General features: G+C 58.3%; 49 protein-coding genes and 2 pseudogenes (1 of these 51 running past the window's edge). 22 read left to right on the top strand and 29 right to left on the bottom strand.

Annotated features, from left to right (window positions below; translation table 11 throughout):
* On the bottom strand, window positions 1-262 hold the 5' portion of the coding sequence (locus FH08_RS0112045) for a hypothetical protein (protein WP_031358560.1). 164 nt of this gene lie to the left of the window's left edge; 262 of the gene's 426 nt are visible here — the first part of the coding sequence; the start codon lies at window positions 260-262; its stop codon lies off the left edge, out of view.
* 532 nt (window positions 263-794) lie between these two features.
* Here FH08_RS0112045 and FH08_RS0112035 point away from each other — a divergent pair.
* The 15 genes from FH08_RS0112035 (at window position 795) to FH08_RS54140 (ending at window position 17,829) form a co-directional block, all read left to right on the top strand.
* Window positions 795-1,601, top strand: coding sequence for an alpha/beta hydrolase family protein (locus tag FH08_RS0112035; RefSeq protein WP_031358559.1), 807 nt, complete (start codon window positions 795-797; stop codon window positions 1,599-1,601).
* A gap of 60 nt (window positions 1,602-1,661) precedes the next feature.
* Window positions 1,662-2,825 (top strand): serine hydrolase domain-containing protein, encoded by a 1,164-nt coding sequence (locus tag FH08_RS0112030; protein WP_051888177.1) that lies wholly within the window; start codon window positions 1,662-1,664, stop codon window positions 2,823-2,825.
* Between the two features lie 489 nt (window positions 2,826-3,314).
* Window positions 3,315-4,457, top strand: coding sequence for a sterol desaturase family protein (locus FH08_RS0112025; protein ID WP_031358557.1), 1,143 nt, complete (start codon window positions 3,315-3,317; stop codon window positions 4,455-4,457).
* Window positions 4,458-5,114: 657 nt separating this feature from the next.
* On the top strand, window positions 5,115-5,405 hold the full coding sequence (locus FH08_RS48360; protein WP_035566017.1) for a YciI family protein: 291 nt from the start codon (window positions 5,115-5,117) through the stop codon (window positions 5,403-5,405).
* Complete coding sequence (locus FH08_RS0112015; RefSeq protein WP_031358556.1) at window positions 5,395-6,474, top strand: maleylacetate reductase; 1,080 nt, start codon at window positions 5,395-5,397, stop codon at window positions 6,472-6,474. Before FH08_RS48360 ends, FH08_RS0112015 begins: the two co-directional genes overlap by 11 nt.
* Window positions 6,475-6,516: 42 nt before the next feature.
* The gene (gene nbaC / locus FH08_RS0112010; RefSeq protein WP_031358555.1) at window positions 6,517-7,065 is read left to right on the top strand and encodes a 3-hydroxyanthranilate 3,4-dioxygenase; all 549 of its coding nucleotides are present in this window, start codon (window positions 6,517-6,519) and stop codon (window positions 7,063-7,065) included.
* A 4-nt stretch (window positions 7,066-7,069) separates the two neighbouring features.
* On the top strand, window positions 7,070-7,387 hold the full coding sequence (locus FH08_RS0112005; RefSeq protein WP_035566015.1) for a YciI family protein: 318 nt from the start codon (window positions 7,070-7,072) through the stop codon (window positions 7,385-7,387).
* A gap of 167 nt (window positions 7,388-7,554) precedes the next feature.
* Window positions 7,555-8,826 carry an amidase family protein gene (locus FH08_RS0112000; RefSeq protein WP_051888176.1) on the top strand — a complete coding sequence of 424 codons (1,272 nt, stop codon included), beginning with the start codon at window positions 7,555-7,557 and terminating at the stop codon, window positions 8,824-8,826.
* 78 nt (window positions 8,827-8,904) lie between these two features.
* The gene (locus tag FH08_RS0111995; RefSeq protein WP_051888174.1) at window positions 8,905-9,837 is read left to right on the top strand and encodes a LysR substrate-binding domain-containing protein; all 933 of its coding nucleotides are present in this window, start codon (window positions 8,905-8,907) and stop codon (window positions 9,835-9,837) included.
* 169 nt (window positions 9,838-10,006) lie between these two features.
* Window positions 10,007-11,110 carry a porin gene (locus FH08_RS0111990; protein ID WP_031358551.1) on the top strand — a complete coding sequence of 368 codons (1,104 nt, stop codon included), beginning with the start codon at window positions 10,007-10,009 and terminating at the stop codon, window positions 11,108-11,110.
* Between the two features lie 28 nt (window positions 11,111-11,138).
* Window positions 11,139-12,545 (top strand): MFS transporter, encoded by a 1,407-nt coding sequence (locus FH08_RS0111985; RefSeq protein ID WP_031358550.1) that lies wholly within the window; start codon window positions 11,139-11,141, stop codon window positions 12,543-12,545.
* The gene (locus tag FH08_RS48355; RefSeq protein ID WP_152602804.1) at window positions 12,542-14,026 is read left to right on the top strand and encodes a carboxylesterase/lipase family protein; all 1,485 of its coding nucleotides are present in this window, start codon (window positions 12,542-12,544) and stop codon (window positions 14,024-14,026) included. Before FH08_RS0111985 ends, FH08_RS48355 begins: the two co-directional genes overlap by 4 nt.
* Before the next feature lie 196 nt (window positions 14,027-14,222).
* Complete coding sequence (locus FH08_RS0111975; RefSeq protein ID WP_063771196.1) at window positions 14,223-15,596, top strand: MFS transporter; 1,374 nt, start codon at window positions 14,223-14,225, stop codon at window positions 15,594-15,596.
* Window positions 15,597-15,653: 57 nt separating this feature from the next.
* Entirely contained in the window at window positions 15,654-15,992 is a 339-nt protein-coding gene (locus tag FH08_RS0111970; RefSeq protein ID WP_031358547.1) for a YciI family protein, read from the top strand.
* Window positions 15,993-16,233: 241 nt separating this feature from the next.
* Window positions 16,234-17,829, top strand: a complete 1,596-nt coding sequence (locus FH08_RS54140; protein WP_051888168.1) for a methyl-accepting chemotaxis protein — start codon at window positions 16,234-16,236, stop codon at window positions 17,827-17,829.
* A 233-nt stretch (window positions 17,830-18,062) separates the two neighbouring features.
* Here the strand turns inward: FH08_RS54140 and wrbA are convergent, their stop codons facing one another.
* On the bottom strand, window positions 18,063-18,683 hold the full coding sequence (wrbA, locus tag FH08_RS0111955) for an NAD(P)H:quinone oxidoreductase (protein ID WP_031358545.1): 621 nt from the start codon (window positions 18,681-18,683) through the stop codon (window positions 18,063-18,065).
* Window positions 18,684-19,171: 488 nt separating this feature from the next.
* On the opposite strand from wrbA, the gene FH08_RS0111950 reads away from it, so the two are divergent.
* Entirely contained in the window at window positions 19,172-20,077 is a 906-nt protein-coding gene (locus tag FH08_RS0111950; protein ID WP_031358544.1) for a LysR substrate-binding domain-containing protein, read from the top strand.
* 416 nt (window positions 20,078-20,493) lie between these two features.
* Here FH08_RS0111950 and FH08_RS0111945 read toward each other — a convergent pair whose 3' ends face one another.
* From FH08_RS0111945 to FH08_RS0111935, 3 genes are all read right to left on the bottom strand, one after another.
* Entirely contained in the window at window positions 20,494-20,823 is a 330-nt protein-coding gene (locus tag FH08_RS0111945; RefSeq protein WP_031358543.1) for a DUF4148 domain-containing protein, read from the bottom strand.
* A 615-nt stretch (window positions 20,824-21,438) separates the two neighbouring features.
* Window positions 21,439-21,636 (bottom strand): hypothetical protein, encoded by a 198-nt coding sequence (locus tag FH08_RS0111940; RefSeq protein ID WP_031358542.1) that lies wholly within the window; start codon window positions 21,634-21,636, stop codon window positions 21,439-21,441.
* A 383-nt stretch (window positions 21,637-22,019) separates the two neighbouring features.
* Window positions 22,020-23,099 carry a porin gene (locus FH08_RS0111935; protein WP_031358541.1) on the bottom strand — a complete coding sequence of 360 codons (1,080 nt, stop codon included), beginning with the start codon at window positions 23,097-23,099 and terminating at the stop codon, window positions 22,020-22,022.
* Between the two features lie 609 nt (window positions 23,100-23,708).
* Between FH08_RS0111935 and FH08_RS0111930 the strand changes: the two genes are divergently transcribed.
* Window positions 23,709-23,993, top strand: coding sequence for a (2Fe-2S)-binding protein (locus FH08_RS0111930; protein ID WP_031358540.1), 285 nt, complete (start codon window positions 23,709-23,711; stop codon window positions 23,991-23,993).
* A 381-nt stretch (window positions 23,994-24,374) separates the two neighbouring features.
* Here the strand turns inward: FH08_RS0111930 and FH08_RS0111920 are convergent, their stop codons facing one another.
* From FH08_RS0111920 to FH08_RS0111910, 3 genes are all read right to left on the bottom strand, one after another.
* Complete coding sequence (locus tag FH08_RS0111920) at window positions 24,375-25,133, bottom strand: pirin family protein (RefSeq protein ID WP_031358538.1); 759 nt, start codon at window positions 25,131-25,133, stop codon at window positions 24,375-24,377.
* 232 nt (window positions 25,134-25,365) lie between these two features.
* Window positions 25,366-26,223: an oxidoreductase gene (locus tag FH08_RS0111915; protein ID WP_031358537.1), complete on the bottom strand. Its 858-nt coding sequence runs from the start codon at window positions 26,221-26,223 to the stop codon at window positions 25,366-25,368.
* Between the two features lie 406 nt (window positions 26,224-26,629).
* The gene (locus FH08_RS0111910) at window positions 26,630-27,721 is read right to left on the bottom strand and encodes a porin (RefSeq protein WP_031358536.1); all 1,092 of its coding nucleotides are present in this window, start codon (window positions 27,719-27,721) and stop codon (window positions 26,630-26,632) included.
* A gap of 283 nt (window positions 27,722-28,004) precedes the next feature.
* On the opposite strand from FH08_RS0111910, the gene FH08_RS0111905 reads away from it, so the two are divergent.
* A complete protein-coding gene (locus tag FH08_RS0111905; protein WP_031358535.1) occupies window positions 28,005-28,781 on the top strand; it encodes an IclR family transcriptional regulator in 777 nt (258 codons plus the stop codon).
* Window positions 28,782-28,881: 100 nt separating this feature from the next.
* On the opposite strand, the gene FH08_RS49440 is transcribed toward FH08_RS0111905, so the two are convergent.
* The 7 genes from FH08_RS49440 to FH08_RS0111870 all read right to left on the bottom strand — a co-directional run bounded on the left by FH08_RS49440 (window position 28,882) and on the right by FH08_RS0111870 (window position 36,062).
* Complete coding sequence (locus FH08_RS49440; RefSeq protein WP_081889447.1) at window positions 28,882-29,748, bottom strand: alpha/beta fold hydrolase; 867 nt, start codon at window positions 29,746-29,748, stop codon at window positions 28,882-28,884.
* 59 nt (window positions 29,749-29,807) lie between these two features.
* A complete protein-coding gene (locus FH08_RS50035; RefSeq protein ID WP_081889446.1) occupies window positions 29,808-30,917 on the bottom strand; it encodes a flavin reductase in 1,110 nt (369 codons plus the stop codon).
* Entirely contained in the window at window positions 30,914-31,936 is a 1,023-nt protein-coding gene (locus FH08_RS0111890) for an LLM class flavin-dependent oxidoreductase (RefSeq protein ID WP_031358532.1), read from the bottom strand. Before FH08_RS0111890 ends, FH08_RS50035 begins: the two co-directional genes overlap by 4 nt.
* Before the next feature lie 39 nt (window positions 31,937-31,975).
* Window positions 31,976-32,341, bottom strand: coding sequence for a VOC family protein (locus tag FH08_RS0111885; protein WP_031358531.1), 366 nt, complete (start codon window positions 32,339-32,341; stop codon window positions 31,976-31,978).
* 58 nt (window positions 32,342-32,399) lie between these two features.
* Window positions 32,400-34,061 carry an AMP-binding protein gene (locus FH08_RS0111880; protein ID WP_031358530.1) on the bottom strand — a complete coding sequence of 554 codons (1,662 nt, stop codon included), beginning with the start codon at window positions 34,059-34,061 and terminating at the stop codon, window positions 32,400-32,402.
* Between the two features lie 33 nt (window positions 34,062-34,094).
* Window positions 34,095-34,883, bottom strand: coding sequence for an enoyl-CoA hydratase/isomerase family protein (locus FH08_RS0111875; protein ID WP_031358529.1), 789 nt, complete (start codon window positions 34,881-34,883; stop codon window positions 34,095-34,097).
* 576 nt (window positions 34,884-35,459) lie between these two features.
* Window positions 35,460-36,062: an NADPH-dependent F420 reductase gene (locus FH08_RS0111870; protein WP_031358528.1), complete on the bottom strand. Its 603-nt coding sequence runs from the start codon at window positions 36,060-36,062 to the stop codon at window positions 35,460-35,462.
* 180 nt (window positions 36,063-36,242) lie between these two features.
* Between FH08_RS0111870 and FH08_RS0111865 the strand changes: the two genes are divergently transcribed.
* Window positions 36,243-37,172, top strand: coding sequence for a LysR family transcriptional regulator (locus tag FH08_RS0111865; RefSeq protein WP_031358527.1), 930 nt, complete (start codon window positions 36,243-36,245; stop codon window positions 37,170-37,172).
* Window positions 37,173-37,303: 131 nt separating this feature from the next.
* Here FH08_RS0111865 and FH08_RS0111860 read toward each other — a convergent pair whose 3' ends face one another.
* The 8 genes from FH08_RS0111860 to FH08_RS0111820 all read right to left on the bottom strand — a co-directional run bounded on the left by FH08_RS0111860 (window position 37,304) and on the right by FH08_RS0111820 (window position 45,524).
* A complete protein-coding gene (locus FH08_RS0111860) occupies window positions 37,304-38,443 on the bottom strand; it encodes a PucR family transcriptional regulator (protein ID WP_235210343.1) in 1,140 nt (379 codons plus the stop codon).
* Between the two features lie 583 nt (window positions 38,444-39,026).
* Complete coding sequence (locus FH08_RS0111850) at window positions 39,027-39,962, bottom strand: 3-hydroxyacyl-CoA dehydrogenase NAD-binding domain-containing protein (protein WP_031358524.1); 936 nt, start codon at window positions 39,960-39,962, stop codon at window positions 39,027-39,029.
* 28 nt (window positions 39,963-39,990) lie between these two features.
* Window positions 39,991-41,208 (bottom strand): acyl-CoA dehydrogenase family protein, encoded by a 1,218-nt coding sequence (locus FH08_RS0111845; RefSeq protein ID WP_235210342.1) that lies wholly within the window; start codon window positions 41,206-41,208, stop codon window positions 39,991-39,993.
* A gap of 11 nt (window positions 41,209-41,219) precedes the next feature.
* A complete protein-coding gene (locus FH08_RS0111840; protein ID WP_031358522.1) occupies window positions 41,220-41,975 on the bottom strand; it encodes an acetoacetate decarboxylase in 756 nt (251 codons plus the stop codon).
* Window positions 41,976-42,061: 86 nt separating this feature from the next.
* Window positions 42,062-43,291, bottom strand: a complete 1,230-nt coding sequence (locus tag FH08_RS0111835; protein ID WP_031358521.1) for a CaiB/BaiF CoA transferase family protein — start codon at window positions 43,289-43,291, stop codon at window positions 42,062-42,064.
* A 91-nt stretch (window positions 43,292-43,382) separates the two neighbouring features.
* Window positions 43,383-44,186: an enoyl-CoA hydratase/isomerase family protein gene (locus tag FH08_RS0111830; protein ID WP_031358520.1), complete on the bottom strand. Its 804-nt coding sequence runs from the start codon at window positions 44,184-44,186 to the stop codon at window positions 43,383-43,385.
* A gap of 330 nt (window positions 44,187-44,516) precedes the next feature.
* A complete protein-coding gene (locus FH08_RS54335; RefSeq protein ID WP_419177998.1) occupies window positions 44,517-44,876 on the bottom strand; it encodes a DUF3331 domain-containing protein in 360 nt (119 codons plus the stop codon).
* A 312-nt stretch (window positions 44,877-45,188) separates the two neighbouring features.
* A complete protein-coding gene (locus FH08_RS0111820; RefSeq protein WP_075583328.1) occupies window positions 45,189-45,524 on the bottom strand; it encodes an EthD domain-containing protein in 336 nt (111 codons plus the stop codon).
* 790 nt (window positions 45,525-46,314) lie between these two features.
* On the opposite strand from FH08_RS0111820, the pseudogene FH08_RS0111815 reads away from it, so the two are divergent.
* From FH08_RS0111815 to FH08_RS53330, 3 genes and pseudogenes are all read left to right on the top strand, one after another.
* Window positions 46,315-46,680, top strand: a pseudogene (locus FH08_RS0111815) (molybdopterin-dependent oxidoreductase); the annotation flags it as partial.
* A 247-nt stretch (window positions 46,681-46,927) separates the two neighbouring features.
* Window positions 46,928-47,278: pseudogene (locus FH08_RS54000) on the top strand (hypothetical protein); the annotation flags it as partial.
* 84 nt (window positions 47,279-47,362) lie between these two features.
* A complete protein-coding gene (locus FH08_RS53330; RefSeq protein WP_326928955.1) occupies window positions 47,363-49,042 on the top strand; it encodes a PAS domain S-box protein in 1,680 nt (559 codons plus the stop codon).
* Window positions 49,043-49,247: 205 nt separating this feature from the next.
* Here the strand turns inward: FH08_RS53330 and FH08_RS0111805 are convergent, their stop codons facing one another.
* The 6 genes from FH08_RS0111805 to FH08_RS0111770 all read right to left on the bottom strand — a co-directional run bounded on the left by FH08_RS0111805 (window position 49,248) and on the right by FH08_RS0111770 (window position 57,589).
* Window positions 49,248-50,117, bottom strand: a complete 870-nt coding sequence (locus FH08_RS0111805; protein ID WP_031358516.1) for a substrate-binding periplasmic protein — start codon at window positions 50,115-50,117, stop codon at window positions 49,248-49,250.
* Window positions 50,118-51,014: 897 nt separating this feature from the next.
* Window positions 51,015-52,496, bottom strand: coding sequence for a glucose-6-phosphate dehydrogenase (gene zwf / locus FH08_RS0111790; protein ID WP_051888162.1), 1,482 nt, complete (start codon window positions 52,494-52,496; stop codon window positions 51,015-51,017).
* A 174-nt stretch (window positions 52,497-52,670) separates the two neighbouring features.
* Window positions 52,671-53,618: an ABC transporter substrate-binding protein gene (locus FH08_RS0111785; protein ID WP_031358512.1), complete on the bottom strand. Its 948-nt coding sequence runs from the start codon at window positions 53,616-53,618 to the stop codon at window positions 52,671-52,673.
* Window positions 53,619-53,717: 99 nt separating this feature from the next.
* Window positions 53,718-54,755, bottom strand: a complete 1,038-nt coding sequence (locus FH08_RS0111780) for an ABC transporter permease subunit (protein WP_031358511.1) — start codon at window positions 54,753-54,755, stop codon at window positions 53,718-53,720.
* A 46-nt stretch (window positions 54,756-54,801) separates the two neighbouring features.
* Window positions 54,802-56,352: a sugar ABC transporter ATP-binding protein gene (locus FH08_RS0111775; protein ID WP_031358510.1), complete on the bottom strand. Its 1,551-nt coding sequence runs from the start codon at window positions 56,350-56,352 to the stop codon at window positions 54,802-54,804.
* The gene (locus FH08_RS0111770; protein WP_031358509.1) at window positions 56,339-57,589 is read right to left on the bottom strand and encodes an ROK family transcriptional regulator; all 1,251 of its coding nucleotides are present in this window, start codon (window positions 57,587-57,589) and stop codon (window positions 56,339-56,341) included. Before FH08_RS0111770 ends, FH08_RS0111775 begins: the two co-directional genes overlap by 14 nt.
* Between the last annotated feature and the right edge of the window lie 82 nt (window positions 57,590-57,671).

Here is a 57,671-nt window from a genome sequence, read left to right as displayed (position 1 = left end):
GCGCCCGCTTGAGCGCTATGACGCCCGAATTCATGTAGGAGGGCACCGCGAGTGCGGATGCGCCGATGAACAGAACCGGGATACCCTCCATGCCCATTACGTAGTCGCACGGGGCGATAAAGCTGCCAAGCGGGGATCCTCCACAATACCCGCGGTAGGTGCGGTCTCCACGCGGCAGCAGCCCGGCATGACCCTGGCTGAAGAGGTGCCGTGTGGCTCTATCGAAGATTTCCTGATGGGTGAGAAAGCGCAGCGTTTTCATTGTCGGATTTGTTGGCAGGCACACGATTAATATCCAGCATCCTTGGCTTTTCGATATCGTCAAGGCTCAGATGACACCGGAAAGTATCGGTAAGCAATGCAGCAGGCGCTCTTGCCGTGTTTTACGGTTCATGTACCAATCCTAACCTTGCGAGACCAGATCGTTAAGTCGGGACACGCTGAAACTTCCCTCGGAATAGCAGCGTTTTGACTATCAGGAAATCCCTACACCAAGGGAAGCGGAATGAACGTACCGGGATCGGGCGTTTCCACGCGGCTGGCTGAATCAGTAGCATAGCCAAGGATGTTCTCTTCGGCAGTCAGTTGCCGACCGGAACACGTTCTTGGCGAGCGAGGCGAGCGATTACACCGGCACGTCTTTTCCTTACTCTGGGAGGCGATTGACCCACTGTCGCAGGTCCGTCTGTTCGTCACAGGCGACGAGTATGATACCGACGGGGATTTTGGCTCGCACGGACAAAAGCAAAAATGTGGCGCGGTGAGCGCACCGGTTAGCGGAAAGGAAAAAGACCATGAAGCGTATCTTGATTGCCATTGGAATTGTGCTGCTGGCTGCCGGTTCCCGGGCAAGCGAACCGGCGGGGCCGGCTGGCGAACTGGTGAGCTTGCCGAGCCGCGATGGCGTCACGCAGGGTATCTATATTGAAACCCGGACCGATAATCCGCCGTGGGTCATTGTTCTGTTCGGCGGCAACGAAGGCGCGCTGCATTTGAGCGCCGATGGCCCGGCCACGCTCAAGGGCAATTTTCTCATCCGCACGGCTCGGTATTGGGTGAAGCAGGGCGACGCCGCCGTGTTGGTCGATACCCCGTCCGACTATGTCAACGGGATCGATGACGGCTTCCGTCTTGGCCGGGACTCGTTCAGTGACACAGAGGCGGTTGTCAAGGCACTGCGGCAGCGCTTTCCAATGTCGAAGGTGGCGCTCGTCGGTACGAGCCGGGGAACCGTTTCGGTGGGCAACGCCCTTGAGCGGGATCCGGGCGTCGCCAATGCGTTCGTGCTGACTTCACCGGTGTCCATCGCACAACGCGGCAAGGCGGGTGTTTCCGGCCTCGATGCAGACGGCACGAAAGTTCGCGTGCTGGTCATCTCGAACCAGCATGATGCTTGCCCGGCGGCGTCGTTCTACGGCGGCAAGCGTCTGGCCGAGCGAAACCACTTCGAATTTATCGCTGTTGATTCTTCGGAAGGCGGAGGCGACAAGCAGGCTGATTGCGGGCCGCATTCACCGCATGGTTTCCTTGGGATCGAGTTGCAGGTGCTCGGTGCGATCAATGGCTGGCTCAACAACGATCGGCCTCCTGCGACGCAATAAGGCTAAGGTGGCCGATGAGGGCGCCGCCCTGGTGAACAAAACGAATTCGAGGAATGGGGTATGACGAACGGCAGCACGAAGCCATTGGTGAACGCGGTGGCACTGGCCGCACTCGCGTTGATGCTTGGCGCTTGCGCGTCGGCCAGCCCACCCGCATCACCTCCTGCTTCTGCTCCTGGCGACCACGGCGCGCAGTCGCCGTTTCCCGGTGCCGAATGGACTCGCGCGGACCCTGCAACGCTGGGCTTCTCGCAGGAAGGAATCGATCAGGCCATAGACTACGCAAAACGGCAGGGATCGACATCCGGCATGATCATCCGGCATGGTCTGGTCGTCGGGGAGTGGGGCGATATTTCAAGGAGGTCGAATCTCTTTTCGGGGAGAAAGAGCTTCATGAGCGCCCTGATCGGGATTGCGGTCGGGCGAGGCCAAATACATCCGGACGAGACGCTGGAACAACTCGGTATCGACGATAACGAGCCGTCGCTGACGTCAACCGAGAAGCAGGCAAGCGTGCGCATGCTGCTGGAGTCCCGCTCGGGTGTCTATCACGCCACGATATATGAAATGGCTGAGATGAAGGCGTCCAAGCCGCCGCGTGGCAGCCACGCACCGGGTACGTTCTGGCACTACAACAACTGGGATTTCAACACGCTCGGTGCGATCTACGAGAAGGCGACCGGTCAGCACATCTTCGACTCGCTGAAAACTGAAATTGCGGATCCGATCGGCATGCAGGACTATCGCCCAACGGACGGGCACTATGTTTCAGGGGGACTCGCTACCCGATATCCGGCGTATCCCATCGACATGAGCGCCCGCGATCTGGCCCGCTTCGCACTGCTGTACCCGCACGATGGCCGCTGGCGTGACCGGCAGATTGTTCCGGCGAGCTGGGTCGCCGAATCGACTCGCTCATATTCGAACACGCCTACCGGCGGCTACGGATACATGTGGTGGACGAGCACGCCCGCAAGTGGTCCGCGCGGTCCGAAGGTGGCTCTCCTGCGGGCGACCTATTGGGCTGACGGTAACCACGGGCAATACGCGGTCATTGTGCCATCGCTCGATCTGGTCGTGGTCAATCGGGTCGACATCCGGCTCACGTCGAAGAGCATGCACCAGTCGAACATGGAGAGGCTGGTGTGGCTGGCCGAGTCCGCAGAGGGCGCGACGGACATTGGCCCTGAGCCCACGCGTGAAATGCAGAGTCCTCAGGACTGATGTAACAGAGTCGGAGGGCTCCACAAGCCCGGCAGCCATCGCATGGGCTGGTCGCATCGACGGTGCGTTCTACTGGTTTATGCATTACACGCTCACTCCAGTATTGACGATGCCAGGCCGCGTAAGTGTCATGGAAGAATCATGTAAGTTTCGGCTAAGTAAATGAAGCATCGGCAAAATTGACGCGGCTTTTTGGTTGTGTCCGCCGCGAAACACCGCGGGTTAGCAAGCAGTGTTCGAATAGATTCTGTACGATTCCTGTCAATCGATCATTAGCTGTCGCGACGGCGTCCAGCGTGAGCCGCTGCTGAGGGCTATCAATGATTCGCAGCGGCCTCGCCGAACAGGCAGGTCTGCCAGATTCCCAATCTTTTCCCGGTGCACCGGCAAGCTCGGCCGGCTTGACCGCTTGTTCATGCCGGCATCGGATCATTGGCTGCGTGAACCTGGACGCTCCGTACAACCGGGACCACATTGCTGAGATTGTGAATGGACAAGATCATCGTTTTCATCCTTCCTGTTTTCGTTGTTCTGATCGGCGCCGAGTTTGCTTACGGCTGGTTCAGGCAACGTAATACCTATCGATTGAACGATGCGCTGAGCAGTCTCAGCCAGGGCCTGATCAGCCAGTTGCTGGGGCTGGTCACGCAGCTCTTTCAAATCGGTCTGTATGTCGTTGTGTTCAACGCGCTGACGCCAACCCCCAACGTCAGGTTTTGGGACACCTGGTACGGCTGGCTGATCGCCATCGTCCTGTTCGATTTCTTCGACTATTGGCTGCATCGCGCCGGGCATGAGTGTGCTGTCATGTGGGCTGCCCACGTCGTCCATCATCAAAGCCAGCACTTCAATTTCTCGACCGCCTTAAGGCAAGAAAGTACGGTCGCGCTGATTGGCTGGATCTTCTATCTGCCCATTGCGTTGATAGGCGTGCCGCCGGAACAGTTTGGCCTGGCCGGGCTTATCGTCCTCTTGTATCAATTCTGGATTCACACTGAACACGTCGGCAAACTCGGCTGGTTCGATCGCGTGTTTTCGTCGCCCTCTAACCATCGTGTGCATCATGCGGTCAACGACCAGTACCTCAACAAGAACTACGGCGGCATGTTGGTGATCTGGGACAGGATGTTCGGGACTTTCGTGGAGGAAGAAGAGCCTTGCGTCTATGGAACGAGGACACCCCTGCGAAGTTGGGACCCTGGTTGGGCAATCTTTGCAGAATACTGGGCGCTCGTGCAGGCAACGCGGCAAGCGACGTCGTGGGCAGACAAGTGGCGCATCTGGCTCAAACCTCCGGGCTGGCGACCTTCCGACTCTGGCAAGGAACTTCAGGCAGGACTCCCTGCGCCAGCGTTCGATCTGGACGCGGCGAGGCAGTTGTACGGAGAGCCCGTTGGCAGCAGCGCTGCGATATTTGCCGCCGTGCAATTTGCCCTGATGATGGGAGCAACGGCGGGTTATCTTTGGTACGCGGAAGAACTTTCGTATTCGACGGAGCTGGGGCTGACCGCTGTTATCGTCGCAGGACTTTGGGCTTTGGGTGCGTACCTGCAAGGCCGTGTGAGCGTCATCCCGGTCATCCTGGTCGACCTTGCGGGCGTAGCGGCCGCGGTCCTGATGTTCAAAGCTTGATCGTCGCTTCACCGTCACTTTCGCGATGGTTCTAAGGCGAATGACCCCAGTGCGACCCGCCGGCCTTGCATTGAAAGGCCGGCGCTCTAGGCCCCATGAGCATCTTGTGGCTGCAATGCACCGCGTCAACGGTTGACCGCCCAAGTCGTGGGGTATTTTCAGCAACAGTGCTCTTGTCGCCATTGTGCAAGATGACAGACTGAACAGCACACTGTGAGCAGTTCATCATCGAACTGCTACATCATTGCGTCTATCGACTGACAAAAAGGTAAAACGATAGATGACCTTTGGGGACAACTATCGCGTTATTCACCACCCCCTGTCGAATGAATGAATAGGGTAATCGATTTGGACGCATCGTCCCGGTGACTGGACGCTGTAAAGCATGCCCGCAGAGTAGTATGGCCGCAGAAGTCAGCGACAGATTTTCGGTTCCAGTTTCTATAAAGACCTTCCGAAATTTCTTACTGCTCATGACCGGAGTTTGAAAGCGAAGTAACCAAATCCATATGTCAACGACCGGAAAAGTCAATCGACGCAGAGTCTCGGCGTATGGATACTGGAACGTAGCGTTCGGTTCCATAGGGTCGGCTGTCGCGACGCTTGTCTAACGTGCAGTACCTCATCGAACAGCAAATGCTATTGCGGAGGCATTGATTGGAAAAGAAGTATTTCATATTCCGAGGCATCGACTACGCGGGTTCGAAGTGGATGCGCGAACAGCTGCTCCCGGAGCATCGTATCTACGTGCGCAAATCAGGCGCGGTGAAAATGGTTCATGGTGGTCCTCTTTACGACGAGGCAGAAGAAGCCATCGGATCATGTCTGATTCTCGAGGCGGATTCGTCAGCAGATGTCGGCAAGTGGCTTAGCGCTGAGCCGTTTTTCCATGCTGGACTGTTTGCTATAACGTCGGTAGATTGCTGGGGATGGACCTATGGCCGGTAATAACACCAAGACGAATTTTTCTTTGGAATTGCGTGCTCATCGCATTGTCTCCGGCGCGCCGGTGTCCGAGGTTTTGGCGGACGAATTAGCGGCGCTGAAAATGCGCCGTTGCATGCTTGTCACCACGTCGAATCTTTCGTCGCACTTTGACACGATAAGCGACGACGCAACCAAGCGCGCGTGTGCGGCACGCTTCACCGGTGTAATCCCGCATGTCCCCGAGCCTAGCGTCATGCAAGCAGTCGACACTGCGCGCGGCAGCGCAGCGGATGGCCTGCTGGTATTCGGGGGCGGCTCGGCACTGGACACTGCAAAGGCAGTCAGTGACCGTACGGGTCTGCCGATTCTCGCCATTCCGACCAACTTTTCCGGCTCCGAAGTGACGTGGAACTTCGGCTTGACCGTCAACGGCGTTAAACAAACGGTTCGAAACCCCGCCGTATTGCCCAGGACGGTGATCTATGATCCGGCCTTGCTTATGACGCTTCCCGCCAGCGTTGCAATGTGCAGTGGCATCAACGCAATCGCACATGCGATCGAGGCGCTTTACGCGCCTCAAGCCAATCCACTCACGCACGCGCTGGCGGAAACGGGCATACGCAAGATGATCGATGGCTTGCGCCGGTTCTGTGCAAACGGCGAGCGAACCACGCACGCCGCGTCGGATTGTCTGACTGGCTCGTGGCTGTGCGGCGAAGTATTGTCCCAGGTTGGAATGGGCTTTCACCACCGGATTTGTCACGTGCTCGGCGGTACCTTCGGATTACCGCACGCGGAGGTGCATACGGTGCTGCTTCCCTATTCGGTTGCATGGAACTATGGGCATGTGCCGGCACTCGCCGCGTTGTCCGATGTATTTGAGCAGCAGCCTTTCGCACATGCGCTTGCTGAATTTTCCGTGGCACACGGGGCGCCGCGCTCGCTTGAGGCGCTCGGATTTTCGGCCGGGCAGATTCATGAAGCGGCAGCGTTGGCGACCTCGACGCCGATTGCCAATCCGCATCCCGTCTCGGCTTCTGACATCGAGGCGATCCTCGCCCACGCATTCGCCGGCGACATGCTCGTATAACGCGGTGGTTGCGGCTTCTTTAAATTTGAGCAGGAGTAACTCATGAAAATCCCTAGCCCGTTCGATCTCGACGCGTGGACGGAGCAACATCTTCCAACGTCACAAGGCGCGATCGGCAATCGCGAAGTATTCAAGAAGTCCGATTTCATTTTCCAGGTGATCAAGGGTCCGAACGCTCGCAACGATTTTCATATCGACCCATGGGACGAGATCTTTTATCAACTGAGCGGACACATCTTCGTACACACGATCGAGGATGGCAAAGAGGTTAAGCATCGCATCAACGAAGGCGACATTTTCCTGTTGCCGAAGAACACGTTCCATTCACCGCGCCGTCCACCGGGTAGCATCGGTGCGGTGATTGAGCGGCCGCGTGCAGAAGGCGAGGAAGACGGTATTGCCTGGTTCTGCGAGAACTGCGGGAACATGCTGCATAGCGTCTACTTCTGGTGCGAGGACATAGAGGTGAACCTCAAGGGCTATGTGCAGGAATTCAACGACAGCGAACATCTGCGCACCTGCAAGAAATGCGCGACCGTGCTGCCCGATCCAACCAAGGTCCCGCAATGGGACGGCGACGAGTGGAAGTAACATCATGCTCTACGTACTGTATTGCGAAGACGATCCGAAGGTCTCCAAACAGATCCGCTCGGAACATAAGGAGGCACACCTTGCCTACCTCGATCAGCACAAGAGCTTGATTGTGCTTGGAGGTGCGATGCTTGATGACGACGGCGAAACGCGACTGGGCAGCACGCTGATTCTGAACGTGAAGACGCGCGCCGAGGCGGAGGCGTTTTCCGCCGGCGAGCCGTTTCGCTGTGCCGGACTCTATGCTCGAGTGCGGATCACGCGGATGCGTCGCGCCCAGTGGCGCCCGGAACTCGCACCAACATCTGTAGAGGGTAATTGAATGGATGAGGCGCGGGTGTATCCATTGCTTAAGCGCCTGCGTGCGATCGGCGTTGAGCCACCGATGCACCCGGTCCCGGCCGACCCGAACCGGCAGCGGCTTCATGCGTGCGTGCAGCGGTTGCGCGATGGAGTCGATGCTCGTGCCGCTAGCCCGAGGCGAGATTGATGACCCACGGGATTGAGGCGGATATTGAGGTGGCGATTCAGCGAGCGAACGCGGATGCGTGGAATTGCATTGCCGTGGTGCTGGCGGATCGCGCGCTTGAACAAGCACGCGCACTCGATCGGGAGATGGCCGGCAGCCGGTCTGCGCCGCCGCTGGCCGGCGTGCCATTCGTGGTTAAAAGCCTGTTCGACGTCAAGGGGGAGCCGACGCTCGCGGGAGGTCCCCCAGACCCGTCGATTTCAGTCGCCGCGGCAGACTCCGCGCTCGTGCGTCAGCTGTCGGAGGCCGGTGCGATTCTGATCGGCATCGCTCATATGGACGAGTATGCCTACGGTTTTCTTGGAGACAATGCGCACTATGGCAGGGTGATCAATCCACGCGATTCATCGAAGGTGACAGGTGGGTCGTCGAGCGGGTCAGCAGCGGCCGTAGCCGCCGGTATTGTTCCCTTCGCAATAGGCTCTGATACGAACGGATCGATACGAGTGCCCGGTGCTTTGTGCGGCGTGTACGGGCTCAAACCGTCTTTCGATCATTTGAGTCTGGCTGGGTCGCGAGCGCTGGCTCAGAGCCTCGACCATGCTGGCTTGCTGGCGTCGTCCCTAAGCGGACTCGAAGCGGTGTGGCGGGTACTGGCGAAAGCTGAACCTTCGCCCCCGGACGTTGGAACCGGTGTCTCGGTCGGGTTTGCGTCTGGCGACTACGAACGCTTGGCCGACCGTGGCGTGCGTGAAGCGATGCATGCGCTCAGGGCTGAATGGCCCGAGGCGCCGATCATTGAATTGGATCACGTTGAAGAAAGTTTCGCTGCCGCGTCGCTCGTTACTGCGTTCGAAGCGTCGCGAAATCATCGGGAAATACGCGAACAATCACCGTACCGCTATAGCGTGACTATTGCCTCGCGGCTTGATTCGGCAGCGCATGTATCACTAACCGACTACGCATTGGCGAAGTCATATCAGGGCCTGCTCACGCAACAGTTCGCTGACTTGTTTGTCGCCAGGCGTATCGACGTCCTCGTGGCGCCCTGCACGCCGGTCAAGACGCTCGGCGTCGGGGAGGAATCTGTCATGCTCGCAGACACCATGATGAAAGCGTCCGACGCTGCAGGTCTTTTCACGCGACCGTTCTCTCTCGCCGGCTACCCTGTGCTTATGCTTCCCGCCGAAGCAACGGACTCGCCGGGTTGCGCATTGCAATTGATCGGCCGGCCCGGTGACGAACACGTGTTGTTCTCGTTCGCACGCGAGGTCATGAAGCGCCTCGGATGATCGGCTGATCGCGGCACGGGACGCGTCTTTTCTGTCATTCTTCCGGGATTGCGATAGACCGCCCGCGAGTATTTCCAAATGAATCCGCTTCGCTCCCGTTTAAAGATCAGACATATCCACGTCGTCCTCGCCATTGCCGACATGGGCAACCTGCTGCGTGCGGCGCAGGCGCTGAACATTACGCAGCCGGCCATATCAAAGGCGCTCGCCGAAGTCGAAGACGTGATCGGTGAACGACTGTTCGATCGCACTCCCTTCGGCACACGGCCGACTCCTGTTGGCGAGGCTTTGATCCGCCACGGACGCAATGTGCTGACTGACCTGGACCGTGTCCACGACGCCCTCGAAGCCATTCGACGGGGTGATGCGGGCACACTGCGCGTCGGGGTTTTCTCGCTGATTGCGGAGTGGGAGCCAATATCCCGTGCGATCAACGATCTCCGCGAATTGTCCCGGGGGCTCTCGCTGATCATCGAAGATGGCAACATGGAAGACCTTGTGCCGAAACTCGAGGCTGGTAGTCTCGACGTTGTAATCGGCCGTTATCCGTACGCTGCGCAGCAGCAGCATCACACGGTGCGTGGACTCGGTCTCGACCGCATTGTGCTGGTGGTCGGCGCCGCTCATCCGCTGCTTCGCAGCGAGATACCGCTGACGCTGGCAAGCCTGATGGTCTACACATGGATCCTGCCGCCAGCACGTAATATTGTTCGTATGCAGTTGGAGATGGAGATCGCGGCGGCGCGACTGGTACTGAGTGAGATGCCCCTCACTTCTCTATCGATGCCGGTCAATATCCGGCTGGTGCAGACCACTGATTTCATCATGCTGATGCCCAATTGCGTCGCCAGGCAAATGGAGCAGCAACGCGATTTGCGTGTTCTTCCGTTCGAACTACCGCTTTCGCTCGGACCCTTGATGGCGATGTGGAGATCCGAGCGTGTCGTTGATCGCCAGCGAGATATGTTCGTCGAACGTCTGGCCGAACTTGCCATGGCGCGCAATGATTAGCAAGGTGACTTGTAAACAAGGCAACGCGGCGTAGGACCACATGCCAAGACGGTTATGTGGTCCTACTATCAATTCATTATTCTTTCTTGTTCTGGAAATCTAAAGTCGGGTTGAACTTCAAAGCGCGCGATACAGGCGGGCATATGACCCAAGGACTTAGGAGATCAGAATGAAAAAGAGTTTGTCGACGGCGCTGGCTACAGCGTTGTTAGCGGCCACACCGATTGTCAGCCATGCGCAAAGCGCGGTCACGCTGTATGGCATCGTTGATGAAGGGATCACCTACACCAACAATCAGAGCGGCCATGCTAACTATCAGTTGCAGAGCAGCGTGGCGTCGGCATCACGCTGGGGGCTGCGTGGGGCGGAGGACCTGGGCGGTGGAATGAAAGCAGTCTTCGTGCTTGAAAATGGCTTTGATCCTTCCACCGGGAATCTCGGCAATAATGGACGAATATTCGGCCGCCAGGCGTTTGTCGGTCTGTCATCAAAGTACGGGACGGTGACAATGGGCCGCCAATATGACGAAGTAGTTGACATGCTTGCACCGGTTGACGCCAGTCTCAAATGGGGCATTTACTTCGCGCACGCCGGGGACGTGGACAATACCAGCGGCAGTGTGCGGATCAATAATTCGATCAAGTACGTCAGCCCCAATATTTCCGGAATTACAGTGGGCGCGCTATACAGCTTTGGCGGCCAGCCGGGGCAATTTTCGTCGCAGAGCACCTCGTCCGCCGGCATCAGTTACACACGAGGTCCCCTGTACGTTGCTGCGGCATACATGTTCATGAAGAACCCATTTGCAGCGGGTTTTGACAGTCTCGCGCCAAAGAATATTATCTACTCAGCGTACGTGCCGTCCGCACAAAGCTGGCGCGTGGCCGGCGCGGGCGGGTCGTATGCAATCGGCCCGGTAACCGCCGGTTTCGAATATACATCGACACAGTTCGCCAAGGGCTTTGCGGGCAACGACGTGAACTTCGACAACTATGAGGCGAACGTTGGCTGGCTGGTGCGTCCGGACATCCAGCTCGGCGTGGCGTACGTCTATACGCATGGCAAGATCGATGCGACCAGCGCCGTACCGATTTATCGCGCGATCGACCTGTCCGCTGACTATTTTCTATCGAAACGGACGGACATCTACCTCGCCGGCGTTGTGCTGAAAGCAGGCGGCTCGGCGACACAGGCGCAGATCACGACCCTGTCGGCAGCTTCGAGCACGACGTCTCAGGTTGCGCTGCGCGTCGGTATTCGTCACAAGTTCTGATCTGTGCTGTCCTCATAAAGGATGCCTAATGACCTATCATGATCGACCAGCGCACACCGTGCACGGTATCTTCAACCATACGCCATTCGGCGCCAGGCAGTGGACGGTCTTCCTGATCTGCTTCGCGGTTACCACGATGGAAGGATTCGACACCACGATTACCGGCTTCATCGCGCCAGCCATTACGCAACAATGGCAACTGCCGGGTGTCGCGCTCGCACCGCTAATTGGCGTGGGATTGGCGGGGATACTGATCGGTTCGATCGTGGGCGGCACGCTAGCCGACCGCCTCGGCCGCAAGGTCGTCGGCGCAATTGCTATTGCATGTTTCGGGGTGGCTAGCGTCGCCTCCAGCGACGCACAGGCGCTCTCCCAGCTAATCGCGTGGCGCTTCGTCACTGGCGTCGGCGTAGGTGCGGCAATGCCGGTGATGTCGGCACTCGTCGCCGAATACTGCTCGGACCGTGCGCGCTCGGTGATGCTCGCGACGACGTTCTGCGGTTTCCTGTTCGGCGCGGCTTCGGCAGGATTCGCGACCGCGTGGCTGATCGGCGTGCTCGGATGGCGCGGCATGCTCGCGCTAAGCGGAGCGCTGCCACTGGTCGTGCTGGTAGCGTTTGTCTGGCGCGTGCCTGAGTCGCCGCTGCACATGCTGGTGAGAAAAAAACCGAGGTCCGTGATCGAGCAGGCAATGGCGAAGATATTTCCCGCGCTCGACTGTTCGAATCTCGAGTACGTCGAAGACGTTCCGGCGGCAGCCACGAGTTCGAGGTTTGCGTTGCTGGGCCGCGAATACCGTCTCGGCACGCTGTTGACGTGGGGCGCGGAGTTTTGCGGCTACCTGGTGTTTTTCCTCATTGGGAGTTGGTTGCCGACGCATCTGAAGCAGGGTGGTTTGTCGATTCACGCGGCGTCGCAACTATCGTCGATGTTTCAATTCGGCGCGCTGGGCGGCGCGGTTCTATTCGCATGGATGGTGCGCCGTTTCAATGTCGCGGCGGTGGTCGGTTCTGCGTTCGGTATAGGCGTGCTCCTGGTCATCGCACTCGGACTGCTCGAGACGGCAGCGTGGTATGCCGGCGTGGTGTTCCTGGCGGGTTTCGCGATTGGCGGTCCACTTATCTGCATTAATACGATTCCTGGCGTGTTTTATCCGACCGCTTTGCGGGCATCGGGCGGGGGCTGGACGCTGGCGATCGGGAGGCTGGGTTCGATCGTCGGGTCGGCATTGATCGGATTGATCGTCACGTCGAGCTGGCCGTTCCCAGTGGTCTGCATGTTCCTCGGTGTGCCCTTGCTGATCGGCTCCTTAAGCATGTTCTGGATGCGGCCGATCCTTGGCGACAACACCTATCGGGCTGCGCCGGACTCACCGGGCCATACCGCTTCTGAAGGTTCCGGGCACCGCCCTGCAACGAATGGCAGTCTCCATTGACCACACACAACAAGATGCAAACCAATAACGACCAACCGCAGGTGCTGTGCGCACAAGGCGTGCTCGCTGGCAGGCGCAAGCACGGTGTCGACGCGTTCTTCGATATTCCCTATGCGGCCGAGCTTGGACCGGCGCGGAGGTTCTCCTTACCGTTGCCTCCGCTTGCGTGGGAGGGCGTGCGCGACGCGAGCGCCCCCGGGCCGGTGTTTCCGCAGATGCCCAGTCGACTTACGCCGATCATGGGAACCACGGCGGAATTTGCTAACCAGTCGGAGGACGCGTTTCGGCTAAACGTATGGCGGTCTTCGTCTCCGGCTACGGGAGAAAAGCTGCCCGTGCTCTTCTGGATTCACGGCGGCGGCTGGCTGACAGGAGGCGCCGCGTTGTCGTGGTACCACGGTGACACTCTGGCTAAGAGTGGAAGGGCTATTTTCGTGGGCGTTAACTACCGGCTAGGCGCATTGGGCAATCTTTATCTGCCCGGCGAGACTTCCGGTAGCATGGCTTTGCACGACCTGCTTGCCGCGCTCGATTGGGTGCATGACAACATCGCAGCGTTCGGTGGCGACAGGGATTCCATCACGTTATGCGGACAGTCGGCAGGTGCGTGGTACACAAGCGCATTGATGGCTTCGTCAGCGGCACGCGGACGCTTCGCGAGCGCGATCCTGCTGAGCTTGCCTGGTTCGCTCAAACCACAGCAGCCACACGATGCGGGGTTGCTCGCCCGCGCCTACTGCCGGTTGCTTGACGTGCCGGCGCAAACTGCTTCGTTGCGTGAACTGCCCGTTGCCCGTTTACTTCAGGGCCAGCTTCTATTGGCGCAAGCACAATCATCTTTCGCAGATATTCCTGAGACGTTCCTGCCTCTCGCTGACGCCTCGCTCCCGGCGGACATGTTGTCCGCTGCCGCTTCGAGGTCGGCAGGCGTACCGGTTTTGCTCGGTACGTTGCCCGACGAAATGGGCGCGTTTCTATCGCATGACCGCTCGGCGATCGATGCGACCGAAACACAAGTACTTGATCGTTTCGACGATGTGTTTGGGGAAGAGGGCGCTCGGGAATACGAGCGGCGTCGCCACGCCCGCCCAGGCGCTTCGTCTTATGACCTTCTAGTCGAGCTCACGTCCGACGAAATCTTCCGTGAGCCGACGCGACGTTTTGCCAGCGACCTGACGAGAGCCGGGAGCCGCGTTTTCTTGTATGACTTCACGTGGCGATCGAAGGTGCCTTTGGTGGGGGCTTGCCATTGCATTGAGTTGCCGTTTGTCTTCGATAACTTCGAGCGCTGGGCGGACGCAGGCATGCTCAGGGATCTCGACCTGGCCGGGGCACGCGCGTTGGCGCAAGAGGTTCAACACGCGCTGTTGAATTTTGTCGAACGGGGCGATCCCAACGGCGAAGGTGTTCCGCAATGGCCTGCTTACAACGAGCACGAGAAACCCGCGCTCGTGTTCGGCGGCGTCAAGGGATCGATCTGACCGTGATGAATAGGAATACGAGAGTGTGTCGATGTCACGCTTGCTCAAGCGTTCCATCACGAGATCGTTCCATATCCAAGACATAGCGTCCATGGGGGCTTCGCATCATGCGTCTATTCCGTCGATATGATCCAGGTATGGACATGTTCGATCCTGCCGACAGATAAAGTAACCAAGAGACCCACAATGAGGAACCATGACTAGCAAAAACTTCGATGTCGCGGAGGAAGTAAGTCGTTCTCCTATGCACGGCTTCCACTGGTGGCTCATTGCACTCTGCGGAATGTGCCAGATCATGGATGGTTTCGACACCCAGTCAATAGGCTATGTCGCGCCGGCGCTAATGGCTGACTGGCATTTGAAGGCGGGCGCGCTAGGTCCCGTGTTCAGCTCGGGACTCGCGGGGATGCTGGTGGGAGCAGTCATTCTTGGTTCGTCAGCGGATCGTTTCGGACGTCGGCCGGTCATCATAGTGGCAACGTTCATTTTTTCGATCTTTACGTTGACCGCGTCGAAGGCAACAGGTTTGCCGGAGTTAATGACATTGAGGTTTATCGCCGGCCTCGGACTCGGTGCGGTCATCCCGAACACCATGGCGCTGGTGGGTGAATATGCTCCGACCAAGATCCGAGTAACGTTGATGATGCTGACGTCTTGCGGATTTACAGCCGGTGCAGCGGTCGGGGGTTTTGTCAGCGCGGCAATCATGCCGCGTTGGGGATGGCAATCCGTGATGTACGTTGGTGGCGCCGTTCCCTTCGTCCTGGCGATTCTCATGATCTTCGCCCTGCCTGAGTCCGTTCAGTTCCGTGCTGTCAAGAATCACGAACCCGAGCGCATTCGCCGGCTCTTGCTGTCCGTGAACCCACTGATGAAAATTGCGGCGGACGCCAGTTTCAAAACGAGTGGGCCAACTTCCGCCAGCGCCAGTCAGCTGTTCTCCGATGGTCGCGCGACGGGCACGTTATTGCTTTGGATTCTTAATTTCGTCAATATGCTGACGCTTTTTTTGCTATCCAGCTGGCTGACGACCGCACTCGCCGCAGCACAATATTCACCGGCGCACGCGGTGCTCCTCTCTACTGTCCTCCAGGTCGGTGGTGTGGCCGGCACCATTGGGCTGGCACGACTTATTGACAGGTTCTCATTTTCAACGGTCTTGCCGGTCTTGTTTCTCGTAGGCACGGTTAGCACGGCGGCCGTGGGGTACAGCGCGCTGACGAGCGTTGATCTGCTCGCCGCTGCCACAATATTTCTCTGTGGATTCTGCGTAGTCGGAGGACAGCCTGCGCTCAATGCTCTCGCTGCCGTTTTCTATCCGACTGCTGTACGCGCGACGGGGATAGGTTGCGCGCTAGGAATGGGGAGGTTGGGGTCTATCCTGGGGCCGCTGATGGGAGGACAGCTAATCAGATTGAATCTTCCGGTTACGAGCCTTTTTTTCTATGCGAGTGCCGCTCCGTTGATCGCGTTTCTGTGTATTTGCACACTGCGTCGCAAAGCGGCCTTTCCTTCGCGCGCGCTGACGGCCGGCGCGCTTGACTCCCAAACCATCTCTCAACTGCACTGATACATGCCGTTTGGTTGAGCCCTTAGGATTGTTCCAAGCGACATCGGCGATATCCCGATGCGGGTTCCATTCACCCTGAAAGAATTTCCGGAGAGAAAATTGGAGAACAGCTTTTTCGTCTTTCGCGGTATGGATCATCCGCAATCGGGTGATATCCGCGAGCGGCTAACCGACGAGCAGCGCGCTTATGTCAAGGAGGTCGGGCGTGTGAAAATGATTCATGGTGGATTGTTGTATACATCGGACGACAGGATTGCCGGAACGTTCTTGATTCTTGACGCGGCGACCTCCACCGACGTCAGGAACTGGGTTCATACATCTCCTTTCCATAAAGGTGGTCTGTTTGCCACTATTTCCATCGATAGATGGGGATGGACGTACGGGCGCTCGCCATAGCCTGAATGTTGGAAAATGCCGTCGGCGAGCTGCAAGAGTTCGATCTTCCATTCCACGATTTCTATCCAATCGAAAGTTATGGGAAAGATCATCATAGGAAACTTGCGTAAAGAAAAGTTAGTTAACCTGAAAGAATACCCTCACTCGCATGTGCTTTCGCAATCGGAAGAACATGTCCAGTATTTTCACTTTGCGCTTCGGAATAGTCCGATTACGAGAGTGACAGGCCGAAGGAAACAGGATGTCGAAATTTGTCCCAACAATAAAATTCAGACTGGCGATGGCATTTGGCACCAGCGCCGTGCTGGCGGCGGTTCTTGGACTCGTTGGCATGTTCGGTCAGACCCAACTGAAATCGGACATCACTTCGCCGTTGTCAACCAGCATAGTTTCTCTGGCGCAACTATCCGACATCCGGTCGTCCACGCTGGATATTTCCGCAAACTTCGCGCGCATTAGAGCAAACCCGGTACCCGATTACACCGCGCGAATACTGCCCGGTATCAGGGCGGATCTGGCAGCAATAGACCGGGCTTGGAGCGGCTACTATTCCGCCAGTTTTAATGGAAGCAAGGAGCGTGAGATTGCGGAGGGGCTCGCTCGCGATCTGGTCAGGTTCAAAGCGCAGAGTGCGGCGGTAGTTTCTTTGATCGATGGCCAAAGCTTAGGAAATATTGGTGATCGAATCGACAGGACGGGTGATTCTGCCGATGCGCTAGGAAAATCGTTGATCCAGGCCGAGGCGTTTAAAGTTGCTGACGCCAAGCGGCGCATCGACGAGAACAGCATGGCCTTTAATAATTCGTTTTTCATTCTAGCGGCCGGCCTGTTCATCGCGCTCGCTGCGTCGGCATTCGGCTATTTTCACGTGCATAGTGTTGTGTGCGGCGGCTTGGATCGGCAACGAAGGAAATTCGAAAACCTCGCTCAAACGCTGGATCTTTCGAATCGGTCAGCGAGTCCACGCAATGACGAATTCGGGTATGGCGCGGTCTGGTTCGATCGCTTCATGCGCCGGGTGGAAGAGACCGTTGTCGCAGTTCTCGCTTCGACGGAATCGGTCGGCAGCGCGACCCGGGAGATTGCTGCGGGAAACATGGATTTATCCTCCCGCACAGAGGAGCAGGCAGCGTCCCTGGAAGAGACTGCGTCCAGCATGACGCAGTTGACCGAGACGGTGAAGCAGAATGCCGGTAATGCTCGCCAGGCGAGCGCGTTGGCAAGGACTGCGTCTGACATGGCAGATGCGGGTGACGACGCAGTTCTGGAAATGGTCGCAACCATTGAGAAAATCAGCCAGGCCTCTACGATGATTGCCGAGATCACGGGTTTGATTGAAGGTATTGCGTTTCAGACCAATATCCTTGCACTCAATGCCGCAGTCGAAGCGGCGAGAGCAGGCGATCAGGGACGGGGTTTTGCGGTGGTCGCCAGTGAAGTTCGCAGTCTCGCGCAACGCTCTTCGGCTGCCGCGAAGGAAATCAATGGGCTAATCAGCTCGTCAGCCGCACTGGTACGGGATGGCTCAAGGCAGGCGGTGGGAGTCCGAGCAGGCATGGGTCAGGTCAAAATGGCGATCAAGCAGGTGTCGGAGATCGCGGGTGAAATTGCTGATGCTTCGGAGGAACAAAGTCGCGGCATCGAGCAAGTGGCTCTGGCCGTCGCTCAGATGGACCAAGTGACGCAGCAAAATGCCGCGCTCGTCGAACAGGCTGCTGCTGCGGCTCACTCGCTGGAAGAACAGACCATTCGGCTGCGAGACACCGTATTGGCATTCAAGGTTGGAGACCCCGTATTATCTACGTCGGCCAGGCCGTCTCTCCAGAATGAAGCATGATCGCGGTTGACGCAGATTGATGCGGACCGCTTTCAGGTGAAGTTCGTGCTGAAGCACGCTGTTGAATAGATTAATTGACTTCATCGCGGCGAACTTTTCGGTATGCTCGACAGTGCGCTATCGGTACTATTCCGACGCACCGCGCTCGCTGGATAGTGCGTCGGTACGTCAGCCGATTCTGAATGCCGCGAGCGTGAGACAAACCACTCTACACCGGCAGGGAATACGTCGAATCAGGCTGCGGTAAGCGAACTGCGCAATGCTTTCGCGACCGTAGTTACGCGCTTTCCCTGATAGCGTGCCACAGCGAGATGATCGTCATCCGGCGCATTTTTATTACTCGATGACACGTGTGTCGCGCCGTAGGGTGTACCGGCCTTGAATAACAGAGGGTCCGAATACCCTAGGGGAACGATGATCATGCCGAGATGTGCAAGGGGGACATAAAGGGACAACAGTGTTGATTCATTGCCTCCATGCCTCGATGATGTAGCGCCAAAAACCGACCCGACTTTTCCGTTCAAAGCACCTTTGAACCATAGGCCTCCGAGGCTATCAATATAAACCTTTAGCTCGGATGCCATCGAGCCAAAGCGGGTCGGTGTACCGAGGACGAGAGCGTCAGCCCATTCCGCGTCATCCTCGGTTGGGGCTTCATATTTGTCATTCATTGCGGACGCTGCTTCGCTCCATCCGGGCGCACGAGCCATAACCTCGGGCGACACTACTTCACGTGCTCGACGCAATCTGACCTCGGCGCCGGCTGCGCGGGCGCCCTCGGCTACCGCGTTGGCAAGAGCTTCGGTTGATCCGGCGCGTGAATAAAAGGCAATCAAAACCCTGGGTGTTGGCATGCAAACTCCTTAATGGATAAGTGACCGAAAGTGATCGATCGACGCCGTCTGTAGATCGCGCAATATCGGAACCGCTAACAACAGACCTCGGCCACGAATAATAGTCAGGAATATCGGTCGGCGTCGTTGCCCTTTATGGATGCAGCGTTCAAGCTGGAGGACGACTGCCGCTTTAACGGATGCGGTGCTGCATGGGTCTAATTCGAATTACAATGCCACGACTTTGACTGCTGCTGCGGCGACCGCCGGGTGGAGCAGGACCATTCCGCCAGCCGCGAGCCAGGACTGTTGTAAGGCGCTCGTGGTTCCATGGTTTGGACGAAATGTCCTATTGATTGGATGACCTTGGCGCTCGCAATGCCGTACGATCAGTGTTTGAAATCACGTGTGTCTGTGCCTTGATGCTGTCTCGCATTGGGCTCGTTGATGACAGTACCCGGGCAACAATTTAGCGGGAAGATTGGTGTGGGGCGTCGACCAAGGAAAACGTGTTGGATTTGAACGACTTCTATTATTTTGTGCATGTCGTGGATCACGGCGGGATAACTGCGGCGAGCCGTAGCCTTTCTGTACCTAAATCGACGATTAGCCATCGCATCCAGGTACTGGAGGCGTCGCTCGGTGCACGATTAATTAATAGAACTTCAAGGCGATTCAGCGTGACAGATGTTGGGCTGGACTTCTACAAGCAAGCGGCTCTGATGCTGGAGCAGGCTCAAGTTGCAGAATCCATCGTCAAGCAGCGGCTGGTCGAACCGAGCGGACTGATTCGTTTTACGGCTGCAGTCGCGAGTGCCCAATTTGTAATGGGAAAAGTACTGCCTGAATTCCTGGATAGGTTTCCCAAAATCAATGTCCTCCAGCACATAACTGATCAAGCAGTAGACATCGTTGCGGAAAATTTCGATCTTGCGATCAGGGCGCACTCGGACGCGCTGCCCGACTCAAATCTAGTACAACGGACGCTCGGCTCGGCGCCCTGGCGCCTCTTTGCAGGTCGTCAATATATTGAGAGATACGGGATGCCTGCTCTCCCTGCAGATCTCGCCAATCACCGCGCTCTGTTCATGATGCGCGGTGGTCTTCCCCCGCTTTGGCGGTTGCGAAGTCCGGCGGGTGATGAACATACGATTCGCGTTGAGCCGCGCTTGATGAGCGACGATATGGTGGGCCTTAAGCAGGCCTCCAAAAAGGGGCTGGGGATTGTCGCCTTGCCGGCATACATCTGCCGCGAAGACGTTGCTGCTGGAGAACTGCAGATGGTTTTTCCGGAATGGTCAGCGGGAGAGTCGACGCTCACTGCGCTAATGCCGTTTCGGCATGGGCTGCTCCCTTCTGTCAGAGTTTTTGTGGATTTCCTCGTAAGCGAGATTCCGAAGGTCATCAAGTGCTAGAGCGTGTGCAGATCGAGCCGGTACTGTAGTTCGCTTTGTGAACGGATCCAGGTTCAAGTTGCTTTCGACCCGTACTTCATTAGTTCAGAGATCCCATTGATCTCATTGCAGACGTAGACGGTACACCAACGTCCGTGTACGCAGACTGTGTTCTCCTCGAAGCTGTGTTTCGGCTGTCCGCTCGCCAGCATTGGCAGACCCATAGGGATTGCAAATGCTATGTCATACGTTGTACTACAAGAATTTATTATGCTGAAGTGACGCTGCTGGGCGCGTCAACGATTGCGAATCAAGCCGACGGGCGGTTGCAATTGAATGCAGCACATCTCAACCCACTGTTTGGGCGTCGCGACGGGCGGCAGAAGGGAACGTTGCACGGCCAATGGCCGCCCGCGCGGAGTCGCCGGCCCAGATGATTAACGCGCGATATAAATCGGCGGCGAGTACGAACTCACTGTCGCCTCGGCCCGACGACCCATTTGCGACGTCCCGCTGATGCTTGGACCGTAAGCGGCGGAGTTGGCTTGTACGGTATCGTTTTGTACAGCCGCGCGTGCTTCAGCGGCCTGAATGTTTGCCGGGTAATCGAGACTGTTTGCCGTCGTGGGGTTGTAGCCTGCCTTCTCAACCTGGACGAGTTCGGCGCGAACCTGCGCGCGGGTCACAGGCTGATTCGACTGTGCGAACGAGGAAAGCGGAGCAGCGACAACGACTAAGATAGCAACAGCCTTAAAGAGCGATTTCATGACGACTACCTCCAGAGATTGTTTTGTACGGTGCTACGAATGTTGGTAGCGTGTGGCCGTGGAAGAGAGTCTAAGGAGGATGTGACTTAGGGGAAATACCTAAAATCAGAATTCACTGTTGTCGCTGAAACGACAATAGCGGTGCGAACCCTTAAGAACTCCACAGCGAGCGCGCGCCGTAAGGGAAGAGGAGGCGCCCTGACCTGAGCGCAAAGAGGGGCTATCTGTAATCGCTTTAATTCCGCCAGCCGAGTGTCGAAACCGGTAACCGCGCTGTGTTCTTCGGACACTCACCGTAGCGATTGCTGACGGCGAAGCCATCACGGACATTAACGCCGTGTCCATTGGGATGCCCACGACTAAAAACAAGCGGACGCATAGCGATACCACAGGACTTGTCGCCCATCGTAGACGGATGGATGGGGTTGCCCATCAAGTCCCAAGGCGGTCTCGATCCGCTTTGTGCCATCGGTGTACTGTGTACTGATCGAGCCCGCGTTCGCCTTTGGTCGCCTCTAACAAGGAAAAAAGCCCGCAAGGCGCAGGCTTTTGTTTTTTTGCTGATAGGACTGGGGCTCAAGCGAACCCGTTCCGTTACACGCAAACTGGCGCTGCTTACTGGGTAACGTTGTCCGCCGGCGTCGACGCACCCTTATTAGCCTTCGGCTTCCTCGGCTTCTTGACGTGCTTCTCAGTAGGTGGCGAATACGAACTGACCGAGCTGGAAACCACCGGGGCGGCAGGCTGGCCCAGCGCCACCGAGGCGCCGACTACAAGCGAGAGACCAGTCAAGATCAGTGTTAGTTTACTCATAATAATTTCTCCGTTATTGGTTCCAGGTAGATGCGCCAACACGCTTTTAGATCTCGCGTGGCTGACTCTTGAAGCTCGCTGTGTGCGGCGACGGTGCTTGCGGAAATGCCTTACGCGCTATCCACCCGTGGGACATCAAGAACTCGCAACTAATAAACACGTGCCAGAGCGTCCTAACTACCGCTTCACGGGCAAGATCGAGAAGATTGGGTCGGAACGTGGTCCAAGGTACGAGGTCACTGAGAAGGAAGTGTGATCGCGCGACTGCAGCACTGCCACCGACGCGGCGCGTAGGGCGCCACAGCAGACGACAAGCCCTGTTGAGCGCAGGATCACGCATGTGGGTGGCTCGACCCGCAAGGCTGGCAATTGAGGCCGATGCGTCAGAATTTCGCACGAATACCGACGCCGAAAGTGTTGCCGGTCGATTCACTGGTAATGTGATCGTTCAGGTACGCCGCGTAGACATCGGTGCGCTTGGACAGCGGATAGTCGTAGCCGACCGCCCATGTCTTACGAGTCTGATCGAGTCCACCTGCATCGCGCGAATACGCATAGGATGCCTTGATCGCGCCCACCCCTACTGGCACCGTTACGCCGGCCTGCGTAGTGTTCACATGCCAGCTTCCCTGTTGCTGGTCGTTGTATGTATACATGTATTGGCCGAAGAGCTTGACGTACTTCAGGTCGTAGGTCAGACCGAGCTGGCTGACGCTCTGGCTCTTCAGGCCCGGAACCAGCTGCGTGAGGTCGCCGGGGGCCTGGTTGAAGTTCATGTATTGATACACACCGGTGGCGGCAAATGCGCCTTGGAAGTACAGGAATTGGGCGCTCCATTTTTTTGCGCCGCTTTGACCGGCAGTGTTTCCGAGCGCATACATTACGCTGCCGCTTAAGCCATTGAAGCTCGGACTCGAATATTGAACAGCGTTATCCCAGTCGCCAGCACCGACAGCGCCCTGATCTGTCGTGAAGCTCGGAAAATTCCCGACGCCGAGTAGCACGTGGTAGACCATTGGCGAAAACGTATATGAATCGATGAACGGGTTAAACAGGATCGTAGAAACAAACAGTTCTGTCGTCAGGCGCCCAGCAGTCACCGTGCCATAGGGCGATTCGACGCCGACGTACGCGTTTCGGGAAAAAAATGGGTCACCGTTGAAGCTTCCGTATTGTCCGTTTTGCGGTCGGAAGAAGTCTTCGAGCGTGAATATGGCCCGAAATCCATTCCCAAGGTCTTCGGCACCTTTCAATCCCCAATATGATGTCGACATACCACCGCCGCCGACTTGCCATGCCCGTTGTCCACCCGGGAATGTTTGTTCTCCTACCCATTCGTCGACCTGTCCGTAGAGCTGCACGCTCGATTGCGCGTATACCAGTGTTGATGCCGAAGGCAGAAGGGAGGCAACGACAATAGTCTTTAGTGCGGCCTTCAATACACAAATCTTCCTGGCTTTCATTGAGCCTCCTGCTCTTGTTAAGTCGTTTAGTGGATTGGGTTAGGAAAGGTCTGTAAAGCCACTACCGTCGCGGGAAGGTGATGGGTTGCGAAAATAGCGGCCCGACTTTCTAGTTGCGGCAATGTTATTTATTTACAGATTCATTCGGGTGGTGCGATTTTCAATCGCAGGTTTGGTTAAACCAGCCTTCGCAAAATGAGATTGCGCGCGCCTGATCGTCACGACGACATGCTTCCTGCGGTCCAATAAATTAGGCATGCAAATTATTTGGGTCATAAAGTCGTTAATTGCAGAACGCGAGCATCCATATCAATGACGAAACTGAACGCGGCTCAAAGAGGAGCCGTTGGTAAGGTCATCTGCAACATTCAGGAGGTAGGGAAGTCTCCAGGAAAATTCGTAAGGACAATGTTTGTGTGGATCTATTTTCGCGTGTCAATAAAGTTCCGCTAGTGCCCCACCTTGGACTCTTCGTCTCACGTGCTGGACGAAGAGGTTCCTACATCTATCGAGGCGCCGCTGGAACATGGAGGTGGGCTTGGGATGAGACCCGGTACTATCGATTGCCCACCCGAAGGCCTATGGGTGATGCCTGTTCTCAGATCTGGAATGCAACACCCTGACTCGTGGGTTCTCAATTTCGTCACGGTCGAGGGGCGCGCGGGCGAGATTGAGCTCAATGCGTTGCAGGAGGCTTTTCACGAGCACTGCGGCTTGCAGTGCGGCTTTTGCACCCCGGGCATTCTGATGAGCTTGACCGAGTTGCTGCGCGACCAGCCCGATGCTGATGAAGAGGACGTACGGCTCGCGCTCTCGGGGCATCTGTGCCGCTGTACCGGTTATCAGAATATCGTCGTGGCCGCGATGGCTGCGCTGAAAGCACGCCGGAGCTGATGACGGACGCGCTCAAGAACTCTTATGTCGGCACGTCGCGTGCTGCGTACCGAAAACGTTCCGCTGCTGCGCAACGAGGGTCGTTACGTCGGCGATATCGAGCTGCCGGAGATGCTCCATATCGCATTCGTGAGAAGCCCGTATAGCGCATGCGCTGATCAAGAGCATCGATACGTCACCGGCGCTGGAAGTCGCGGGTGTTGCCGCCGTCGTGACCGCGGCCGAAATGGCGGGATTCGTCACGATGCTGCGCATGCCGCTCGGCTTTCCGACGACGGAGTTGCCGCCGAATATCACGCCATTTCTGCTGACGCCTCACAATTGTGACGGTAGGAATTTCCCGGAAGAGGGTTTTATTGTTCTACCATCGCCATCGATTGCTTAGTTCTCGACTGGTAGCCCTGCCAACATGATGAAATGGCTCGGTGTCCGACTGGCGATGCACGCAGAACTGGCATCGCCGAAGCCTTCGAGCGCTATCGAATAGCCTTGCTCAAGCATGCTTGTCTCATCGCCCACGCTTATTTCTATTTGACCCTCTACTGCATAAATCCATGCGTTCCAACCTTGTGGAACAGGTATATCGAGATTTGCTTTCGCGACCAGGAAACCATCGAAAATCGAAAACGGCTGGGGTAGTTCAACGGGTGACCGGACACGTTTTAATTCACCAGCGACAACACGGACCCGAACGCCTTCGGCTGCGTAGACGGGAACGTCGGCCGACTCCAGGTGAATCGCATACGGCTCGGCGTAGCGCTTTTGCCGTGGCAAATTCACGAAAAGTTGCAGCCCGTGTGTTTCGGGTTCTTCGCCCACGGGCCATTCATCGTGCTGGACGCCGCGCCCCGCTGCCATCCAATGGAGCGAACCGGGATTGATGGGCAGATTGTTGCCCATTGAATCAGTGTTTTGATGCGCGCTGCGGGAGTCCTCGAACACATACGTTACAGCGGAGAACCCGGCATGGTGATGGAGCCCGAATGTGGGCTCGTTCATCCGGAAATGATCGACCATCAGCAGCGGATCCATTGCCCCGCCGAATTGGTCTTCACGAAAGCTCTGCGCTCTGAAGTGGTTTCCGATTGAAAGAGGCCGGCCTCTCGTCGGCCGGGTGATACGAAGAGTATTGGCAAGCATGATGTGATCCGTTTGGTGCGACCGCACGATTGTGGGTCGGTATTCCGCGAGTGAGACTCATCGCGGTTCCTCAAAGGATAGTAAGGGTAAAACACGGCCAATAAATGCGTCCGTCTTAGACGCAGCTTCCGACAATCGGGACACCTCGCTTGCCCCTCGCGTCTTGGCGTATCTCCATTCAGTTCATTGTCCGGGAGTTCCCTTCATCTGACGGTGGCATGTCCGTGACCGACTAACCAGGGAAATCGGCGCTGACGGTGGTGGCTTCCCATGTGGCGATTTCGGCGCGCAAAGCCTCCAACTTGATTTTGACACGCTCCAGCCCGTTGCTGCCCAGGATCAGATGGCCCGGAGGGGTTGGCGACTGTACCGCGGCGATGATAGCCAGGGCCGCGCGTGCCGGGTCGCCTGGCTGCTTGCCACTAGCGGCCGAGATGGCAGCGCGGCGCTTGCCAGCGCCCGCCTCGTACGCCTCAATCGGCTTTTTAGCTTGCTTCAGCGAACGTCCTGCCCAATCGGTGCGGAACGGCCCGGGCTCAACCGCCGTAACCTTGATCCCCAAATCGGCCGTCTCGGCGGCCAACGCTTCGCTCAGGCCTTCCACCGCGAACTTGCTGGCGGCATAGTAGCCGCTTCCCGGATTGCCGATCAGGCCGCCTACGGACGTGATGTTGACGATGTGCCCGGCGCGCTGTTCCCGCATCGCGGGTAACACGGCCTTGATGGTATCGGCGACGCCAAAGAAGTTGACCTCGAACATCTCGCGCACGTCCTGATCGTCGCCTTCCTCAATGGCGCTCAGGTAGCCATAGCCGGCATTGTTGACCAACACATCAATGCGGCCAAATTGTTGCAGGGCTTTTTCAACCGCGTGTTTGATCTGACTCGCTTGGGTGACATCGAGTTCGAGCACCAGTGCGCGGTCACCGTAGCCTTCGTCAAATTCTGCCAGGGAGCCAGGTTGACGAGCCGTCACGACAGCACGCCAGCCTTTATCAAGGACGGCACGTGCGAGCTCCCGGCCGAATCCGGTGGAACAGCCGGTAATGAACCAAACGGGTGCGGACGAGGGGGTATGGGCGGATGGCATGAGGTTCCTTTTGACGAGAGCCGCGCGGCAGCTAAACCACACGGTAGAGGTAGCGGAACGAAAAGTATCGCATGTTGGCGCGTACCGCGTGGTCGGCTGCTCGCCTGCATCTGATCGCTCCGATGACCTTTCCAAGCGGTCGAAACGGAAGTTATTTGGTTAATTTCTCGGACGCCACTCGAGTTCCTCTACACCTTCGCGTGGAGGTAATCATGAAACTTCCGTTTGTTGCACCTGTACAGGTGCGCTTCAGTCGCCAAACATCGCTTTTATGTCGCGTCCGGTCTGCTCGGCTTCCTCAATTAGCCAATCGAGAAAATTCTTGTATGCGCTGGTATAGGCAGTCGCTTCCTTGAAGTGATGCGGTCATGAAACGGTACCCTCACTCGAGGGTAGATTCGCATTCCTAAAATGAATGCTCGATACCAACCGAGACGCCGGTCGCAGACCGGCCGGATGCGACGCCCGCGCCCGTGAGCGAGGCGACGCTGTTGGCGCCCGACGCGTGTTGGTAGGTCACCTGCTGGTAGACCGTAGTTCTCTTCGAGAAGAGGTAAGAATTCGAGAGGGTAATGGTCTTCCAGTTTCCACCGTCGAGGTTCTCCACCCATCCGCCAATCGCGAGTACATCATCGGGCTTGATCGTCCAGTTCATACCGGCGTCAACTGTGTTGGCGTTACCCTGGCCAGTCGCCAATGTGATGCGCGACTGCGTAAAGGTGGTGTGCACAAGCACATTTTGAAACTGATAGGATGCGCCGAGCCCCCAATTGACGAGCTTGTTGGCAACAACGCCCTCGGCTTGAGGAAGTGGAGTCCTAAACAGCGACAGAAGACCAATAAAGCTGGAAAGTTCCAGAAAGCGGTTGTTCTCGTTCGCGTACGTGGCTGCCAGACTCAAAGGTCCTCCCTTGTACTGGACAAAGAAAGAGTAGTCGCGGCTTTCACTGAAATTGCCGGCCACATTTCCAAACGCAAATTCAGCCCCCGAGGAGAATCCGCCCAGGGTCGGACTCACATATTTCACGGCGTTGTTGAACTGGAAGAAGTTGGCGATTTCATCGAGGTTACCCTCGTGAAGCGAGAGAATGTTGCCAACGAGCAGAGGCGTTTGATAATTGGCCAGAATGTCATACATGAAGCTGGGTTGGTGACCGAGCGTCAACGTGCCATAGGTGTCCGACTGCAGTCCGACATACGACTTTCTGTTGAACAACGTCCCGGGAACAAGTGCCTGGCCATTGTTTAGCAAGTACTCGTTCTGAAGATCGAAGATGGTGCGTAGCCCGCCACCGAGATCCTCAACGCCCTTCAAGCCAAAAATGTCGGGGGCGTGCGTGTTTCCCTCCTGGAATAGGGCATGTCCTCCAACGTTGCTAACGTACTGTATTGCCGTGTCCGCAATCCCATACAAGGTAACGCTGGATTGCGCGTTGGCGGCACTGGCCACGGAAAGTGCCCCGATCACGCCTGCCACTGTACGTCCAAAAGTTGTCATGCCTTGTCTCCAATCCGGTTGTTTCTCTTCCGAAGAAGTTATATGAATAAAAGGAAGGGTAAAAAATTTGTACTACTGATGAAATGAGACGCTAAAAACTCAAACGATTATTCCGGCTGCTCGGTCGTTCCCGATCGCCCCAGTTTGTCAGCGTTGCATTCAACAATAATGAATGACATAATGTATGTTGAACACTATAGGGACCGCCCCTAGACGTGTCAACATGAGTACCGTCCGTGGAAACCCGGAGCGGTGATTTTTTTGACTTCCATATGGCCCAAAAATGACCAATGTGACTGCGAGGCGCGGCATCCAGTCTGTCGAGATTGCGTTCCGAATTCTTTCGGCGTTGCAGACGAGTGAGCGGGCACTCCCTCTCAAAGAAATTGCTGCGCTGTCCGAACTGTCGCCGAGCGCGACGAGCAACTACATGATTAGTCTGGTGCGGACCGGGCTTGTGTCGGCGGACGAAAAACCGGGCTGCTACAAGCTCGGGCCGGCATCGCTTGCTTTGGGGATGAGCGCGATCAACCAGTTGGACGGATTCGATATCGTTCGCCGGGAGGTGATCGCCTTGCGGGAAGCAACGCTGAGCGGTGCGGCCGTGACTGCATGGACGGAAGACGGACCGGTCAGTCTCTTTAAGCAGGAGGGGCAGACGCGCAGTATTCTCGAGCTGAGAACAGGCCTGATTCCGTTGGTCACGACCGCCGCGGGAAAGCTGTTCATTGCCTGCCTTCAGCCAGCGCGCACCGAGGATCTCATCAGCCGCGAACTGTCTGCGGACCAGCAATGGAGTCCGGCTTCCTTGCGGGAAGAAGCGATCACTGAATTGCGTAAATGTGGCTTCACAACGGTTCATCGTGGGGACATGGGTTACGTGTCTGTCGCGGCCCCTATCTGGGACAGGGACGGGGACCTCCGATTTGCCATCAGTCTCATCGGATCGCCTGCAACACTGAACACGGAAATTGAGGGGGAAGCGGTCAAGGCCCTAATCGATAGCGCGCTTCGAGCTACGGTGGCACTGGGCGGAAAGGTCCCCCTCAAAATTGGCTAGAAGCGGGCGCTCAATACCGATGCGCGCGGGTGAGCGCAACGGACACGCTATAGCGAGGGCAGCGGCTTGGCGCCGCCGCCTCATTGCGTTCGTGCTTCCGTCAGTCTGTCTCAGCGGCGGCAGCTTCCAACACGATGGAATTGAACACCCCTGGCGCTTCTAGCTTCGGCATGTGACCGATTGCATTGAGCACGTGGAGCGTCGAATGGTGAGCCGCCTCGTGAATCGGCCCGGCATGGTCGTCAACTGGCGCGAGGCGGTCCAGGTTGCCGACAATGACGGAGATCGGCGCCTGGATCGAAGGAACGACGGATGGCGTATAGGTTGAGAAGAGCATGTCCACGGCCTGTTCCCAGCCTGTAGGGGTCACCGCATCTCTCAGCCGGGATACGACCTCGCGAACCCGGGCCCCTGCATTTGGAGCAAGCAGAGCGTCGATCACAGCGGCGCGCGCCTCGGGCGATTGTGCCGCTGCGCTTCGCATCAGGACTTCTCGCGCCGCGTCGCGCTCCCCACCGGATAGATGTCCTCGTGCGACATTGGGCGCACTCAATACGAGGGCGCGCGTAGCCGACGGGTACCGCGCTGCAAACGTTGCGGCGATGACACTACCCCATGAACTGCCTACGACGGTTGCGCGCGATATGCCGAGTGCGGACATCAGGTCCGCGAGCGCATCCGCGTAATCCGTGACAGCCGGAGTGCTGATCGCAAAGGGACTGCTTTGCCCATAACCGGGGGCGTCCCAGGCGATCACCCGATAGTTCTTGCTCAGTGCGGCGAGCTGCGCGCGATATCCCGCCGAACTCGAACCAATGCCATGCAACAACACGATGGCGGGCGCGCGCTCGTCGCCGGCAGTGCGATACGTAATGACCCGGTTAGCGCCGAGTGTGGGGAGATTCAATTGCACTTGCTCGACCTCGGGTAGCGAGGACTCAAGTAGATGGCTATCTGTTTCAGTCATGATTGGAGTTCGGGCCGATATATCAGTCGCTTTAACTTGGAACTTAGGAAAATGCCAATTCACGTTTCTCTCAAAGCAGCGGAGATTTCATGCGCAGCGGCCTTAAGGGCTTCTGCACAGGGGCCGTCAGCCGCGGCATCGAAATGCTCTGCCGGGCCGATGGCCGTCAGTGCCAGCACCGCCAGTCCGTTCGGGGAAAGAATGGGCACGCTGATGGCGTTGGCGAGCACCCGGTCGTCATAAAACGGTCCGGGGCGTCTCGTCGCGACATGCGAAGCCCTGACGGATTCAAGTACGCTAGCGAGCGACTCCGCGGTGAGGGGCGGTTCGCCAGACGCTTGTCGCCCGTTATCACGCAGCTCCGCCGTCACGAATCGATCTACTGCTTCGGGCGGAAGGAACGCAGCGAGGGCCAATCCCGAAGCGGAGGAAGTCACCGGTAGGACAAGCCCCAGTGGCAGATCGGCGGCCACAGGCGTGGTGGCGGCTTGCCACGCGATCACGGTGGGACCGTGATTGCCCCACGCTACCAGCGCAAGTGTCTGGTCCACTGTACGTGCGAGCCGCAACATGGCACGGCTGGCCAGCCGGACAGCGTGCGGCTGCGATTTCATCGCACCTTCCGTTCCGACCGGCGCGAGGCCGAGGTCGTGCGGGTCGGCAACCAGATACTGCCCTCCACCAAATACCAGCGGCCGCCGCGAGCTCTGGCGTATGCAATCCACCGACCCGACAAAAATCACATGGTCTCCGCCTGGAAAGCGGGAGACTACCTTGCACTCCAGCCACGCGCTGCAATCGCGCAATAGCGGCAGCCCGTCAACGCCAAGGTCATAGTCGACGCCAGAGAATTTGTCCGGCGACCGGGTCGCAAAGTGATTGGCGAGGTCGAATTGGTGCTCAGCCAGGATGTTGATCGTAAATCTCTCGGCATCCTTGAAAGCCGAATGGCTTCCCGCAGAAGTCGCCTGGCTCCATAAAACGAGCGGAGGGTCCAGGGAGACCGAGGAGAACGAATTAGCGGTGAGACCGTGCATTTGCCCCTGCGCATCGAGGGCGGTAACCACCGTGACACCGGTTACGAAGGACCCGAGCACGTCTCTCAGCTGACGTTTGTCGAACGTCCTGATTGCAGGACGTTCGTGATCTAACGAAGTGCTTCCGGTCATGACAGAACCTTTTGCGCCTCGCTGAACGCCGGCATGACGGACTCATGAAACAGCCCGATAGATGTCTTTGCTTCGGAAACGGACATGTCCCCGAACATGAACGTTCCGATGAGGTAGTTGAAAGCGCCATCGTGAGCCTGCTCCAGCAGCTTTTCACGAACGGTTTCCGGGCGGCCTACTATGGCGATACCCGATTCCACGAGCGGCTCGATCGTCGGCGGAAGCTTTTGGTTGACCGGTTCCGTGCCGTGCTTCTTCCAGAGCTTGGAAAAGTTCGGATAGAAGACCGACCATGCCCGAGAGGCAATTTCCATGGCCTCCTGATCCGTTTCCGCGACAACGATGTAGCGATTCACGCCGATGAGCGGCTCAGCGGCGGACGGATGCCGTTTTGCGAACTCTTCGCGATATCGATCGGTGATCGCTCTGACTCGCTGGACCGGGCCGCCGCACACGATGTTCATCTTCTCCTGGGCCGGCCATACCGTCGACTCCGGCGATGCCAGCGCGTACCAGGTCGGAGGCGGCGTCTGCAGCGGCTTGAGCTCGATCGGCATGTCGTTGAATTGCCAGAACGTCCCCTTGTAGTTGAGGGTATCCGAGCTCAAATACCGCTTGATGATTTCATACGACTCGACGTATCTGGCCTGAGCCGTGGCCGGGTCGATACCGAGCGCCTCGATTTCGTGGGGCGAGGCGCCTCGACCTACGCCGTACTCCAGGCGGCCGCCGCTCAGATTGTCGAGCATGCAAATTTCTTCGGCAAGACGCACGGGGTGGTGGATCGGGAGAATGTAGACCAGCGGCGACAGGCGCAGTTTCTCGGTGCGCTGCGCGGCAGCAGCAAGAAACACGCTTTGCGACGGGCAAGCACTCAGCGTGGTCGCATGGTGTTCCGACATGTGATAGGCATGGAAGCCGAGCCTGTCGTAAAGCTCGATAATCTGCATTCTATCTTCGTACTGCTTATGAATGGGCAGTCCATTGCGATCGTTTTGATCAAATATACCGAATTTCATCGATTTTCCAGTAAGGTGAGAAATGAGTGATCTTCTGACTTAGCGGGTCGAAGATTTGCTGAATACCTGGAAGATGTTCTCTTCCGGATCTTTATAGGTAGCTACAACGCCGTGTGTGCCCATGTCTCGTTGCGCGAGGAGCTGTCCGCCCGCGGACAAGATTTTCTGCCGAGCCTCGTCCTGAGTTTCCCCGGTAACCTGGAAGACAGGGACAGCCCCGACGGCTCCTTTCGCCGCTTCTTCTGCGGAACTCAGTGCAAATGCGCTGCGCTGCAGACGGAATTGAGTCCACTTCTTCTCGTCGCGGAACTGGACAGGCATCCCCAGCGCCGATACATAGAAATCTTCCAGCCGGCCAATATCCTTTGCGACGAAATAGACGGTTTGTATGTCAACTTCTGCCATGGCAGCACTCCGTTGAATTGTGATAACGTAATTTATTCGATGTCCTAACAGAGGCGCATCACGCTGTGTGTTGTTCGTCTAGTCCAAGCTCGTCGCTCATCATTTGCCGAATCAGGTACTTCTGGATTTTCCCGGTGACGGTGGTCGGAAACGAGTCGACAAAGCGGATATATTTGGGGACCTTGTAATGCGCTATGCGGCCCTTGCAAAAGTCGCGGACCGCGGCGTCATCCAGAGCCGTTCCCTCCGTGACGATGATCCATGCGCATAGTTCTTCGCCGAAATGCTTGTCCGGTACGCCGACCACCTGCACGTCTAGAACACCCGGGCAGGTATACAGAAACTCTTCGATCTCCCGGGGATAAAGGTTTTCACCGCCGCGGATGACCATATCCTTGATTCGCCCGACTATGTTGACATAGCCGTCCGAATCCATCGTGGCGAGATCGCCCGAGTGCATCCAGCCTTCTGCGTCGATCGCCTCGCGCGTCCGATCGGGCTGGTTCCAGTAGCCAAGCATGACCGAGTAGCCGCGGGTGCAGAGTTCGCCGGTCTGACCGCGCTCCACAGTTTGGCCGCTCAGCGGGTCGATAATCTTGACCTCGAGGTGAGGCAACACCTGGCCGACCGTGGATACGCGCCTCTCCACCGGGGTATCCGTCATGCTTTGGCAGCTCACGGGACTCGTTTCCGTCATGCCGTAGGCGATCGTGATCTCGGACAGATGCATTTCGCCGACAACCCGCTTCATGATCTCGATAGGGCAAGGCGAACCGGCCATGATGCCGGTGCGCAGGCTGCTCATATCGAACTGCGCAAAGCGCGGGTGATTGAGTGCAGCGATGAACATGGTCGGCACCCCGTACAGCGCTGTGCATTTTTCTGCCTGTACGGTCTCTAAAACGGCTTCGGCGTCGAAGCGCTCCGCGGGGTAGACGATCGTCGAACCATGGGTCAGGCAAGCCAGATTGCCCATCACCATGCCGAAGCAGTGGTACATCGGGACCGGGACGCATACGCGATCCGCGTGGGTGAGCTTCATGCACTCCCCCACGAAGAAACCGTTGTTCAGGATGTTGCGATGACTCAGCGTCGCGGCTTTGGGGAGCCCCGTCGTCCCGCTGGTGAACTGGATGTTGACGGCATCGTCCGGGCGCACGGTGCGGCGGATATCCTGAAGCAATGCGCTGTCCGCAGCGGAGAAGCGCAGCAGGTCGGAGAAGCGTTGCGCACCGGCTTCGTCCGGGGAGCCGGCCTCGTCGATCCACCAGATTGTCTCGAGGCTTGGCAACCGGGCTTTTCCCAGCTCCCGCAACATGTTCAGATATTCGCTCGAGCGGTATCGGACCATCGTCACGATGGCCTTGCACTCCACCAGGTTGAGTGCATGCTCCAGCTCGGAGGTCCGATAAGCCGGGTTGATGTTGACGAGTATCAACCCGACCTTTGCAGTGGCTAACTGTAACAGCAGCCAGGCAATGTTCGTGTGGGACCAGATTCCGATCCGATCGCCCGGCTTGAGCCCTGACTCGAGAAGCGCAGCCGCAAGCCGGTCCGACTTTTCGCGTAGTTCTCCGTAGCTTAGCTGGACCCCTTCATGCCGGCTGACTACCGCAACGTGGTCGCCCATTTTGCTGGCGATCTCGTCGAATGAATCGCCGATTGTTTTGTCGATCAGCTCGGGGAAACGTGTTCCGCGCTCATAGGAAAGTGTCTTCATCGGTACCGTCCACGTAGTGGCTTGTCTGAAGGCTCATTTGCCGAGAAAAACGACCGGAGCCGGTTCTTCGCCACGAATGACGGCTTCTGCACGGGCGGTTCGCCCTTTCCTGGCGTCTTCCGTCGTGTGCAGCCCCATGGTGAGGTCGAGGGTCAGCGCGTCGGCACCGGCCACGCCGCCGCTCGACCATGCCTTGAGGAGGGCGCGAATGGCGCCATACGAGCGCGTAGGGCCGTTGGCAAGCTTGATGGCGAGGTCCCCGGCGACTTTTTCGACCTGGTCTTCGTCGACGACGAATGCGGCAACGCCGAGTTGGCCGGCGGTCGTGCCCGACATGGGCTCGCTTAGCATCACGTAACGTGCTGCATACGCACGCCCCGCTTTTTCCGCGAGACGCTGCACGCCGCCCGCGACGGGTGCCGTGCCAACGGACGCTTCAATGCACCGGAACGTGGCGTTCTCCGCTGCGACGATGAAGTCACAAGCGAGAGCCAGCTCGAATGCGCCACCCAACGCTGCGCCGCGCACCGCGCTAATCGTCGGGATCTGGAGGGCTTCGATTGACCGATAGGTGTAGTGCATCTGCGATATGAATGTCCGCCAATCATCGAGACCTTTGTCGATAAAATCGAGGACGTCGCCGCCCTGGCTGAAATTGGGGCCCTCCGCACGGATCAGGAGCGATCGGATATCGGCCCTGCTGGCTTCCCGGACGGCCTTCTCGAGGCTGTCAGCGAAATCAGCCGCGATGAGATTCGACGGAGGATTGGCCAACACGATATGGCCTACGTTCTGACGACGTTCAAAATAGATGCTTCTCATTGAAAGGAATCCTTAATAGATGATGGCAATCGTGAAACCACGATGTCTCCTGCCAGGTGCTGTGCTGCGTATATTCAACAATAGTGAACGCATGCAGCATTGTTGTATATTAGGACGCCGGTGGACGCGTGTCAATACATTCGGCGATGACGGTATGCGCGGGATCGCACCTCGGGTGCCCCTGAGGCGCGCAGGCAAGAGCACCGCCCAGAGCTGTCGCTGGGCGTGCTCGCTGGGCGGTGTTGGTCGGGTGAACCTTAGAGTGCCGGCCTGTGGCCCGGCGGGTGCCGCCTTTCCTTCCGGCGGATGACGCGGGTGCCTTACGCAGTCACGCGCGCACTACGACTTCCGGTGCAGGTCGTCGAATTCCGCAACCAGGGCTTTTCTTTTAGTAGATGCCGGCTGGCTGGAACCATGCCGCGGCGCGTGGGGAAGATCGCGTGGATGGGGCTTGGCGTCGTAGCCAAGGCCCACCAGCAGGTGATGCAACCGGCTGGTGTGAATATCAGAGCGGCCACCCGTGGAGAGTGGCTGAGTTTTTGTGTAAAAGGCGCGGTGTTCCGCGCCTTTGATCGACTATCCCAATTTGACGAGATTAAGCACCGGCAAAGGGCCGCCCGGGATTTGAACTAGCCGCCCCCCACCTTCGAGCGAACCCAGGTCGATGCCGAAGAAGCCGAGCCGCCCGATCAGTCCGCTCACAGCCGATTTCGCATCCGCGTCGTCTCCTGCGAAGAACAACACGCGGTGCCCTCCCTCGGCCTGTGGATCGTCCGAGATGAGCTGCGCCGGCAGATGATTGAACGCCTTGACGACGCGTGCGCCCGGCACGAGGTCCGCGAATGCTTCACTCGACGTTCGGCCATGCAATTCGGCTGGTTGGAACAGCGGCGCCTCGATCGGGTTGTTCGCGTCAATCACCACGCGTCCGCCGAAGTCCGGCAGGCCGGCCAGGGCGCCCGGCAGCTTCGACCAGTTCACTGCGACGAGGACGATGTCCTGCGCGGCCGCCTGTTCGCGCGTTCCCGGCGTGATTGAGGGGCCAAGTTTGCGCGTGAGGTCCGCGAGCGAATCTGGGCCTCGGCTGTTCGCGATGATGGCTTCGAGGCCTTTGCCCGCCAGCGCTTTCGCGAACGCGGACCCAATGGCGCCTGCTCCGATGATACCGATGGTGCTCATGACAATGCTCCGGTGAAGGGTGATGAATCAAGTGGTAAAGCCGACGTCTGTGCCGGCAAGGGGAAGCAGATGTGACGTCCACTCCCCAAGGAGGGGTGAGCGAATGTTGCCGCCTTAATTGCTCGATGATTAGCCGGTAATCGCTTGAATTATCTTCAAGCAATGCTTTAAGATTCCCGCATGGAAACCCTCGCCAACCTCGAATCGTTCGTGCGCAGCGCCGAAACGGGCAGTTTCTCCGCGGCCGCGCGGCGTCTTGCGCTGACGCCCGCTGCGGTCAGTCGGAACGTTGCGCTGTTAGAACGAAATCTCGGCGTGCGACTGTTCCAACGCTCGACGCGCAAGCTCACGCTGACCGAGGCGGGAGAGCGCTTTCTCGTGGAAATTGGCGGCAGTCTGGACGCGCTGCAGACAGCGATCGCATCTGTCTCGAACGATCGCAGCGAGCCGGCTGGCGTGCTGAAAGTCAGCATGGCGCCCACGATCGGCATCACGTACGTCATGCCGCTGTTGCCGGCGTTCCTTGCACGCTATCCGATGGTTCGTCCGGATTGGCATTTCGAGAACCGGCAGGTCGACCTGATTGCAGAGGGATACGATGCGGCGCTGGGTGGTGGATTTGATCTCGCACCGGGTGTTGTGTCGCGCGCATTGGCGCCGGCGCATCTCGTGGCGGTGGCGTCTGCAGCCTACATGGCCGGCCGCGTACCACCGATCGATCCCGGAGATCTTGCGAAGCTCGACGGCATCGTGATGCGCTCGAGCCGCACCGGCCGCGTGCGCCATCGGACGATGCGCGACACAGTGGGCGGCGAGATACCCGCGCGGCTCAGCGAGACCATCATGGTCAACGACCCGGCAGCGATGCGTGAAGCGGCGATTCTCGGACTGGGCGTCGCGCTGCTGTCCGTATCAGACGTGCTGTCGTCGATCGAACGGGGGGAACTCGTACGATTGCTACCGCGCTGGTACGCGGACGCCGGGGCGATTTCGATCTATTACGCGACGCGTGCGCTGCTGCCGGCGAAAACACGCGTGTTTGTCGACTTCATTGTCGAGGCGTTCGAGCGCGAGCGGTTGGCCGAAAGGTTTGCGGGAGGCATCGAATGAGTCGAACGGCAGTTCGTTGATGCTTCGGGAGTAACTCGCCATGACGCGCTTGGCGGTTATGGTCACCGCATTTTCCGGGTCAAGCGGATGAACTCTCTTTCGGAAGCGCGGACAACTGGACAGGCCTTGGCTTACTTGGTCGAGCGGCGCAGCTTGATTGCAATATCCAGCTTGGATACCCAGCTTGCGTCGTCCAGGCGTGCTCCGAGGATATTTTCGATTCGATCCAGCCGATAATTAAGCGTATTCGGATGAATGCCAAGAACGCTTGCGGTCACCTTTCTTCGCTGCAGTTGATCAAAGTAGGTCTCGAGTGTTTCAAGCAACTCCGGTTCGCTCTCGAGTTGTTCGACCAGAGAGACGAGATAGCGCAGGGCGTTTTTCGTACCGCGTACGCTTTCTTCGACGACGATTTCCGAATACAACCGCACGCGCTCTTCGCCTCCACGACCGCGCTCGGAACTGAGCGCGCGGATTGCTTCCTCCGCGGACATCGCCCAGCCTGCCGCACCCTCGCCCGTCAGGCCAATGCCGATTGCCTTGATTTCCGGCATGGTTTCTGCGATCGATACGATCTGCTTGCCCACTTGAAGATCACTCATGCCCATCAGGTCACCGAGCCGGGCCGGTATCCACACGAGCAGCTTTCCGCAGTACCAGTTGTCGAAAAGCGAATCGACGGGCAATCTGAGCCGCCGGGCGGTTGCAGCAACAATTCGGTCGAGTTCGCTTTTGAACGTGGGCGAATGGCTGTCGATCGAGCGTACGTCGATGGCCAGCGCTATTCTGGGAATCGTCCCGTCGAGCCGGAGGGCGGCTGCGGTTTTCAAGAATCCTTCTGTATCTTCGGGATAGAAGAAAATAATAGTGTGCAACTGATATCGAAGTGCTTCCCGCCAGCGAGCCTGTTTATATTGTTCGTCCAGGAAAGTCTGAGAGATGATCTGCGCCAGGATGTCGAAGAACTCCATCAAAAACGGCGAGATCCGGAATAACAGTTCATCCCGCAAATCGTCGTTTTTCTCATTGAGTTCAATATAGAAACACCATAACTCGCGGGACCCCAATCGGAACGCGCGCAGCAGCGCGTCGAGAGGTAAGCCTTGGTAGACCCGTCGGCGCCCGTACTCCCGGAAGACTTCAAGCCCTTCCGCTGATGGCGCGTTGCCGGACAATAGTGTGTCGAACCAGAGTTTTGAAGCCCAGGCGATGGAATTGCGTATGTCGAGTTTTGTTGGGGAATCCAGATCCGCATACAGCTTGATATTCATCAACGCTGCATACACTCGATCGACGACTCTTCCGTAATCAAGGGCCACTTCCTTAGTCCACTCGTGTAAGGCTGGCGATATCTCCGGGACACCTTTAGTCATGCCTTGCCTACCTCAGTGATTATTGTCGTCGTTAGTCTACCGAAGTCTTGTCCCGCAGCATGGCTCTGCAGGTGCAATGGCCTCTTTTCAGGTTGACTCACGTTGAAGGCTTTGCCTGCAGAAGCTGGCTGTTCGCCAATGTCAGGCCCGTGACGGGCCCGACGCCATGCTGATAGGCAGTGAGCGCTGCATCGAATGTGGTCTGAGCAGCGCTGGTCAGCGACTTCGATGCCTGACAGGCCGAAAGGCTCAGGCAGGGAAGAAGGCGCCGAATAGCGCGAACGAAGGCGCGCCTCGCGCGGCGCACCCGTGCAGCGTACTCAAGGCTAGAGATATTACGAGTGCATGTCGTCGCCTCATGACCGCCCTGCCACTCGGATTTCGAGAACGGCTTCGTCAGTTGCCATCATTAGCAATCCGAGGCACAGGGCAAGGCATCGCTTTGCCTGAGCAAAACGGCCCGGCAAGAGGCACGACAACATCAGATTTCGTTTCGACGAAGGGACAGGAGGCCGAGCAGGATCTCATCGCGCTGCGCGGCAAGTTCGTGCGTGGATCGGGATTGAGTCTCTTCGTGCACTCCGCGGATGATGGTTGCACGAACCTCAGGGGTCAGCTCGGGCGCGCCGAGCACGCGCCACCACGCGCTCATCGGTCCCGTGAACTGTTCGAAGAAATGTTCGATGCCGCCGTCGCCTCCGCCCAGATGAAACAGCAGGCTCGGTCCCATGACTCCCCAGCGCAGACCCGGTCCCCAGGAAACAGCCGTGTCGGCGTCGGCGACGCTGACCACGCCTTCCGATATCAGATACACCATTTCGCGGAAAAGCGCGGCTTGCAGCCGATTGGCGACGTGTCCGGGCACCTCCTTATGGAGGCGAACAGTGCGCTTGCCCAGACCGCGATAAAAAGCCGTGACGCGCCCGATTGTCTCTTCCGATGTTTTGGCGCCGCCGACGATTTCAACAAGCGGTATCAGGTGGGGCGGATTGAACGGATGTCCGATCACGCACCGCTCGGGGTGGTGCTCGCAAGCCGACTGGATCTCGCTCATGGTCAGGCCTGACGAACTCGACGCGATGATCGTGGTGGGCGCCAGGATATTGTCGAGATGCCTGTAGAGGTCTTTTTTGAAATCGATACGTTCGGGTCCATTCTCCTGGACCAAATCGCTGCCGGCCACCGCGTCGTCGAGATTCGCCGTGAACTCCAGTCTGGTGCGCGAGGCTCCGGTCGCGAGTCCTAACCTTTCCAATGCGGGCCACGCCGCGTCAATGAATGCCTCGAGCTTCGGCTTGGCGTCCGGCGCAATGTCCGTGGCGATGACATCCAGGCCCTTGGCAAGGAACAGGGCGGCCCAGCTTGCACCGATGACGCCAGTGCCAATAATGGCAATGCGGTTGATGTCTTTGCTCATGGCTAACAATCCTTCGAGTGGGGTGTGTTCAGGCGAAGGCGCTAAAGCCGGTTACAGCCTTGCCGACGATCAGGGAGTTCATTTCGCGCGTGCCTTCGTATGAATAGAGCGCTTCGGCATCGGCAAAGAAACGGGCGACGTTGTAGTCCAGCACAATGCCGTTACCGCCGAATATTTCCCGCGCCCAGGCAACGGTCTCGCGCATACGAGTCGTGCAGAATGCCTTGGCCAGTGAAGCATGATGGTCCAGCAGCTTGCCCTGGTCCTGGAGTTGGGCAAGCCTGACGACCATGCATTGCGATGCCGTAATGTTGCCGAGCATTTTGGCGAGGAGGTCCTGCACCATCTGGAATGACGCTATCGGTTTGCCGAACTGCTCGCGGGTTTGCGCGTAGCGCAGCGCGTGTTCGTAAGCGCCCATGCTGCAGCCAACGGCTTCCCATGCGACGTATTGACGGGTAAGTCGAAGGACCCGCGCCGTATCGCGAAAGGACAGATCCCCCTGGAGGCGGTTTTCTTCGGGCACGCGGCAATTGTCGAGCGTGATGACGCCGTTCTGCACGACTCGCAGCGCAATCTTGTTCTTGATCTTTTCGACCGAAAAGCCCAGCGTTGTTTTGTTCTCGACGATGAACCCCTTGACCTGATTGTCGTCGACATCGCGCGCCCAGATAATCGAGAGGTCGCACCAGGGAGAATTGCCAATCCACCGCTTCTGACCGTTGAGAATCCACGTATCGCCTTCTCGCTTGGCGGTGGTCAGCAGGCCTCCGCCGGCACCCGATCCCACCAGAGGTTCGGTCAATCCGAAGCAGCCGATCTTTTCCATTCGCGCCATCGGCGGCAGCCATTTTTGCTTCTGCTCTTCCGAACCGCCGAGATAGATCGATCCCATCGCCAGTCCGCTATGGACGCCATAAAAGGTTGCGATGGAAGAGTCGACGCGAGCCAGTTCCATTGCGATAAATCCATCGAGGAGCGTACTGCCGCCAGGGCAGCCATATCCTTTGAATCCAACGCCGACGATACCGAGGTCCCGGATGCCCGGGATGAGCTCGAACGGGAACGCGTCTTCGGCCCAAAACTTGTTGATCACGGGAGCGACACTGCTCTCCATAAAGGCACGTACCTGCTTTAGCAGAGCCCTCTCGGCATCGCTCAGAATTTCGTAGAGCAGATAGAAGTCGCTGTCGGGGGCCGGAAGCGGGCGGTTTGGCTTTGAGCTGGCAGTCATGGCGAGTTCCAATCGATCGTTCATCAGGATGCGTTTGAGGGGAGGCTGAGATAGTCGTGCACGACTTCTGCGCCACCGATGGTGAGATCGGTCAGGATATGGATCGCCGATAGAATCTCGAGCACCGGCAGCTTGGCGACTGGCGCGAAACAATGAGGATGCAACTCGAGGGAAGCAGGCCCGCTCCAGGCTCCTTTTACCGTGACGTCGGTAACGTAATACCTGACCAGTTCGCAGACCCGGGCCGACCCATCGACGTGAGGCAGGACTTTCAACAGGAAGCCAGGTGCTGAGAGCGTTTTCTTGACCGCAACAAGATCCAGCGGCTCGTACTTGTATGCCATGGTCGCGGTCGCAACGCGCACACCGTTGTAATCGAGGGTTCCCACCAGCGCGTCGTTGCGGATTTCAAGCTTCGGTTGCGCGAATACTTTCGGAAAGCCGAGCAACTCACGGCCGGAAGCGATGCCGGCCCCGCTGTCGAGGTACATGGCATGCGTGAAGCCGCCGGATACACCGTTGAACGACACCGGCACGACTTGACCTGATTCGGTGTATGAGCCGAGGCCACTTAAATCAGGCATCCTGATGAACTCGTATTTGACGATTGGCTCCGCGGGAAGCAGCGGCGCAGGTATGATGCTGGCCAGCATTTGCGGATCAGTGCGATAGGTAATGATGATGAATTCGCGATCGACAAACCGGAAAGGCGGCTTGGGATAGGCCGGGCTGCTGATCGGCATCGTGTAAGCGTGCGCGCGAATTTCGTCTTCAGTCATGTAAAGCTCCAGGTGAGTGGCCAGGCAATGGCTTGCCAGCGCCTAGCTGCCAAAGGCGTTTGCTCAAATCGTCCAACGCGGTGAGATCAGGCCGGGCCTTCGAAGCGCGCGACCGTGCCGGCGTCGTGAAGGTGTGAGATTTCGTCCTGCGTGAAGCCCATCTCTCGAAGGATCTCCGCGCCGTGTTCCCCCAGTTGCGGCGCTGCGCACGGTTTGACCTTCTGTTCCCCCAAAATCTGGATAGGATTGCTGACGGTGCGCATGGCGGGCTTGCCCGGGAGGTCGAGCGGCACGACGATACCGTTGGCCTCCAGCTGCGGATCGTGAATGATCTCTTCGGCAATCTGCACCACGCCAAAAATCACGCGCGCCGCGTTGAGCACTTGTTTCCAGAAGGCGAGCGGCCGGCCGGCGAACAACGGATCGAGAATCTCGACCAAGCCGGCTGCGTGATGGATACGTTGGTCATCAACAAACCGTGGATCTTCCAGAAGCTCCGGCATACCGATAGCGCGGGCGAAGGCGGGCCAGTCCTTGCGTTGGGCCGCGACCAGCAGAATCCATCGACCGTCGGCTGTCTGGTAAGGGTTGAGCAGTGCGTTGGGTGGATTTTTCCGGTCGTGCTGGGCGAAGAATCGACCGCCATTCAGACCGCCCTCGACCCACGCTGCTGCGGCCCAGATACCGTTGGCGATCAGCGAAGTCGACACGTGACCACCTTTGCCAGTCGTGGCGCGTGTATAGAGCGCCGTGACGATTGCGGCGTACAGTGTCGTGGCCGTAGCGTGATCGCCGATCCCGGGAATGGGAAGCGTCGGCGGGCTACCCGCGTCGTGGGTGACCTCCATGAGGCCGGAGCGCGCCCAATAGGCCGTGACATCGAAACCCGGCGTGTCGGCCTCGGGTCCCTCGGAACCATAGCCGGTAATGTCGGCGTAGATCAGCTTCGGGTTGAGCGGTGACAATGCCTCGTAGGACACGCCCAAAGCGGCCTTCACACGTGGCGGGAAATTGACGACCACGACGTCCGCCCATTGAACGAGGCGCACCAGTACTTCTTTGGCTTCGCTGGACTTGAGGTCGAGGGCAATGCTGCGCTTGTTGCGGTTCGTTAATTGCCAGGCGTAGTTCGTGTTGGCTACTGGGTTCGGGGGCATGGCGGAGAAAAAGCGGTAGACGTCGCCCGTGCCCGGCGGCTCGATCTTGATGACGTCTGCTCCGAAGTCAGCCAGAATCGTTGTTGCCGCAGGGCCGGCAATGTAGCTCGCAAGGTCGAGCACCTTGAGACCTGAAAACACGTGTTGTCCGTCAGTCATGGAGGTGTTTCCGATTCGGGTTAGGTATTGACTCTATGCAGGCGTGAGTTTGTCTGGATCGCGGGCCGCAATAGCGAAGGGCTGTCACGTCTCAACGACCTTGGAATTTCGGTGGGCGCTTCTCCAGAAAGGCGGTCGTCCCTTCCTTCTTGTCCTCGGTCGCGGCGCATAGTGCGAAGAGTTTCCCTTCTAGCGCGAGTCCTTCTGGCAAAGCCGCGTTGAGCCCAAGGTTGACAGCTTCAATCGCGTAGGCGACGGCCAACGGCGCGTTGGCGGCAATCTGCGCCAGAATCGCTTCGGCGCGGGCGATCAAATTTCCGGCTTCAACGATTTCATCTACCAGACCGATTCGATACGCTTCATCCGCAGACACCATCTCGCCGGTGAGGATGAGTTGCAGCGCGACACTCTTGCCAACGAGGCGAGGGAGTCGTTGCGTTCCGCCGAAGCCGGGGATGAGCCCAAGCTTGATCTCAGGCTGACCGAACTTCGCGCTCGGACTGGCTAGCCGGAAAGTGCAGGCGAGTGCGGTTTCACATCCACCACCGAGCGCCAGGCCATTCACTGCGGCAATGACGGGCTTGCCGAGATTTTCGACGAGATTGAGGAGCGCTTGTCCCGCCCGCGTCTGGCGTTCGGCCTCGACCGGCGTCGCGGTGGCTAACTCGGTGATGTCGGCCCCGGCGATGAATGCTCGATTGCCTGCGCCGGTGATAATGACGCCGCGAATCTGCGAGTCCGCTTGCGCATCTTCGAACGCTGCGCTTAGTTCTGCAATCGCCTTCCGGTTCAGCGCATTCATCACCTCGGGACGGTTCAGCGTCACATAGGCCGTCGCATTTCTCTTTTCATAGAGAACGGTGTCGAAGGAGGGCGCAGGCAAATTGTGTGGCATCAAAACAGTCCTTCCGAGTTCGTGGACGTCCGGCGCCTGCCCGGTCGGGCAGCGCACGTTTTTGGCCTGGGCGACTGGCATGATGGTCTGCCTCTCGACCTCCGCCTGTCCCGAAACCATTTCAGGTTGTGAGCGAACTGCCTTCGCGAGAGAGCAGGCAATTTGAGCAATTGAGCGTGGACGCTTTCTATTAATCTCTCTGCATGACGTTAAAAAATGACTCGTGCTGATCCAGTATTAGGGACTTCTCAAACAGCGCGAACGAATGCCGGCATCGTGGGATTGGCGGTCCCGCGGCGTACCCTCCGGGCAATCGGTTTAGTAATCGTTTTAGCAATCGGAGACCCACTCGTCCTCGACTATGGCGGCGCGAATCAGGAAATTCGAATTGACGAGGAGTGGCCGAATGTGAGCCGGACGGGAGATGTGGTCGCAGGTTCGTATGGCCGCACGCGTCGACGCGCAGATGCCCGAACGTGGCGCTACGCTGATCCTCCAGATCTGATCGACATATCGGCATGCAGTTAGATGTAACCGCGACATGCTAATGGTCGAGTCGACTGCCCGCCCCAGCATCTTTATCCTGGCGACAGGCGGACACTTGTCTTGATTATTTCTTCGTTGTGCAACAAGCGTGTTCCGGAAACAGGCTTGGTTCGCACGCCGGCCACCGTGTGCGATGGAACCCATCATGGGCTCACATATAAAGCGATTCGATCCAGCAGTCCCCATCCGGACTTCTCCTTACTCCGTACATAAGATCAAAATCAACGGCAGCGAGCACATCGGATCTTAAAGTTATAGCGACCGGTCGTATATGTGATCACTCACAACGCAGTTAGCTTTTTTTCCAAAGTCGATACGTCCGGGAGGCTTTCTCAGCTCGGCACGCAATGCCGCTGGCGAGCAGGTCACGGACTGTCTTGGCGTCCACGTCGCGGGGCAATGGTTCCCCTTCGATGTGAAGCAGGTGATCGGTCAAGGCTCCCCTGCTTGGCCGGGCTAGACCACGTGCCGAAGTACGAGAGGCAAAGTGATCATTGTGTCGAGATCGATGAACTTCAGCGTATCCGCTTGTACCGGTCCATTTTCAGCAGAATTCCAGGCGGCCTCTGCGGCATCCACACTTTCAAACGTATAGATGGAAATGGCGTCGAAGCCCGGTGGACTGTGCGCGTGAACGTCCCCGCGGTTTGCTTCACGCACCGGATAATGCCGATATTCGACAAGGCCCGGCAGCTTGGCCGCGATGGGTGCGTGAATCACCTTGTAGTGATGCTCGAACTCCTCTCGTGTCATATCAGGTTTGCGTCTGAACAAAAAGGCGATGGTATGCATGATGCGCTCTGTGGGTTGAGGTGACGATTGGATGAGTTCCCCGTTGCCAGGGCTCGAGAGAGGAAGCACGCGATAGAACGTCACACCAGATTAATGTGAGGGAATTGGAGCCGCTCGGCTGAGCGTGACAAGGCTGTGGTCTCGTTCTGCCAATTCCGGCTCTGCGCAATGGCCTTGGCTTGAGTGACGGACTGACATGGGTTGCCAGGCCGTTCTCGCGGATCGGAGATAGACATCGGCGGCACTACAGCGACTCGACGCGCATCGATCTTCTTGAGTCAGGCGTCGCCGGATGTGAACGTATTGCTCTCGTGAGAATGGGGCAATGCGATGGAAAACGAGAACATCAAGCCCGCGATGGCGATGGACACACGTCACCCGCCGCAAGGGGAGCGCTCCGGGGCGAAATGGTCACCACTTGAAGCACCAGTGGGATAGGTGCCCGGCGCTTCCGCCGGGAACGGCGCTGATAGCCTCCGACGTTCGCGCTTACATCGGTCGCGGCCCGGTAGACATGCGCAATGCAATTGACGGGCTGTCCTATCTCGTCGAGCCGCTACTTTCTTGATTCATTTTTCGCTTTGCTTGTCACCCCCTGTCGAATAAAGCAAAAGCTGATCTTGTCCGGTGAGTGCTGTAGTTCATTGATTTTATTGAATATTTTTCAAGAAAATTGCTATATTAACCAAATGACGAGCGTTTCATTGCCGCTACGCTCCGGCCTGAAGTGCTCGCCAGATAGTCAAGCATAATGTGATGTACCCAAAAGGTCGCATAGCGCGGATTGGAGACGGTGTATTCACAAGGTGTGAACCAGTCCACCTCTGGTACAGACAAGGTCAACAGCATCATCAATTGCCATCTGCTGACGGGCCGTATCGGCAAACCAGGAATGGGGCCGTTCTTGGTCACCGGACAGCCGAACGCGATGGGTGGGCGTGAGGTCGGCGGTCTTGCGAACATGCTGGCCGCCCGTCTGGAGCTAGACGACGCTTTGCATCGCGAACTGGTCCAGATATTCTGGGGAGCGCCTGCCATCGCCTCGCGGCCGGGACTCAAGGCGGTCGAACTCTTCGAGGCGATTGAGGAAGGCAGGATCAAGGCGGTCTGGATCATGGGCACGAGCCTAGTCGTGAGCCCGCACGACTGCGACCAGGACGATGCGCGACGTGAAGGCGGCCAGCCTTTTCTTGCAGGAACGCAATCAAACGTCATTTCTGATGCCGCATGTGACAACAGCGCGTTGATCTGTACCGGGGATATAGAAGTTGAGTTTATGATGACTCTCTTACCTGGAGCTGATCTTGTCGGCTACGCATACTGGCTCGTTGCCTAAAAAATTCAGTACGCTACGGGGTGGAATTGCTGTCGCCCTCCTGAGCCGCGTATTGCTGTTCAGTACGGTGGTGACGCTGCTGGTGACCGTCCTTCAGCTGTTGCTGAGTTACCAGGCAGCGGTGTCTGGATTGCAGAATCGCTTCAATGAAATTGAGGAAGGTTATGCGCGAGGTCTGGGCAACGCGCTGTGGGCCGTCGATCGCAAACGGTTGGAGGACCAGCTCGACGGAATGCTGCATCTGCCCCTGATCCGTTACGCTGAAGTCCGCGAAACGCAGGACGCGCAACCTCTAACGGTTTCGCGAGGTTCTGCAAAGGTTGAGAACGCGATTGTCAGGGAGTTTCCGGTTTATTGCTGTGAAAACGACCGCCGCGAGATCGGGATCCTGCATCTGGAAGGTAGTCTGACTGACATCTATCGTGATCTCTTTCGCCAGGCGTTGGTGATTCTGGTGAGCAACGCGGCGAAAACATTTCTGGTTGCGCTGTTCATCCTGTTTATGGTTCACAGGGTCGCGACGCGCCATCTCGTCGATATAGCTGCGACGCTGCGAGGACGCACACCGGACATCGGAATGGCGCCATTGCGGTTGCGCCGGATACGGCGGAGATCCGACGAACTGGAACAGCTGGTCAATGCCCTCAACACACTGTTCGAAGGACTCGAGCAGCACGCTGCCGAACTCCGCAATGCGAACGCCCGGATGGCGGCGATCCTTGACAACATTCCAGACATCGCCTGGGTGAAAGACACTCACGGTCGATACGTGGGAGTCAACCGGGCCATGGCGCGTGCCCTAGGTTACGCTGAACCGTCTGACATGATCGGCAAGACCGACTACGACTTGCACCCGTTTGAACGCGCAACGGCATACCGCGCCGACGATGTCGAGGTAATGGAGTCGGGGCGCCGCAAGCGGATCGAAGAGACGCATATTGAGGCAGATGGTCGCTGTAGGTGGGTGGACACGATCAAGACACCTTTCGCCGATGGAAATGGGCAACTGGCTGGCACAGTCGGTATTGCCCGCGATGTCACCGAACGCCGGAAGGTAGAAGAGGAACTCGCGCGAGCGAATGAGAGCCTACGGTCCGAAATCGAAGAGCGTAGGCGCATCGATGCTCGACTGCAGTCGAGCGAGGCGCGCTTTCGCGCCATTGTCGAGACGAGCCCGGTGCCACTGTGCATTGTCTCGATGCCATACGGCAAGATCTTCTACACGAATGAGCCGTTGCGCGCGCTGTTCGGACTCGATTCACACAACCACGTGATCAGCAACGTCGTTGACCTCTATGTGGATGCCGGCGAGCGCGACCGGTTGGTAGAGCATTTGCGCCAGGAGGAGAGTTGTCTCGACACCGAGGTCCATTTCCGCAGACCGGACGGCACGACGTTCTGGGCAATGGTGACGGCCCGCGTCGCCACGTATGACGATGCTCCGGCAATCTATGTCGGCCTGAACGACATCACGGGGCGCAAGCGAATCGAGCAGGAGCTATTCGAGTCGCGCGAACAGTTGCGCGGGGTATCCGCCTACATGGAGGCGATTCGGGAAGAGGAAAGAAAACACATTGCCATGGAGGTTCATGATGAACTGGGCCAACTGCTTACTGCGCTGAAGATGGATGTGTCGTTGCTCAGGATGCGGCTTTCCGGCAACCCGGACGTCGTGAAGAAGACCGACGACATGCGTGAGCTCGTTGAAAAGACGATCTGGATGGTGCGCAATGTGGCGAACCATCTGCGGCCCGCAGCGCTGAACTACGGGATCGTGTCGGCGCTCGAGTGGCTAGTCGAAGACTTCGGTCGACGCAACGGCATTCCCTGTCAGTTGCGGATTAATGGCTCTGAACCCGTTTTGCCGGACGCGCACGCGACGGCGGTGTTCCGTATCGTGCAGGCATCACTGACGAATGTCGCACGTCACGCTGGGGCGTCGCGGACAGACGTAACGTTGACAGGCAGCAACACGTCGCTTGACCTCCACATCAGCGACGACGGTTGCGGTTTTGACGCGGCGGTCGCGGCGGAGGGTTACTCCTATGGACTGCTCGGGATGAGGGAGCGAGCCCGGCTGATCGGCGCAACGCTGCTGATCGAAAGCGCACCCGACACGGGCACGGTGATTTCGATTCACGTCCCTCTATGCGACGAACCACAACGATGCGCAGGATTCTGATGGCAGATATATTTTTTGCCAGATGGTTGAGATACGCTTCAAATTCATCGATATCTTCTGTCATTGCGATCACCCGCAATCTCTGGTAATTCACAGTATTACAGGGTGCGAACGGCTATCGGCGACGGATGGTCCGTGCTTTCGCCGACGAGTTTGCTCGCATCGCCGCAATGGTCCGTCGTCAGCGGTCTCGATAGGTAAGAGTTTATTTTGGGGCAGGGGGATTTCGCCTGAAGTCGTACCATAGCTCAGGACGATCGACAGGCGTGCCGGGTGTGAGCAACGGGTTGTTCAGTTCGATTACAGTACGCGTTTCAAGGCGCGCCTTGCGCAGCCGTTCGCCATAGTATTCCTGGAAGAGCTTGTCGAACGAGCCGTCGGCAATGGCCTTCTCGAGCCCATTGCGGATTTCTTGCGCGAGCTTGGTGTTGTTGCGGTTCACCATGAAGTAGGCGTCGTAGAGATAGTGCAGGGCAAGATGAGGCTCGACCTGAAGGGTATCCGCAACGTTCGCCTGCTCGTCCCAGATTTCCATGATGCTGCGAGGAAAATAGTCAAAGCGCTTGACTTCGAGCATCTTGAATAAGCCTTCGTAGCTCGGAGCGGTGATCACGTTGATACCGTTCGCTTCGAGGATCTCGGTATCGGGCCAATCCTGCCCCTGCGCGAGCCGTACGCCTTTGAGGTCCGTCAGCGTCTTGACGCCGGCGAACGAGCCTTGATCGCCTTTTCGGATCAAACCGAGGCGCCATCCCAGCACGCCCTTGTTGATCGGGATGCGAATCGCCAGCAAGCGTGCCTCACGTTCAGGAGAACTGGGAATCGGGGCGACATCGATCGTTCGACCGGCCGCAAGTTCCCGCACTTGGCGTTCTTGGCTCATGGGGAACTCGGCAGTCTGGATCTGGTATTTAACGCCGGTTTCCGACAACGCGAGCTGCAACAGCCGTAACGCGTAGTCGGAGCGATGATCGCCCTCAAACTCGGGCTTCGGAAAGCGAACGACTTCGGCACCGGCGACATCCCCATGCCAAACAAGCAGCAGACAAAGTAGCAGTCGAAACATCACGCGCATGATTCTCTCCTACGGCCCAGCAGAAATCAGTTGTAGTGCAAATAGCACAGGCGAGCGCGAAGCCGCGCGGTTGATCTGCATCTCGTCGAGCTGAAAGGACTGCCGTTCAAACCGAGGGCGCGCGGGTATTTTCGATGCGCGCAGGACATCGATCGCATGTGCGACAGCCGTTGCGCGTTCGAGGGGTTCAGCCTTCGGATGTTTGAGAAGCGTGACGAGATCGCCACGGTGAAGCTGGCCAGATAGCGGCGACGCGCTGGCGGCGGATGCGCCCGACGACTCCGCCCGCGGACGGCTCCTCCTCTCTACCGGGCAGGTAGCGGACGACCGCTTCCCGGTCGGACAGACCCGCGCACCACGCCCGCAGTGCGGCCAGCGCGTCGGCATCGGGAAAGTCGTCCGGTGGCTGCGCAGAAGCAGCAGGCGAGCGAAATGGGTTCTCATGAAGGCGAGTTTAGCCTGAAAACGTCCCCACTAATGTGGTGGCAAATAGCGAGGGCGAATCGGTTAAAACATTGGGCTGAATGAATTGCGAACCCACGATGGACAGGCTAATACGACGGCATGACACCCAGCGTCTGAAGGGTGGCGAGCATCGTCGCGCCCTTCATCGGGCTGCCGCTATCGGCTTAGCGTACTTTGCGCTTCTTTCGTCAAACGTCCCCCTGTGCGACGAGGAGCAGGGGTTCTTGCTCGACAAGCCCTTGACGGCCGAAGCGTTCGATACTTTGCTGCATGTGCGCACGACCGCTGCTCGACCTTGAATAAGCGCCTCGAACAGGTTTTGTGGCGCAGCGAGCGCGTGCTACCGGAAAAGGACGCCATGATCAGGCCGATTGAGTGACGGTGGCCTGAGCGCTCTCGAGCGGCTTCGGCCACGAAACGTCCGCCCGGCGCTCAGTTTTCTTCTTCCTGCCAGCAGGTGTTGTGCCGCGCGAGCAAAGCGCTGGCTGCCGCCGGCCCCCATGTACCGGACGCGTAGGGTTTCGGAAGGCTTCCCTGTGTGGCCCAATCTTCGATGATTGGCGCGACCCAGCGCCACGCGGCCTCCTGTTCGTCACGCCGCACGAAGAGCGCGAGCCGCCCGGCGATCACATCGAGCAGGAGACGCTGATAAGCCTCCATCCGGTCCTGCTTGAAGAATTGATCGAAGGCCAGATCGAGGTGCACGCCTTGCAGGGTCATCCCGATGCCCGGCTGCTTGGCGAGCGCGCTGAGCCGGATCGATTCGTTCGGCTGCAAACGGATCGTCAGCCGGTTCGAACCCGGACGCAAGGCCATCGGTCCCAATGCGGAGTGCGGCACCGGTCGGAAGTTGACGACAATCTCGGCAATGCGGCCCGCGAGCCGCTTGCCGGTCCGCAGAAAAAACGGCACACCTGCCCAACGCCAGTTTTCCACCTCGACTTTCAACGCGACGAAAGTCTCGGTCGTACTGCCTTGCCTGACCCCGGGCTCCGCGTGATAAGCGGAAACGGTTGTTTCCTTGATTGCGCCGGCGTGATATTGGCCACGGACCACGCTCCGTCCGATCTCGTCGCTAAGCAACGGTTTGAGCGCGCGCAGCACGCGCAGCTTCTCGTCGCGCACCGCATCCGCGTCCATCGACTGCGGCGGTTCCATCGCAATGATGGACAGCAGTTGCAGCAGGTGGTTCTGCACCATATCGCGCAGTGCACCCGTCTGGTCGTAGAAGTTGCCGCGGCCTTCAACACCCAATTGCTCGGCTACGGTGATCTGAACGCTCTCGACCCATTCTCGGCGCCACAATGGTTCGAACAACGAATTGCCGAAGCGCAGCGCGAGCAGGTTCTGAACCGCTTCCTTCCCGAGGTAGTGGTCGATCCGGTAGATCTGGTCTTCCTTGAACATCTGGCCGACTTCATCGTTGATCGCATTGGACGATTCCAGATCGTAGCCGAGCGGTTTCTCCAGAACGACGCGGGAGCCATCGGTGAGCCCGGCCGACGCCAGGGCGCGGCAGATCGGCACGAACAGCGCAGGCCCGGTTGCCAGGTAAAAAATGCGTCTGCCGCGTACTGCGGCTAGCGTATCAGCCAGCAAGGAGAATGCTTCGGGCTGACTGGCGTCGAGCGTGACGTATGTGATGCGCGCGAGAAAGCTTCGCCACACAGACTCGTCGATCGCTGTTGCCAGGACGTATGGCTTTACGTGCTCGTCGACCCATCGCCGATAGCTGCCGGTATCCAGTGCTGTCAGCGAGACTGCAACGATTTCGCCATCTGGTGCGAGCATACCGTCGCGGTGTGCCGCACACAGCGCGGGCAAAATCTTGCGCATCGCCAGATCGCCCGTTCCGCCGAACAAGACGAAGACGAATTGGGGATGATCCGGCCTGCCGGTAGAAGGTTTCGTCATGGCTTTCAGTGATGGCAATCGATACAGAGGCTTGTGAAGGTTTTCTCGCGGCAAGGGGCAAGGAGAAACTTCGATCAGTATGCAAAGGATTACTGATGTTCCCGTGTCATTGAATTGAGATCAACGCCAGGAAACCGGCGAGCGGCCGCGCGAACACCGCTCGCCCGGTTACGTTCAATGCGGCGCGGTCCAGCCCTTGTAACTGGCAACGTTGTCGCGGGTCACGAGCGTCGACGGCATCAACATAAGCGGGTTGGCCGGCTTCTTGCCGTTCATGATGTCGTAGCCAATGGTCACGGCGTTCTGTGCCATCGTCCAGGGGTCCTGGCTGGCCGACGCCTGAACGAGCGTGTCACTCTTGAGCGCCGTTTCAATGTCCGGCGCGCCATCCACTGACGTAATGAAGAGTTCCTTCCGATGCAACTGCTTCGCGGCAAGATCGCTGCCGACCGCCTGCGGGTCGTTGATCGCGAATACTGCATCCACCTTCGGGAACCGCGTCAGATAGCCCTGCATCGCAGCCATGCCGCCTTCGCGCGATCCCTTGGCGTCCTGGTCATCGGACAGGACCTTGATGCCCGGGTTCTTTGCCAGCACCGATTTACAGCCCTTCACTCGATCCAGCACAGCGGAGACGGGCGGTCCATTTTCGATCACGACGTCGCCCTTGCCGTTGAGCTTCTTCACGATAAACCCGCAAGACAGTTCGCCGGCCTGGACGTTGTTCGTCTGAACGGTGGCATCGGCGCCGGCGGCGGCCACGTCGACTGCAATAACGACAATCCCTGCTGCTTGCGCCTTCTTCACCGCCGGCTCGATGGCCTTTGGGTCCGCTGCGTTCAACAGGATCATGTCCACGTGAGCGGCAATGAAGTTATCGATCTGCGTGAACTGTTTGCTCATGTCGTAGTCGGCCGATACAGCCGTAACGGTCGCGGCCGGGTTGATCTGCTTGGCCTTGGCTTCCGCACCTTTCACGATTGTGACGAAGTAGGGGTTGCCGAGCGATCCGACCGTAATGCCGATCGACTTGAGTTGCTTGTCGGCAGCGTGCGCCGGGGCGGTGAGGCTGAAGCCGAGCGCGACTGCAATGCTCGCGGCAGCGATTTTTTGTTTAAACATGTCGATGTCTCCAAGGAGGTCCGGTGTATTTTTCGAACGCGAAGGGACCGTTTTCGCGTCCGTGCTTCCATGAGAAAAAATTCGATGATTTCTATTACTTCAAGTGCGCGCTGAACCACGCTGGCGGTATCGGTCGAGCGTGACTGCGCCGATAATCACCAGACCTTTGATGATGTACTGCCACACGTCCGACACGCCAAGCAGAACGAGGCCGTTGGTCAGGACTGCGATGATCAGTGCGCCCACGAGCGTACCGATGATCGATCCCACGCCACCCACAAAACTGGTGCCGCCCAGGATCACTGCGGCAATGGCGTCGAGTTCGTACGATTGCCCCATCTGCAAGCCATTCGCCGCGTACAGGCGGGCCGCCGACATCACCGCGCCGAGACCTGCAAGAAGGCCGGAGATGACGTACACGAACATCTCGATGCCCCACACCCGGATACCTGAAAGGCGCGCCGCTTCGGGGTTGCCGCCGACGGAATAGATCCGCAATCCGAGAACCGTCCGGCGCAGGATGAACCACGAGATCGCCACGACCGCGATGGCGATGATGACGAGCCATGGAATGCCAAAGAGCGATTCATTGCCGATGAACGCAAACGACAGTTGCGGGTTGAAGATCGTGGTGTCATGACCCATCAACCGGGCAATGCCTCGTACCGCCGTCAGCGAGCCAAGCGTGACAATGAACGGCGGCAGCCTGAGCAGAGAAATCAATGCGCCGTTGATCAGTCCGAAGCCGGCTCCCACAGCAAGGGCGACCGGCACGGCAAGGCCGCCGAAGCCCGGAATGTTCGATGCCAGCAAGGCTGCCACCGCTGCGGCCGACAGCACGGATCCGACCGACAGGTCGATACCGCCGGTCAGGATCACGAAGGTCATGCCTGCAGCCAGCACCACGTTGATCGACGCCTGCTGCGTGACGATTGACAGGTTTTGAAGGCTGAAAAAATTGCCCGTCGTGATGCCAAAGCCGATGCAAAGCAGAATCAGGATCGGCAGCATGCCGGCAGTTCGCATCAGTGCCTGCATGCGCTCGTGCCGCAATATATTTGCTTGTCGTTGGACCGGATTGGTCGCGCCCTTGACAGGGGTTGTGCCGGCTTCCTGCGGCTTGAGTGAATTGCTCATGTCGTCCTCCAGATATTCGTGATGTCTGATTGGTTCGGTGTACGGATCAAGCTGCCTGATCGACCGGCGGGCGAGAGCCCGTTGCCAGTTCGATGATGGCTTCCTGCGTGATCGGCGTGCCGGTATGGCCGCCGAGCTGGCCGGCAAGTTCGCCCTCGCGCATGACGAGCACGCGGTCGGCGACGCCGATCACTTCCGGTAATTCGCTCGAGATGACGATGATGCCGACGCCGGATCGAGCCAGTTCGTTGATGATTCGATAGATCTCGGACTTGGCGCCGATGTCGACGCCGCGCGTGGGTTCGTCAAGGATGAGAACGCGCGGTTTGGTTTCCAGCAGGCGTGACAGCAGCACTTTTTGCTGGTTGCCGCCGGATAGGGAGCCCGCGTTGACTTTCGCGCTTGCCACGCGAATGGAGAGCGCGGAGATAGCGTCGCGGGCGCGCACCGCGCCTCGGGCGAGGTCGAGCACTCCAAGACGCGCATCGCGACCGCAGACGGCCACGTTGATGTTGTCGCGCACGCTCATGTCGAGAAACAGCCCCTGGCGCTTGCGGTCTTCAGTCAGATACACCACGCCAGCATCGATCGCGTCGCGCGGCGAGCGCATGGCGAGCGTTTTGCCATCGACGGTAATGTCGCCTCGAATGCGCGGCTCGGCGCCGAAGATCAGCCGGGCCAGTTCGGTGCGGCCCGCGCCGACCAACCCTGCAATTCCGAGCACTTCGCCCGAGTGAAGTTCGAGGCTGCAGCCTTTGACGCGGCGGCCATCGGCGACATCGCGGACCGACAGCACGACCTTGCCCGGGTCGTAGGGCGCATGCTGCTTTTTATAGAAGCCGGAAATATCCCGGCCGACCATCATTTTGACGAGGCTCTCGGCCGACAGATCCGCGCGATCAAGCGTACCGACGTAGGCGCCATCGCGCAGCACGGAGACGCGATCCGACAATTCGTAGATCTCGGCCATCCGGTGGCTGATGTAGATGATCGCCAGCCCTTCGGCACGCAATGTCCGGATCAACTCGAACAGCCGATCGGTTTCACGCGATGACAGCGGGGTGGTCGGCTCATCCATCACGAGGATCCGTGCATTGGCATGAACCGCCCGCGCGATCTCGACCAGTTGTTGCTCCGCTATCGACAGATCGCCCACCAGCGTCTGCGGCCGAAAGCTCGCGCCCAGCCGCTTGAGCACGTCCTCGCAGCCGCGCTCCATGCCTGCGCGGTCCACGAGCCCGAAGCGGCCGCCCTTGCGCAATTCGCGCCCGGCATGGATATTCTCGGCAACTGAAAGATTAGGCGCGAGGCTCAGTTCCTGATAGATCACGGCAACGCCGATTGCTTTCGCCGCGAGCGGGCCGTCGATGCTGGTCACCTTTCCATCGACCAGAATTTCGCCGCCGGGGTCCGCCTGGTAGGCGCCCGAGAGCACCTTCATCAAGGTCGATTTGCCGGCGCCGTTTTCGCCCATCAGCGAGTGGACTTCGCCCGGATAGACGGTCAGCGACACGTTGTCGAGCGCGCGCACGCCGGGAAAGGTCTTACTGATTCCCTGCATGGCGAGGATGGGGGACTTTGACTCAGACATGGGCATGATTGACCTCTTTCGATTTCGCGCTGGCGCTCTGGAGCAACCCGGCGTTAGGCGAAAAGTTGAAGAACATGGGTAGCGTGGCCGCACCGATGGCGCCCGCATCCGATCCAAACGACCCCCGAACCAGTGCCGGGACGCTGCGGGCTTCCGGCACCGTGGCCGTCATTGCGGCCTGCAATCTTTCGAGCAACGTATCAAGGAGTCCGCTGTCGACATCCGCGTCGAGCACGATTGTCGGCACGTCCACCACACACAGCGTTGCGTGCAGCGCCGGAGCGAGCGCTTCCACGCAATCGTCGATCCACTCGTCCACGGCAGGCAGGTTGCGCTGGATGCAGGTGCTGAGATCGAAGCGATTTTGAATTGACTCGCCGCTATATCGCAGATGGCGCGCGAGCGCGTTCAGCGACGCGCGCGACAACAGGATGTCCCATTGCCCGGCGGGGAGCGGGGCGGAGGCGAGGCGGCTTGGGGGCACCGGCATGATGCCAATATCGCCCGCGTTACCCGTGCCGCCGCGCAGGCAATCGCCATCGATCGCGATGCCGCCGCCAATGGCCGAGCCAAGGAAGAGATAGACAAAGTCATGACACTGGCGTCCGCAACCGTAGAACAGTTCAGCGATAGCGGCCGCGTTGCCATCGTTTTCGCTAAACACCGGAAGGTGCATCAGCTTGCTTAACTCGGCCGAGAAATCGATCTCGTCCCACGCCCGGAAGCGTTCAGCCGAAAGCCCAAGTTCGCGTGCCCAACTGCCCAGGTGGAACGGCTGGGCGAGACCTATACCTGTCAGCCGCTCGCGCTCGCCCGGGGTGAGCAAGGCCAGCATGTTCTGGATGTCGCGCTGAAGAATTGTCAGGACTTCGTCAGGGTGGGGCAGCACCCTGTCGAGGGTGCTGCGCGCCAGAACCTCGCCGGAAAAATTCACGAGCACAGTTTCGATGCTGGTTCGGTCGATTCTCACGCCAATGCCAAACGCGCCGCGCGGGTTCAGCCGGATCAGCGACGCGGGCTGACCACGCTGGCCTTCGAGCCGGCGGCCAATGTGTTCAATAAGACCGGCCTCGTCCAGCGACGCAATGATGCTCCCGACCGCTGTGCTGGTTAGGTTGGCCTGGCGCGCGAGATCCGCCTTGGCAGTAGGTTGGGAGCGACGCAGGGCCTGTAGCAAAAGCCGCTCGTGATAGAGGCGCAAGTTTGCCGAATTGCTGCCACGTCCAATGTGGGGGCTTCTCACGGGTCTCCTCCTAAAAATCTGCTGAATATTTATTAAATCAACGTGATTTATTTAATCCCGATTGCGAGCGGAGGTATAGGAG

The organism is Caballeronia sordidicola (assembly GCF_000729995.1).
Classification (GTDB): Bacteria; Pseudomonadota; Gammaproteobacteria; order Burkholderiales; family Burkholderiaceae; genus Caballeronia; species Caballeronia sordidicola_A.
The sequence above is the reverse complement of the archived record's forward strand: the minus strand, read 5'-3'. Positions and strand labels throughout refer to the sequence as shown.

Excerpts from the sequence above, each read along its gene's own strand:
- FH08_RS0112025 (WP_031358557.1), top strand. The coding sequence starts at position 3,315 with ATGGACAAGATCATCGTTTTCATCCTTCCTGTTTTCGTTGTTCTGATC.
- FH08_RS0112015 (WP_031358556.1), top strand. The coding sequence starts at position 5,395 with ATGGCCGGTAATAACACCAAGACGAATTTTTCTTTGGAATTGCGTGCT.
- FH08_RS0111785 (WP_031358512.1), bottom strand. The coding sequence starts at position 53,618 with ATGTTTAAACAAAAAATCGCTGCCGCGAGCATTGCAGTCGCGCTCGGC.
- FH08_RS0111970 (WP_031358547.1), top strand. The coding sequence starts at position 15,654 with ATGCGGGTTCCATTCACCCTGAAAGAATTTCCGGAGAGAAAATTGGAG.
- FH08_RS0111775 (WP_031358510.1), bottom strand. The coding sequence starts at position 56,352 with ATGCCCATGTCTGAGTCAAAGTCCCCCATCCTCGCCATGCAGGGAATC.
- FH08_RS54140 (WP_051888168.1), top strand. The coding sequence starts at position 16,234 with ATGTCGAAATTTGTCCCAACAATAAAATTCAGACTGGCGATGGCATTT.
- FH08_RS0111975 (WP_063771196.1), top strand. The coding sequence starts at position 14,223 with ATGACTAGCAAAAACTTCGATGTCGCGGAGGAAGTAAGTCGTTCTCCT.
- FH08_RS0111935 (WP_031358541.1), bottom strand. The coding sequence starts at position 23,099 with ATGAAAGCCAGGAAGATTTGTGTATTGAAGGCCGCACTAAAGACTATT.
- FH08_RS0111850 (WP_031358524.1), bottom strand. The coding sequence starts at position 39,962 with ATGAGCAAAGACATCAACCGCATTGCCATTATTGGCACTGGCGTCATC.
- FH08_RS0111910 (WP_031358536.1), bottom strand. The coding sequence starts at position 27,721 with ATGACAACTTTTGGACGTACAGTGGCAGGCGTGATCGGGGCACTTTCC.
- FH08_RS0112005 (WP_035566015.1), top strand. The coding sequence starts at position 7,070 with ATGCTCTACGTACTGTATTGCGAAGACGATCCGAAGGTCTCCAAACAG.
- FH08_RS0111885 (WP_031358531.1), bottom strand. The coding sequence starts at position 32,341 with ATGGCAGAAGTTGACATACAAACCGTCTATTTCGTCGCAAAGGATATT.
- FH08_RS0111930 (WP_031358540.1), top strand. The coding sequence starts at position 23,709 with ATGCAACACCCTGACTCGTGGGTTCTCAATTTCGTCACGGTCGAGGGG.
- FH08_RS53330 (WP_326928955.1), top strand. The coding sequence starts at position 47,363 with ATGGTTCACAGGGTCGCGACGCGCCATCTCGTCGATATAGCTGCGACG.
- FH08_RS50035 (WP_081889446.1), bottom strand. The coding sequence starts at position 30,917 with ATGACCGGAAGCACTTCGTTAGATCACGAACGTCCTGCAATCAGGACG.
- FH08_RS0111780 (WP_031358511.1), bottom strand. The coding sequence starts at position 54,755 with ATGAGCAATTCACTCAAGCCGCAGGAAGCCGGCACAACCCCTGTCAAG.
- FH08_RS49440 (WP_081889447.1), bottom strand. The coding sequence starts at position 29,748 with ATGACTGAAACAGATAGCCATCTACTTGAGTCCTCGCTACCCGAGGTC.
- FH08_RS0111985 (WP_031358550.1), top strand. The coding sequence starts at position 11,139 with ATGACCTATCATGATCGACCAGCGCACACCGTGCACGGTATCTTCAAC.
- FH08_RS0111890 (WP_031358532.1), bottom strand. The coding sequence starts at position 31,936 with ATGAAATTCGGTATATTTGATCAAAACGATCGCAATGGACTGCCCATT.
- FH08_RS0112000 (WP_051888176.1), top strand. The coding sequence starts at position 7,555 with ATGACCCACGGGATTGAGGCGGATATTGAGGTGGCGATTCAGCGAGCG.
- FH08_RS0112030 (WP_051888177.1), top strand. The coding sequence starts at position 1,662 with ATGACGAACGGCAGCACGAAGCCATTGGTGAACGCGGTGGCACTGGCC.
- wrbA (WP_031358545.1), bottom strand. The coding sequence starts at position 18,683 with ATGCCAACACCCAGGGTTTTGATTGCCTTTTATTCACGCGCCGGATCA.
- zwf (WP_051888162.1), bottom strand. The coding sequence starts at position 52,496 with ATGACGAAACCTTCTACCGGCAGGCCGGATCATCCCCAATTCGTCTTC.
- FH08_RS0111915 (WP_031358537.1), bottom strand. The coding sequence starts at position 26,223 with ATGCCATCCGCCCATACCCCCTCGTCCGCACCCGTTTGGTTCATTACC.
- nbaC (WP_031358555.1), top strand. The coding sequence starts at position 6,517 with ATGAAAATCCCTAGCCCGTTCGATCTCGACGCGTGGACGGAGCAACAT.
- FH08_RS0111840 (WP_031358522.1), bottom strand. The coding sequence starts at position 41,975 with ATGACTGAAGACGAAATTCGCGCGCACGCTTACACGATGCCGATCAGC.
- FH08_RS0111835 (WP_031358521.1), bottom strand. The coding sequence starts at position 43,291 with ATGACTGACGGACAACACGTGTTTTCAGGTCTCAAGGTGCTCGACCTT.
- FH08_RS0111830 (WP_031358520.1), bottom strand. The coding sequence starts at position 44,186 with ATGCCACACAATTTGCCTGCGCCCTCCTTCGACACCGTTCTCTATGAA.
- FH08_RS0112035 (WP_031358559.1), top strand. The coding sequence starts at position 795 with ATGAAGCGTATCTTGATTGCCATTGGAATTGTGCTGCTGGCTGCCGGT.
- FH08_RS0111820 (WP_075583328.1), bottom strand. The coding sequence starts at position 45,524 with ATGCATACCATCGCCTTTTTGTTCAGACGCAAACCTGATATGACACGA.
- FH08_RS0111880 (WP_031358530.1), bottom strand. The coding sequence starts at position 34,061 with ATGAAGACACTTTCCTATGAGCGCGGAACACGTTTCCCCGAGCTGATC.
- FH08_RS0111805 (WP_031358516.1), bottom strand. The coding sequence starts at position 50,117 with ATGCGCGTGATGTTTCGACTGCTACTTTGTCTGCTGCTTGTTTGGCAT.
- FH08_RS54335 (WP_419177998.1), bottom strand. The coding sequence starts at position 44,876 with ATGGGTTCCATCGCACACGGTGGCCGGCGTGCGAACCAAGCCTGTTTC.
- FH08_RS0111995 (WP_051888174.1), top strand. The coding sequence starts at position 8,905 with ATGAATCCGCTTCGCTCCCGTTTAAAGATCAGACATATCCACGTCGTC.
- FH08_RS0111940 (WP_031358542.1), bottom strand. The coding sequence starts at position 21,636 with ATGAGTAAACTAACACTGATCTTGACTGGTCTCTCGCTTGTAGTCGGC.
- FH08_RS0111990 (WP_031358551.1), top strand. The coding sequence starts at position 10,007 with ATGAAAAAGAGTTTGTCGACGGCGCTGGCTACAGCGTTGTTAGCGGCC.
- FH08_RS0111920 (WP_031358538.1), bottom strand. The coding sequence starts at position 25,133 with ATGCTTGCCAATACTCTTCGTATCACCCGGCCGACGAGAGGCCGGCCT.
- FH08_RS0111870 (WP_031358528.1), bottom strand. The coding sequence starts at position 36,062 with ATGAGCACCATCGGTATCATCGGAGCAGGCGCCATTGGGTCCGCGTTC.
- FH08_RS0111865 (WP_031358527.1), top strand. The coding sequence starts at position 36,243 with ATGGAAACCCTCGCCAACCTCGAATCGTTCGTGCGCAGCGCCGAAACG.
- FH08_RS0111905 (WP_031358535.1), top strand. The coding sequence starts at position 28,005 with ATGACCAATGTGACTGCGAGGCGCGGCATCCAGTCTGTCGAGATTGCG.
- FH08_RS0111945 (WP_031358543.1), bottom strand. The coding sequence starts at position 20,823 with ATGAAATCGCTCTTTAAGGCTGTTGCTATCTTAGTCGTTGTCGCTGCT.
- FH08_RS0111875 (WP_031358529.1), bottom strand. The coding sequence starts at position 34,883 with ATGAGAAGCATCTATTTTGAACGTCGTCAGAACGTAGGCCATATCGTG.
- FH08_RS0111860 (WP_235210343.1), bottom strand. The coding sequence starts at position 38,443 with ATGAATATCAAGCTGTATGCGGATCTGGATTCCCCAACAAAACTCGAC.